General features: G+C 55.8%; 37 protein-coding genes and 1 pseudogene (1 of these 38 running past the window's edge). 15 read left to right on the top strand and 23 right to left on the bottom strand.

All coding sequences use genetic code 11. The features are described 5' to 3' along the window. Positions 1-124: 124 nt before the first annotated feature. A pseudogene (locus tag AB7E06_RS16300) lies at positions 125-1,204 on the bottom strand (PLP-dependent aminotransferase family protein); the annotation flags it as partial. Positions 1,205-1,329: 125 nt separating this feature from the next. Here AB7E06_RS16300 and serC point away from each other — a divergent pair. Both serC and glyA read left to right on the top strand, forming a co-directional pair. Continuing rightward, complete coding sequence (gene serC / locus AB7E06_RS16295) at positions 1,330-2,412, top strand: 3-phosphoserine/phosphohydroxythreonine transaminase (RefSeq protein ID WP_427957621.1); 1,083 nt, start codon at positions 1,330-1,332, stop codon at positions 2,410-2,412. A 72-nt stretch (positions 2,413-2,484) separates the two neighbouring features. Beyond that, on the top strand, positions 2,485-3,774 hold the full coding sequence (gene glyA / locus AB7E06_RS16290) for a serine hydroxymethyltransferase (protein WP_108727841.1): 1,290 nt from the start codon (positions 2,485-2,487) through the stop codon (positions 3,772-3,774). Positions 3,775-3,915: 141 nt separating this feature from the next. On the opposite strand, the gene queC is transcribed toward glyA, so the two are convergent. From queC to AB7E06_RS16275, 3 genes are all read right to left on the bottom strand, one after another. Next, positions 3,916-4,647, bottom strand: coding sequence for a 7-cyano-7-deazaguanine synthase QueC (gene queC, locus AB7E06_RS16285; protein WP_094197460.1), 732 nt, complete (start codon positions 4,645-4,647; stop codon positions 3,916-3,918). Continuing rightward, the gene (locus AB7E06_RS16280; RefSeq protein WP_094197459.1) at positions 4,644-5,318 is read right to left on the bottom strand and encodes a 7-cyano-7-deazaguanine/7-aminomethyl-7-deazaguanine transporter; all 675 of its coding nucleotides are present in this window, start codon (positions 5,316-5,318) and stop codon (positions 4,644-4,646) included. The genes queC and AB7E06_RS16280 overlap by 4 nt, the downstream gene beginning before the upstream one ends. Before the next feature lie 243 nt (positions 5,319-5,561). Then, positions 5,562-6,227 (bottom strand): TetR/AcrR family transcriptional regulator, encoded by a 666-nt coding sequence (locus AB7E06_RS16275; RefSeq protein WP_094197458.1) that lies wholly within the window; start codon positions 6,225-6,227, stop codon positions 5,562-5,564. Between the two features lie 440 nt (positions 6,228-6,667). Here AB7E06_RS16275 and AB7E06_RS16270 point away from each other — a divergent pair, with 440 nt between their 5' ends. From AB7E06_RS16270 to AB7E06_RS16225, 10 genes are all read left to right on the top strand, one after another. After that, positions 6,668-8,422 carry a PHA/PHB synthase family protein gene (locus AB7E06_RS16270; protein WP_094197457.1) on the top strand — a complete coding sequence of 585 codons (1,755 nt, stop codon included), beginning with the start codon at positions 6,668-6,670 and terminating at the stop codon, positions 8,420-8,422. Positions 8,423-8,559: 137 nt separating this feature from the next. Further along, the gene (locus tag AB7E06_RS16265) at positions 8,560-10,065 is read left to right on the top strand and encodes an efflux transporter outer membrane subunit (protein WP_094197456.1); all 1,506 of its coding nucleotides are present in this window, start codon (positions 8,560-8,562) and stop codon (positions 10,063-10,065) included. Beyond that, positions 10,062-11,141 (top strand): HlyD family secretion protein, encoded by a 1,080-nt coding sequence (locus AB7E06_RS16260; protein WP_230017596.1) that lies wholly within the window; start codon positions 10,062-10,064, stop codon positions 11,139-11,141. Before AB7E06_RS16265 ends, AB7E06_RS16260 begins: the two co-directional genes overlap by 4 nt. Positions 11,142-11,144: 3 nt before the next feature. Next, positions 11,145-13,880: a ribosome-associated ATPase/putative transporter RbbA gene (gene rbbA, locus AB7E06_RS16255; RefSeq protein ID WP_264671970.1), complete on the top strand. Its 2,736-nt coding sequence runs from the start codon at positions 11,145-11,147 to the stop codon at positions 13,878-13,880. A 1-nt stretch (position 13,881) separates the two neighbouring features. Further along, a complete protein-coding gene (locus AB7E06_RS16250; protein WP_094197453.1) occupies positions 13,882-15,006 on the top strand; it encodes an ABC transporter permease in 1,125 nt (374 codons plus the stop codon). A 54-nt stretch (positions 15,007-15,060) separates the two neighbouring features. After that, positions 15,061-15,501 (top strand): phasin family protein, encoded by a 441-nt coding sequence (locus AB7E06_RS16245; RefSeq protein ID WP_395029437.1) that lies wholly within the window; start codon positions 15,061-15,063, stop codon positions 15,499-15,501. 5 nt (positions 15,502-15,506) lie between these two features. Then, entirely contained in the window at positions 15,507-16,253 is a 747-nt protein-coding gene (gene phbB, locus AB7E06_RS16240) for an acetoacetyl-CoA reductase (RefSeq protein WP_094197451.1), read from the top strand. A 70-nt stretch (positions 16,254-16,323) separates the two neighbouring features. Further along, entirely contained in the window at positions 16,324-17,508 is a 1,185-nt protein-coding gene (locus AB7E06_RS16235; protein WP_108727836.1) for an acetyl-CoA C-acetyltransferase, read from the top strand. Positions 17,509-17,536: 28 nt separating this feature from the next. Further along, positions 17,537-20,536: a DUF3141 domain-containing protein gene (locus AB7E06_RS16230; protein ID WP_427957615.1), complete on the top strand. Its 3,000-nt coding sequence runs from the start codon at positions 17,537-17,539 to the stop codon at positions 20,534-20,536. Positions 20,537-20,573: 37 nt separating this feature from the next. Further along, positions 20,574-21,326 (top strand): SDR family NAD(P)-dependent oxidoreductase, encoded by a 753-nt coding sequence (locus tag AB7E06_RS16225; RefSeq protein ID WP_108727834.1) that lies wholly within the window; start codon positions 20,574-20,576, stop codon positions 21,324-21,326. A gap of 116 nt (positions 21,327-21,442) precedes the next feature. On the opposite strand, the gene AB7E06_RS16220 is transcribed toward AB7E06_RS16225, so the two are convergent. The 3 genes from AB7E06_RS16220 to AB7E06_RS16210 all read right to left on the bottom strand — a co-directional run bounded on the left by AB7E06_RS16220 (position 21,443) and on the right by AB7E06_RS16210 (position 24,570). Then, positions 21,443-22,684: an FKBP-type peptidyl-prolyl cis-trans isomerase N-terminal domain-containing protein gene (locus tag AB7E06_RS16220; protein WP_427957612.1), complete on the bottom strand. Its 1,242-nt coding sequence runs from the start codon at positions 22,682-22,684 to the stop codon at positions 21,443-21,445. A gap of 8 nt (positions 22,685-22,692) precedes the next feature. Beyond that, the gene (locus AB7E06_RS16215) at positions 22,693-23,055 is read right to left on the bottom strand and encodes a hypothetical protein (RefSeq protein ID WP_427957610.1); all 363 of its coding nucleotides are present in this window, start codon (positions 23,053-23,055) and stop codon (positions 22,693-22,695) included. Between the two features lie 315 nt (positions 23,056-23,370). Continuing rightward, a complete protein-coding gene (locus tag AB7E06_RS16210; RefSeq protein ID WP_321268978.1) occupies positions 23,371-24,570 on the bottom strand; it encodes an MFS transporter in 1,200 nt (399 codons plus the stop codon). 184 nt (positions 24,571-24,754) lie between these two features. On the opposite strand from AB7E06_RS16210, the gene AB7E06_RS16205 reads away from it, so the two are divergent. Beyond that, positions 24,755-26,092 carry a PLP-dependent aminotransferase family protein gene (locus AB7E06_RS16205; protein ID WP_427957608.1) on the top strand — a complete coding sequence of 446 codons (1,338 nt, stop codon included), beginning with the start codon at positions 24,755-24,757 and terminating at the stop codon, positions 26,090-26,092. 682 nt (positions 26,093-26,774) lie between these two features. On the opposite strand, the gene AB7E06_RS16200 is transcribed toward AB7E06_RS16205, so the two are convergent. Beyond that, positions 26,775-28,187, bottom strand: coding sequence for an amidase (locus AB7E06_RS16200; RefSeq protein ID WP_427957606.1), 1,413 nt, complete (start codon positions 28,185-28,187; stop codon positions 26,775-26,777). Then, the gene (locus AB7E06_RS16195; RefSeq protein ID WP_026484623.1) at positions 28,180-28,362 is read right to left on the bottom strand and encodes a hypothetical protein; all 183 of its coding nucleotides are present in this window, start codon (positions 28,360-28,362) and stop codon (positions 28,180-28,182) included. Before AB7E06_RS16195 ends, AB7E06_RS16200 begins: the two co-directional genes overlap by 8 nt. Positions 28,363-28,746: 384 nt before the next feature. Here AB7E06_RS16195 and AB7E06_RS16190 point away from each other — a divergent pair, with 384 nt between their 5' ends. Next, positions 28,747-29,874 (top strand): fimbrial protein, encoded by a 1,128-nt coding sequence (locus AB7E06_RS16190; protein WP_427957604.1) that lies wholly within the window; start codon positions 28,747-28,749, stop codon positions 29,872-29,874. Positions 29,875-30,151: 277 nt separating this feature from the next. Then, entirely contained in the window at positions 30,152-31,066 is a 915-nt protein-coding gene (locus AB7E06_RS16185; RefSeq protein WP_427957602.1) for an EAL domain-containing protein, read from the top strand. On the opposite strand, the gene AB7E06_RS16180 is transcribed toward AB7E06_RS16185, so the two are convergent. From AB7E06_RS16180 to hcaD, 14 genes are all read right to left on the bottom strand, one after another. Further along, positions 31,063-31,722, bottom strand: a complete 660-nt coding sequence (locus AB7E06_RS16180; protein ID WP_230017606.1) for a response regulator — start codon at positions 31,720-31,722, stop codon at positions 31,063-31,065. The genes AB7E06_RS16185 and AB7E06_RS16180 overlap by 4 nt on opposite strands. Positions 31,723-31,745: 23 nt before the next feature. After that, entirely contained in the window at positions 31,746-34,880 is a 3,135-nt protein-coding gene (locus AB7E06_RS16175) for a response regulator (RefSeq protein WP_427957600.1), read from the bottom strand. 96 nt (positions 34,881-34,976) lie between these two features. Next, the gene (locus AB7E06_RS16170) at positions 34,977-37,775 is read right to left on the bottom strand and encodes an ATP-binding protein (protein WP_427957598.1); all 2,799 of its coding nucleotides are present in this window, start codon (positions 37,773-37,775) and stop codon (positions 34,977-34,979) included. Then, positions 37,772-40,447, bottom strand: coding sequence for a fimbria/pilus outer membrane usher protein (locus tag AB7E06_RS16165; protein WP_406612082.1), 2,676 nt, complete (start codon positions 40,445-40,447; stop codon positions 37,772-37,774). The genes AB7E06_RS16170 and AB7E06_RS16165 overlap by 4 nt, the downstream gene beginning before the upstream one ends. A 128-nt stretch (positions 40,448-40,575) precedes the next feature. Then, positions 40,576-41,331 (bottom strand): fimbrial biogenesis chaperone, encoded by a 756-nt coding sequence (locus tag AB7E06_RS16160; RefSeq protein WP_230017610.1) that lies wholly within the window; start codon positions 41,329-41,331, stop codon positions 40,576-40,578. A gap of 65 nt (positions 41,332-41,396) precedes the next feature. Next, positions 41,397-41,960 (bottom strand): fimbrial protein, encoded by a 564-nt coding sequence (locus AB7E06_RS16155; RefSeq protein WP_321278783.1) that lies wholly within the window; start codon positions 41,958-41,960, stop codon positions 41,397-41,399. A gap of 626 nt (positions 41,961-42,586) precedes the next feature. After that, on the bottom strand, positions 42,587-43,204 hold the full coding sequence (locus AB7E06_RS16150; protein ID WP_427957595.1) for a hypothetical protein: 618 nt from the start codon (positions 43,202-43,204) through the stop codon (positions 42,587-42,589). A gap of 368 nt (positions 43,205-43,572) precedes the next feature. Continuing rightward, on the bottom strand, positions 43,573-44,817 hold the full coding sequence (gene mhpT, locus AB7E06_RS16145; protein WP_427957593.1) for a 3-(3-hydroxy-phenyl)propionate transporter MhpT: 1,245 nt from the start codon (positions 44,815-44,817) through the stop codon (positions 43,573-43,575). 141 nt (positions 44,818-44,958) lie between these two features. Then, a complete protein-coding gene (dmpG, locus tag AB7E06_RS16140; RefSeq protein ID WP_094197440.1) occupies positions 44,959-45,993 on the bottom strand; it encodes a 4-hydroxy-2-oxovalerate aldolase in 1,035 nt (344 codons plus the stop codon). Positions 45,994-46,010: 17 nt separating this feature from the next. Beyond that, on the bottom strand, positions 46,011-46,958 hold the full coding sequence (locus AB7E06_RS16135; RefSeq protein ID WP_121739387.1) for an acetaldehyde dehydrogenase (acetylating): 948 nt from the start codon (positions 46,956-46,958) through the stop codon (positions 46,011-46,013). 25 nt (positions 46,959-46,983) lie between these two features. Next, the gene (gene mhpD / locus AB7E06_RS16130; protein WP_249459939.1) at positions 46,984-47,781 is read right to left on the bottom strand and encodes a 2-keto-4-pentenoate hydratase; all 798 of its coding nucleotides are present in this window, start codon (positions 47,779-47,781) and stop codon (positions 46,984-46,986) included. Between the two features lies 1 nt (position 47,782). Next, the gene (locus AB7E06_RS16125; RefSeq protein ID WP_249459932.1) at positions 47,783-48,637 is read right to left on the bottom strand and encodes an alpha/beta fold hydrolase; all 855 of its coding nucleotides are present in this window, start codon (positions 48,635-48,637) and stop codon (positions 47,783-47,785) included. Positions 48,638-48,669: 32 nt separating this feature from the next. Next, positions 48,670-49,617, bottom strand: a complete 948-nt coding sequence (locus AB7E06_RS16120) for a 3-carboxyethylcatechol 2,3-dioxygenase (protein ID WP_321268996.1) — start codon at positions 49,615-49,617, stop codon at positions 48,670-48,672. A 19-nt stretch (positions 49,618-49,636) separates the two neighbouring features. Then, a protein-coding gene (gene hcaD / locus AB7E06_RS16115; RefSeq protein ID WP_427957589.1) for a 3-phenylpropionate/cinnamic acid dioxygenase ferredoxin--NAD(+) reductase subunit crosses the window boundary here: on the bottom strand, positions 49,637-50,473 show its 3' portion. The gene runs 459 nt beyond the window's last position; the window shows 837 of its 1,296 coding nt (coding positions 460-1,296); its start codon lies off the right edge, out of view; its stop codon occupies positions 49,637-49,639.

Genomic DNA, 50,473 nt, shown 5'->3' with positions numbered 1-50,473 from the left:
CGGCGGCATCAATTTCCTGACTGTCTGTTCTTTGAATTCTGCGCTGTAGCTGGGCACTTCTTCACTCCGATCGCTCCCTCAAATATTAACGAAAAACGAGCGGACATCTATTGTGACTGAGGGGGAGTTCGGGCGGCAGCGCTATATAGCCCATGCGCAGGCCCGGATACAGGGTTTTGCTGAAGGTGCCTAAGTAAATCGTGCGCTGGTATTTATCCAGACCCTGCACGCATGCGGTGGGCAGCCCGTCGTAATGAAACTCGCTGTCGTAGTCGTCTTCCATAATCCAGCGGCCATTTTCTGCCGCCCAGTGGATGAGTTCCAGACGGCGTTCCAGTGACATGGTGGCCCCGGTGGGGTACTGGTGCGAGGGTGTCACATAAATACAGTTCGCGCCGCTTCGGTCCTCATTGAGCAAATCGGTGCGCAGCCCTTGTCTGTCCACGCCAATGGGCACCACACGGGCCTCGGCCGCTTCAAATGCTTTACGGGCACCGAAGTAGCCGGGGTTTTCAACCAGAATGGGCTTGCCGGCATCGACCAGTAATTGCGCACACAGAAATAAGGCTTGGCGTGTGCTGCTCAGAATCAGAATCTGGTCGGCCGAGACTTTGGCGCCACGCTCCAGATTCAGGTACACAGCAATGGCTTTGCGCAGGGACTCGGTGCCTTGCGGGTCACCGTGCAGCAGGATGTTGGCCCGATAGTCTTTCATGGCCTGACGTTGCAGGCGCTCCCAGACATCGGTGGGGAAGTTGCGGGTTTCCGGCAAGCCGGTGGCAAAGGCTTTGATAGTTTGTTGATCAGCAATGCCGCCGCTTTCAAACACGGCGCGACCGCGACGGCTTAAACCGGTGCCCGGTTCCATCACACTGCGTTTCAGATCTTGAGCTTTGATACGACGGTAGGCGCTGCCACGCAGCTCGGTGCCTACTGATTCGGAAACATAGCTGCCCGAGCCTTCACGACGCACGATAAAGCCGTCGCGATGGAGCTGAACATAGGCGTTTTCAACGGTATCGCGGGCCATGCTCAGGGACTTGGCCAGGGAGCGTGTAGCAGGCAGCTTGACCCCGGGGCCCAGCGCGCCATCCAGAATCAATGCCCGCAAGGCACGCTGGATGCGCTGATGGAGATCCAGGGATTGAAGTTCGTCATCGTTAAGACGCATCTTCAAGGTATCCAGTTCAAACGAACGCGTCATGCGGTCTGCTCCAGGGAATATTAATGGTCTGACTAGTCAGACCATTGTGCTCGTAGACTTGATTGTCATTGCCGAAATAGGGGGGCCTGTTTCGGCGTTCAGGTTTGTACAGGATCTCAACAAGTATGTCCCGACCCTTTAATTTCAGCGCAGGGCCCAGCGCCTTGCCGATGGATGTTCTATTGCAAGTACGAGATGAGCTGCTTGATTTTGCCGGCACAGGGGTCTCTGTGATGGAAATCAGTCATCGTTCCCAGCCTTTCATGGATTTTGCCCATCGTACTGACACCGCTGTACGTCGTGTTCTGGCTGTGCCATCGGACTATCACGTCTTGCTCCTGCAAGGGGGGTCGTATCTGCAGTTCTCTCAAATCCCGATGAACTTGTTTCATCAAAAAAAAACAGCAGACTATATACATACAGGGTTATGGTCGGAACAAGCCGCCAATGCTGCTAGGCAATATGGGGAAGTAAGAATCATAGCGAGTTCTTATGAAACTGGATTTGATCGTATTCCGGAAATTAATGAATCTAATATTAATCTGGATGCAGCGTACTTGCATTACACAGAGAATGAAACCGCACAGGGCTTGCAATTTTCAAAACCACCTGTTTCATCTATTCCATTGGTATGCGATGCTTGCTCCAGCTTGATGTCAAAACCGCTTGACGTCTCGGCTCACGATTTGATTTACGCTTCGGCCCAGAAAAATATGGGCATCGCTGGTGTGACAATGGTATTGCTCAATCCTGCTATTTTAGACAAGCCTTTAGCGAGTACGCCACAGGTGTTGGATTTTTCCATTCAGGCAAAAAAGCAATCCTTGCTCAATACCCCTTCTACATTTTCCTGGTATGTCTTGGGTTTGACTCTGGAGTGGATTGAGCGAGTAGGTGGAATAGACGTGTTGTATGAAATAAATAAGAAAAAAGCACAACATCTCTATGACGTCATTGATAAAAGCAATGGTTTTTATACCAATGGCGTTTGGTCTGACGATCGATCCATCAATAATGTGCCATTTCATATTGCTGAAACTAATTTGGAAGATTTGTTTGTGAAAGAAGCCCAGAAAAATGGTTTTCACGGTTTGAAGGGCCATCAATCGACAGGAGGCTTGCGCGCCAGCATCTACAACGCCGTCACCTTGGACGCGGTACAGGCGCTGGGAGCGTTCATGCGTGAGTTCGAGCGCACGCACGGTTAGGGCGTGGGCCTGCTTTGCAAAGTGGCCAGGCAAGTGGCCGCAACGTGGATAGAATTTTTTTAAGGAAAAGCGATGTACGACAACACTCTCAGCCTGTCCGATTTTGACAAGGAATTGGCCCAGGCCATCCAAGGCGAAGAAAGCCGCCAGGAAGATCACGTAGAACTGATTGCTTCGGAGAACTATGCCAGTCCCCTGGTTATGCAGGTTCAGAACTCCGTGTTTACCAACAAATATGCCGAGGGCTACCCGGACAAGCGTTACTACGCCGGTTGCGAGTTTGTGGACGTGGCTGAACGTCTGGCAATCGAGCGCCTGAAAGCCGTCTTCGATTGTGACTACGCCAACGTACAGCCTCATGCCGGAGCGCAAGCCAATACCGCTGTGTTCCTGGCCTTGCTCAAACCAGGCGATACGGTCATGGGAATGAACCTGGCCCAAGGCGGGCACCTGACACACGGCAACCCGATCAATATTTCCGGCCGTCTTTACAATATTGTTCCTTACGGAGTTGATATCCAAACCGGGCTGATCGATTACGACGAAATGGAGCGCATTGCTATCGAGACCAAGCCCAAAATGCTGATTGGTGGCTTTTCCGCGTATTCGCGTGTGAAGGACTGGGCCCGCATGCGCCAGATCGCCGACAAGGTGGGTGCCTGGTTCTGGGTGGATATGGCCCACGTGGCGGGTCTGGTGGCGGCAGGTGAGTACCCCAGCCCTCTGCCATACGCGCATGTGGTGACCAGTACGACCCATAAAACCCTGCGTGGCCCACGTGGTGGTGTGATCATGGCTAAAGGGCAGAGCGAGGATTTGTACAAACGCCTGAACTCGGCTGTGTTTCCTGGCGTGCAAGGGGGCCCCTTGATGCACTTGATTGCAGCCAAAGCGGTCGCGTTCAAAGAAGCTCTGCAGCCCGAGTTCCGGACTTATCAGCAAAATGTGGTGCGTAATGCCCGCGCCATGGCAGCGGTACTGATGCAGCGCGGCCATAATATCGTGTCAGGCGGTACGGATAATCACATGATGCTGATTAACTTGTCGGCCAAACCTTACACCGGTCAAGAGGCCAGCGATGCCTTGGCAGATGCCTACATTACAGTGAACAAGAACTCGGTGCCCAATGATCCGCGTTCGCCCATGGTGACCTCAGGTATCCGGATCGGAACCCCCGCTGTGACCACGCGCGGCTTTACCGTGGCCGATTGCGAGCAGTTGGCACACTACTTGTGCGATGTGCTCGATGCCTATGAGGCAGGCACGCTGGATACGATCAAGCACGAGATCCGTGAAAAAATCGTGACCTTGTGTCGAAGCTATCCGGTGTATCAAGTGCAGACAGAACCGGCGCAGTTGTAATTCAATGAAAAAGCCCAGTCATTAGCATGACTGGGCTTATCTTTAGGCATGTTGCTTGGGACATGAAGCGGCTTTACTCACCACCTTTTATGTTGAGGCTTGAGGTATAGGTGGTAGTGGCCATTCAGTCATCCGTTTAGCTCATGAGCGCCTTGCGGTTCTGTCTTGTCTCCGCCAGTCGGCATACCCTTTGGCCCGCAGTTCACAAGCCGGGCATTGCCCGCAGCCATATCCCCAGTCATGCAGCGTTTCCCGATTGTTCTGGTAGCAGGTGTGGCTGTCTTCCCGAATCAGTTGTACCAAAGCATCCGAGCCAAGCTGGTGGGCCAATTCCCAGGTGTCGGCCTTGTCCAGCCACATCAATGGTGTTTCCACGGTCAGTGGGCGCTCGATTCCCAGGCTCAATGCCACTTGCAGCGCTTTCAATGTGTTGTCGCGGCAATCCGGGTAGCCCGAATAATCGGTTTCCGACATGCCGCCTACCAGCGTATCCAGGCCCCGGCGGTAGGCCAGGGCACCAGCCAGAGTAAAGAACAGTAGATTGCGACCGGGCACAAAGGTATTGGGCAGACCGTCTTCCTGCATGGCGATCGTCATGGATTCGGTCATGGCGCTGCCACCTATCTGAGCCAGAACATGGGCATCGAGCACATGGTCTTGCCCCAGGCGCTCTGCCCAATGCGGGAACCGTTGGCACAGTTTGTCTTTTAGTGTCTGACGGCACTGCAATTCCGCATGGTTGCGCTGGCCGTAGTCAAAGCCCACGGTTTCCACAAAGGCAAAGCGGTCCAGAGCCCAGGCCAGGCAGGTAGCCGAATCCTGTCCGCCTGAAAACAAAACCAGGGCCCGGCGGTGTGGAGTGTGCGGCTTCATGCTTTGGCCTGCGCGATGCTTAGGGCGCGGCGCTTCATGGTGCTGATCAGGGAATTGAGCAGCACGCCATACATAGGTACAAACAGCAGCAGGCTGACGCCCAGCTTGATGACGTAATCGACGATGGCAATCTCGCCCCAGTGTTCGGCCATGAAAGGATTGCTGCTATGCCAGAAGGCGATACCGAAAAAGGCCAGCGTATCCAGTGCCTGCCCGAAGACCGAAGCAGCGGCTGGAGCAAGCCACCACTGTTTGTAGTCGCGACGGATGCGGTCAAAGACCTGTACATCCAGCAATTGCCCTAAGACGTAGGCGGCAAAGCTGGCCAAGGCAATACGAAACACAAAGCTGTTGAATTCGCCCAGTGCCTGCAGGCCATTGAATTGGCCTTCATGAAAGAGCACGGAGACGACATAAGAGGCGATGAGGGCCGGAAACATGGCGCGGGTAATCACACGGCGTGCTTCGGACTTGCCCATCAAACGGACGGTCAGGTCGGTAGCCAGAAAAACAAAGGGAAAGCTGAAGGCTCCCCACGTGCTATGGAAGCCGAACAAATCAATGGGAAGTTGAACCAGATAATTGCTGGCAATCACAATAAAAATGTGAAAGGCAATGAGAAGTCGCAAGTAGAACGACAGCCGTGAAGACGGCACGGTAGGCAGAGTCATGTCTGGACCTTTTTGGTGGATGGGGTGAGGGAACCCATTGGAAATGGACTGCAATCGACAATTGTACGAGTAGTTGCGGTTCAAGGGAATAATTGGTGGCCACAAGTGTAGCGCGCAGCTCGGCTGCGCTTATACGTCAGGCTTGATGAGGCTTATGGCCTACAACATAAGAGGCCTTGCATGCCAATCAAGCCTGCTTGCCAATGCCATTGAGCTTGATTGCCTGATTTCAAGGGGGCGTGCTCAGGCAGACACGGGTTGCAGGCGCTCTATTAATAAGCGTTTGTGCAGGAGGCGGACTTCTTCAAAGGGTACAGGCGAGTGTTGCGGGCCTAAAACCAGCAAAACCATTAACCACATCAGGGAAGGGGAGGCCGCCTGGAGGTAGTCTGAGGAGCTGACATCGGGGCGGATAAGCCCTCGTTGGATACCCAACTGAAAAAAAGCCTGGTTGGCCGTGTAGTTCTGGTCCAAGAGTTGTTGGCCCCAATACTGGGCCAGATCGGGGACACGACCGCTTTCGGTCATTAGCAGCCTGAACATGGCTTGCACGTCCGGATTGGACAGGCGCTCATAGAGTTGATTGAGATACTCATCCACGAGACAGGACAGGGTGGCTGCCTCGCAGGTATCGGAAAGTTCAAAGGTGTTGCCTTCGGGGGGCAGCAGCGTGCTGCGGAGCATGTCCTCGAATACGTCATCTTTGCTGTTGTAGTGCGCGTAAATGCCGGACTTGGAGATTCCAGCGCGGGCGGCAATGCGCTCGAGCGAGGTTCCCAAAAAACCCCGGTGAGAAAATTCGTCAAAAGCTGCTTTCAGGATTTCGCGTTTGCGCTCGGCCGAGGGCAGGTAACGTCGCTTGTTTGTGCTTTCGTTTTTATGAAGTTTATTTTGGTGTGTGTCTGTCATGTCATCCTGTGTGGATGGGCAAGATATGGGGCCTGCAGTATATCAGGCTGCTTTTCTCAGACCGCTGGCAAGCTACGTTCCATGAGACGTGACGTTTTGCTTGTTTTGTCACATAGTTGCAGAAATAATAGTTCTGCTCTGTGCTTTGGGGGCGCGGGTTTAACTGAAATGCAGCGTTTTGTTTTCTAAAACCTTTTTTAAAAATGTTTTATTTGTTTTTTACTGATTTTCATTTCCTTATTTCATAACAAGCACGGTATAACAACAAATGGGGCTGACGTTGGCGGTTTTTTATCTGTCATGAACTTGATCTAACGCAAAGGTTTTTTATAGCTTCTTGTTAAAAGACCTGTATGCAAAAAGTTTAGATGTAAACTGGTGTATTATTAAAAAGACTAAGCAGTCGTATCTGTTTTTTGTGTACTTTTTGCGGAGTGGCAATGGTTAGCAGGCAGTCCCATGATCAGGCTGAACAGTTAGACGCATCCGCACGAGCCGCCTGGGCTCGTATCTGGAGTTCCATCTCCCCCGAATCACAATTTCTTGCCTGGATGGACTGGATACGTCATCTGGCCCTTAGCCCCGGCAAACAAGAGCAGTTACGGCAGTTGGCCCAAAAACAGTGGGAACAGTTGTTCCGCGAATGGAGCCAAGAGCTGGCTGCATCGGCCCAACAGTCCTTGCAAACTGCTCAACCAGCCCCCACGCCAGCCTACACAGACCGCCGTTTTTCTGATCCTGCCTGGGACCGCTGGCCTTTTAATTTGCTGCGACAAACCTATCAGGCGCAACAGCAATGGTGGCAAAGCGCCACGGAAGGTGTGGCCGGTGTTGAGCCCCATCATCAAAAACTAATTGCCTTTGGTGTCGAGCAATGGTTGAACATGCTCAGCCCCAGCAACTTTGCCTGGACGAACCCGCAGGTGTGGGACAAAACCCTTGCAGAGCATGGAGATAACTTTAGCCGTGGTCTGACAAACTGGCAGCAGGATATGCAAGCCCAGTTCGCCGGTGAGCCTCCTGTAGGTGCGCAAGACTTCGTGGTTGGCAAGGATGTGGCGGCCACTCCGGGCAAGGTTGTATTGCGTAATGAACTGGTTGAACTGATCCAGTACGCGCCAACGACCAAACAGGTTCATCCAGAGCCGGTTCTGATCGTGCCGGCCTGGATCATGAAGTACTACATTCTGGATCTGTCCGAGCACAACTCCCTGATCAAATATCTGGTGGATCAAGGTCATACCGTGTTTTGCTTATCCTGGAAAAACCCCGTTGCCCAAGATCATGCGTTCGGGATGGACGACTACATTCGCCTGGGCTGGAAGGCTAGCCTGGATGCGGTCAACGCCATTGTTCCCGGCCAGAAAATCCACGCGACCGGCTATTGCCTGGGCGGCACCTTGCTGGCCATTGCGGCCGCTGCCATGGCACGCGATGGTGATGACAGGCTTGCCTCCCTGACTTTTTTTGCCGCCCAAACCGACTTTTCCGAGCCTGGCGATTTGTCCCTGTTTATTGACGAGAGCCAGGTCAGCCTGCTGGAAGCCCAGATGGCTGATGAAGGGTACTTACGCGCCAATCAGATGGAAGTTGCTTTTCAAATGCTGCGTTCCGCTGATCTACTGTGGGCGCCCATGGTGAGTAAGTATTTATTGGGTGAACGTCTCCCCTTGAGTGACTTGATGGCCTGGAATGCAGATGCCACGCGTATGCCAGCCACCATGCACTCGCAGTATTTGCGCCGCATGTATTTAAATAATGATTTAAGTCAAAACCGTTATCCGGTTCAAGGCCGTATTGTTTCATTGTCGCAAGTTAATTTGCCTATTTTTTGCGTCGGTACGGTTTCCGATCACGTAGCACCCTGGCGCTCTGTTTATAAACTGCATTATCTGGTCCCTTCTGAGATCACCTTTGTCTTGACCACAGGCGGGCATAACGCCGGAATTGTCAGCGAACCGGGTCATCCGCGTCGCAAATATCAGATTCATACCCGCGCAGCAGGTACCGCGCCCATTTTGGTGGACGATTGGCAGGCCCAAGCCGCCTCCCATCAGGGCTCCTGGTGGCTCGCCTGGGCTGAATGGCTGAAAACCCGTTCGGGTGCGAATGTGAAGCCACCGCAAATGGGGGCAGCTAAACAGGGTTATCCACCTGTCGGTCCGGCACCCGGTCAATACGTATTAGTGAAGTAAGCAGTCAGCTCATACACGCTCTCTTTCGAGCTGAGCTTTTCGCGCTGTTTTATGTCGGCGATGGGGACAAAACCTATCGCTGACGTGCTGTTTTGCCTGGACGGCAGTTTTCTTTTTCTCATTAGGCATGTTTTCCCATGGCCCCACAGATCTCTGATTTGAGTATCAAGTATCGAAGTGCTGCGCGTCGCCCTCATTTCGCGCTGGCTGCCTTGCTGCTGACCTTAGCGGGTTGTTCCTCGATGGCACCCGATTACCAGCAGCCCGCCGCCCCCGTTCCGCAAGCCTATTCGGACTTGTCTGCAGAGCAGGCAAATGCGGCGCGAGCGCGTGACCTGGGCTGGCGCCAATACTTTACAGATCCGATTCTGAGCAAGCTCATTGAGACGGCACTGAACCATAACCGTGATATGCGCGTGGCTGTGCTACGGGTAGATGAGGCTCGCGCCATGCTGAATTTGCAGCGCAGCGAACGCTTTCCTGAATTTACCGTGGGTGGTCAGACTGCGCGTTCGCGTGTGCCAGGCGATATGAACCCGAGCGGCCAGGCCGTGACGGGCGGCGATTACCGCGCCCAGGTTGGTTTGACCAGTTGGGAGCTGGATTTGTGGGGGCGTGTACGTAGTCTGGAAGATGCCGCCTTGCAGGGCTGGCTGGCTACCGAGGCAGGCCGACAAGCCGCGCATGTGGCTTTGGTCTCGCAAGTGGCCATTAACTATATTGTGGTGCGCGAGCTCGATGAGCGCGTGCAGATCGCTCGTAAAAGTGTGGAGACGCGTCAGGAGTCCTACCGTATTTTCTCCCGCCGTTATGAGGTAGGAGCAACGTCCAAGCTGGATGTGACTCAGGTCCAAACCTTGCTGACGCAAGCCCAGTCCATGCTGGCCCAACTGGAGCAGCAACGTGCTGTGCAATTGCATGCCTTGCAACAACTACTGGGTGCTGATCCGGGAGTGCCTCTAACGGGGACGCCTTTAAATGACACGCTCATGTTGGCCGAGCTGGCTCCCGGTTTGCCTTCTGACCTGATGATCTGGCGGCCCGACATTATTGCGGCTGAACATAAGTTGCGGGCAGCCAACGCCAATATTGGTGCAGCCCGCGCTGCTTTTTTCCCGCGCATTGCCTTGACCGGCAATTTCGGCACAGCCAGCGCTGAGCTCGATGGCTTGTTTGAATCCGGCAGCAAAGCCTGGATGTTCGCTCCCACGATTTCCCTGCCTATCTTTGATGGTGGCCGTCGCAGCGCCAATCTGGACGTCTCTTACGTGCGTCGTGATATGCGTATCGCCGAGTACGAGAAAGCGATTCAAACCGCTTTCCGTGAAGTGTCGGATGCTTTGTCGACGCGTCGTTGGTTAAGTCAGCAACTGGAAGTGCAACTGGTGGCCCGTAGCGCTCAGACCGAGCGCGCCCGTCTGGCACAGATGCGTTACGACAACGGTTCAGCCGCCTATCTGGAAGTGCTGGATGCACAGCGCGACCTGCTGGATGTGGAGCAGCAAGTGGTGCAAACGCGCCGTGCGCTCCTGGCCAGCCAGATTGCCATGTATAGCGCCTTGGGCGGTGGGCTGGACCCTGCCGAGCCCCTGACCAACACCCATAACTCCTCTCCATCGAATCCATCCTCGAGCCAGCTATGAGCAAACCATCTTCGTTGAAAAAAAATCTTGTTCCCGTCCTAATCGTTGCCGGGGTGTTGGGCCTGGGCTGGTGGGCATGGCAGAAAATGTCCGATACGGGCCCTGGAGAAGGTTTTGTCAGTGGTAATGGCCGTATCGAAGCGACCGAGATTGATATCTCTACCAAGTTTGCCGGACGTATCCAGAGTATTGCTGCCCATGAGGGCGACTTTGTGAAGGAAGGCCAAGTGCTGGCCATCATGCAGCAAGACAGTTTGGAAGCGGCTCGTGACGAAGCGGTGGCTGGTTTGCGTCAGGCCGAAAACAATGTGGCGGCCTCTCAGGCGCAAGTTGCTTTGCGTGAAAGCGATGCCATCGCCGCCAAAGCCCTGATTGGTCAACGTGAGTCGGAGCTGGATGCGGCCCAGCGCCGTCTGGCCCGTTCCACGACCTTGGCCAAAGAAGGGGCTGCCTCCGCGCAGGAGCTGGATGATGACCGTGCGCGTGTGCGTGGTGCTCAGGCGGCGGTTGCCGCCACCAAGGCCCAGGCCAATGCAGCGCAAGCCGCCATTAACGCCGCTAAAGCTCAGTTGATTGGTGCGCAGTCGGCGGTGGAAGCTGCCACTGCGGCTGTTGCCCGTATTGAAGCCGACTTGCGTGACAGCAAGCTGGTCAGCCCCCGAGATGGACGAGTGCAAATTCGCGTTGCTCAACCCGGTGAAGTATTGGGTGCCGGTGGCCGTGTGTTGAACGTGCTGGACCTGTCTGATGTGTACATGACTTTCTTCTTGCCCAGCGAAGTGGCCGGCAGGGTGGCTCTGGGTACAGAGGTCCGTCTCGTGCTCGATGCCATCCCTGATATTCCGGTTCCCGCTACCGTGTCCTTTGTGGCCAGTTCGGCCCAATTCACCCCAAAAAGTGTAGAAACAGCCTCGGAGCGTCAAAAATTGATGTTCCGCGTCAAGGCTCAGATTGCCCCCGAGTTGCTGAAAAAGCACCTGGAGCAAGTTAAAACCGGCTTGCCTGGTGTGGCCTGGGTGAAGCTGGATCCTAATGCCAACTGGCCTGAGTCGCTGACTTCTACCTTGACGGAGTAAACCATGCTCAAGCAGCAAGCGGCGACTGTTGCTCGCGTTGTTGGGCTCAGCCAGCGTTATGGTGACACGCTCGCACTGGATCGGTTAAGCCTGGATGTTCCTGCTGCTTGCATGGTCGGACTGATTGGCCCTGACGGTGTGGGCAAGTCCAGCTTGCTGTCCCTGCTGGCCGGTGCCCGCGTGATTCAGGAAGGCCATATTGAGGTGCTGGGGGGTGATATGGCGGAAAAAAGTCATCGCGACCAGATTTGCCCGCGCATTGCCTACATGCCTCAAGGTCTGGGCAAGAATTTGTATCCCACTTTGTCAGTGGAAGAAAACCTGCAGTTCTTTGGCCGTTTGTTTGGGCACGATGCGGCCGAGCGGCGCCGTCGTATTGACGATTTGACGCGCAGTACCGGACTACATCCTTTTCTTACCCGGCCTGCAGGCAAGCTTTCGGGCGGTATGAAGCAAAAGCTGGGTCTGTGCTGCGCCTTGATTCACGACCCGGATTTCCTGCTGCTGGACGAGCCTACCACTGGTGTGGACCCGCTGGCCCGCAAGCAGTTCTGGGATTTGATCGAGCGTATTCGCATCGAGCGCCCCAGCATGAGCGTGATTGTGGCCACGGCCTATATGGACGAGGCCCAGCGGTTTGACTGGCTGGTCGCCATGGATGATGGCCAGATTCTGGCAACGGGTTCACCCAAAGAGTTGCTGGAACGCACGGAAAGCCAAAGCCTGGAACAGGCTTTTATCCGCCTCTTGCCCGAGGACAAGCGCCAAGGACACAAAGCAGTAGAAATCCCGCCGCTGGATGTGGACGCAGACGATATTGCCATTGAAGCCGAGGGGCTGACGATTCGGTTTGGCGACTTTACCGCCGTGGACAATGTGTCTTTTCGGATTCGACGCGGCGAGATTTTTGGCTTTCTGGGATCGAATGGTTGCGGCAAGTCCACCACCATGAAGATGCTGACCGGCTTGCTGCCTGCATCCGAAGGTCAGGCCTGGCTGTTCGGCCACGAGGTGAACCCCAAGGACATTGATACCCGTCGTCGTGTGGGTTACATGTCGCAGGCTTTCTCTCTGTACAGCGAGCTGACGGTTCGACAAAACCTGGTGCTGCACGCCCAGTTGTTCCACGTTCCCGAGGATGAGGTGGATGGCCGTGTGGCCGAAATGGTGGAGCGCTTCGAGCTGGGGCAGATTCTGGACCGCCTGCCCGATGCAATTCCTTTGGGTATGCGCCAGCGTTTGTCTTTGGCCGTGGCCATGGTGCACAAGCCGGAACTGCTGATTCTGGATGAACCGACCTCTGGGGTGGACCCGGTCGCGCGCGACAATTTCTGGCGTTTGTTGATTGAGCTGTCGCGTCGCGACAAGGTCACGATTTTTATCTCGACTCACTTCATGAACGAGGCCGAGCGGTGTGACCGCATGTCCATGATGCACGCCGGTAAGGTGCTCGATAGTGACACCCCTGCCAATCTGGTGAAAAAACGGGACGCAGCGAGTCTGGAGGAAGCGTTTATCGGCTATTTGTTGGAGGCCAGTGGACCGGAAGCTGACGTAGAGCCAGCTACCGAGCAAGTCACCGTAGCCCAGGAACATAGCGACAAGCGCGATCACTTCAGTCTGCAACGTCTGTTGAGCTATACCTGGCGTGAAGCCCTGGAACTGCGTCGTGACCCGGTGCGTGCCACCTTGGCCTTGGCGGGTTCTTTGATTTTGTTGTTTGTGATGGGTTTTGGTATTACGCTGGATGTAGAGGATTTGCGCTATGCCGTCTTGGACCGTGACCAAACCAGTATCAGCCAGAACTATGCCTTGAACCTGTCCGGGTCACGCTACTTTCTGGAGCAGCCCCCGTTAACGGACTATCAGGATCTGGATGACCGCATGCGGCGTGGCAAGATTGCGCTGGCCATTGAAATCCCGCCCGGTTTTGGGCGTGATGTTTTACGTGGCAGCAAGCCTGAAATTGCCGCCTGGGTAGATGGTTCCATGCCTACCCGGGCCGAGACCATCCAGGGGTATGTGAAAGCCATGCACCAGCAATGGCTGGTGACACAAGCCAAGGAACGCCTGGGGGCAGGGGCCTTGGTGGTTCCCGCCAGTATTCAGGACCGTTATCGCTACAACCCGGACGTCAAGAGCTTGCCCGCCATGGTGCCGGCCGTGATCCCGGTGCTCTTGCTGATGTTGCCCGCCATGCTGACCGCGCTGTCTGTGGTGCGCGAAAAGGAGCTGGGTTCCATCATCAATCTGTACGTCACGCCGGTGACGCGAGTGGAGTTCTTGCTGGGCAAGCAGATTCCCTATATCGGCCTGGCGATGGTCAATTTTTTGTGCATGTGTCTGTTGGCGATCACGGTGTTCGATGTGCCTATCAAGGGCAGCTTTTTGACTTTGAGCGTGGCCACCTTGATGTTTTGCGTGATTTCAACCGGCATGGGCCTGGTCGCATCCACCGTCACCAAGAGTCAGATCGCTGCCATGTTCTTTGCCATGATCGGCACCATGCTGCCCGCCGTGCAGATATCGGGTTTACTCAATCCCGTGTCCTCCATGGAAGGGATCAGTCGCTGGGCAGGCGAAATTTACCCGGCGACACATATGTTCAACATCAGCCGTGGGGTATTTAACAAGGCCCTGACGTTCTCGGACTTGCAGGGCGCCTTGCTGGCCCTGGCGCTGGCGATTCCGGTGGTCCTGGGTGCGGCGGTCATGCTGCTGAAAAAGCAGGAGAAGTGAGATGAGAAAACTCAAGAATGTGCTGTTGCTGGGCCGCAAGGAACTATGGAGTCTGGCCCGCGACCCCATGATGCTGTTGCTCATCGTGTATGTGTTTTCGGTCTCGATTTACACCTCGGCCACGGCCCAGCCCGAAACCTTGAACAATGCGCCTATTGCGATTGTGGATCAGGACCAAAGCCCCTTATCCGCGCGTATTACGTCGGCTTTCTATCCGCCGGAATTTATTCACCCGCGCATGATCGAGTACGACGAAATGGACTCGGGCATGGATACCGGGGCCTTTACCTTTGTGCTGAATATTCCGCCGAATTTTCAGCGTGATGTGCTGGCCGGACGCAGCCCCGAGGTGCAGTTGAACATTGATGCCACCCGCATGAGTCAGGCCTTTACTGGCAATAACTACATCCAGCAGGTGGTCATGGGCGAGGTCAACGAGTTCGTGCGGCGATATCGCAGCGTTGACACCCTGCCGGTGGATCTGGCTTTGCGGGTGCGCTTTAACCCTACCTTGGAAAAAGCCTGGTTCGGCAGTATTGCCGAGGTCATCAACTCGGTCGCCATGCTGTCCATCATTCTGACTGGCGCTGCCCTGATTCGTGAGCGCGAACACGGCACCATTGAACACTTGCTGGTGATGCCCGTCACACCGGGCGAGATCATGGCGTCCAAGGTAACGGCCATGGGGCTGGTGGTGCTGATTGCGACCGCTGCGTCCCTGAACTTCGTGGTGCGTGGCTTGCTGGGCGTACCGATTGAAGGCTCCATCCCTTTGTTCTTGTGCGGCACTGTGCTGTGCTTGTTCGCCATGACCTCCATGGGCATCTATCTGGCCACTTTGTCGCGCAGCATGCCGCAGTTTGGCTTGCTCCTGATGCTGACCTTGCTGCCTATGAACTTGCTCTCGGGCGGACGGACTCCCCGTGAAAGCATGCCTGAAATTGTTCAAAACCTGATGCAACTGGCCCCCACCACGCATTTTGTGTCTCTGGGACAAGCCATTTTGTTTCGTGGCGCCGGCCTTGAAACCGTGTGGCAACCCTTTTTAGCCCTGCTGGTGATCGGAACGGCCTTGTTTGTTCTGTCGCTGCGGCGTTTTCGTAACACCATCTCTCAGATGGCTTGATGGGCTGGGCCCCATTACGGGGCACTTTTTTCCTTTAAGGAGATTTCGATGAGCATGGAAACACTTCCCTTGGATCTGTACAAGGCCAATGTTGAGTTGCAACTGCGTATCACTCGCCTGCTGCAGGAAGGAGGACATCGCTGGCTGGAATCTGTACAGAAGAGCAATTTGCGCAGCATGGAGCAGACCACCGCTGAAATCGAGAGCTTGCTGCAAACCGGCAATTGGCAGTCCTTGGCCGCCTTGCCCGCCGACACCTTCTGGCGTTTGTTCCAGCACGGTGTCAATGACAGCCAGACCATCAATCAGCTTGCGATCGAGAACCAGACTGAATTTACGTCCGGCTTGCAGCAAGCGCTGGAAGCGTGGCAGAAGTCGGTGATGGCGATCGTCAGCGATACCAGCGCGGCGGTGCCTGTGATGGATATTTTCAAGCAGTGGGGCGCACCTTGGGCAACGGCTGCCAGCGCCTCAGACACTAAAAAGGGAGCATAAGCGGTATGTCTACGGTTAAACGCACAGCGTTGGTGACAGGAGGGATGGGTGGTCTGGGCCAAGAGATCGCCCGTGCCCTGCATGATGCGGGCCACCATGTTCTGGTGACTCATTCACGTAGTGAGGCCGATGCCCAGGTCTGGTTAAAAGAGCAGGCCGATGCAGGGTATGTATTTCAGGGCTATCACGTTGACGTGGCCGATTTCGAGTCGTGCCAGCAAATGGCGCAAGCCATTGAGAAGGATGGCCTGCAGGTCGACATCCTGATCAATAACGCCGGTATTACACGCGACGGTACGTTCCGCAAGCTCAGCAAAGACAAGTGGGACGATGTGCTGCGTGTCAATCTGGACTCGGTATTTAACGTGACCAAGCCTTTTATCGACGGCATGCTGGAGCGTGCTTGGGGCCGGGTGATCAATATCTCTTCCATTAACGGTAGCAAGGGGCAGTTCGGTCAAACCAACTACTCGGCCGCCAAGGCAGGGATGCACGGTTTTACCAAAGCGCTGGCTCAGGAAGTGGCGCGTAAGGGCGTCACGGTCAATACCGTCTCTCCCGGTTATCTGGCCACAAAGATGGTCATGGCGGTGCCCGAGGAAGTGCGTAACAGCATTATCGCGGGCATCCCGGTGGGCCGTTTGGGCCAGCCCGAGGAAATAGCCGCTTTGGTGGCTTTTATTGCCAGCGAGGCAGCCGGATTTATGACAGGTAGTAATGTCGCCATGAATGGCGGCCAGCATATGTACTAAGCCCGACCCTGTTCGGCTGCAGCCTGGATGGGCCCGCTTGTCGGGCCTGCGACTTACGAAAGGAATGGATATGCACAAAGATATCGCGATTGTTGCTGCAACTCGCAGCCCCATCGGCCGCTTTCAAGGGGGGCTGTCGACGGTGCCCGCTCATGATTTAAGCGCACAACTGATTCGTGCTGTGCTCCAGAGCACAGGCGTGGCAGCCGAGCAGATTGATGAAGTCATATTGGGCCAGATTCTGACCGCCGGTGCAGGGCAGAATCCGGCCCGTCAGGCAGCGGTCAACGCCGGCCTGCCGTATGAAGTCCCCTCGATGTCTCTGAACAAGCTGTGCGGTTCAGGCTTGAAAGCGGTGAATCTGGCGGCGCAGGCCATCGCCCTGGGTGATGCGGATCTGGTGCTGGCAGGCGGCCAGGAGAGCATGAGCCTGGCCCCATTTGTCGTACACAAGGCGCGTACCGGCTTGGGTCTGGGCCATGCCATGATGGACGATACCTTGCTGCGTGATGGCCTGACCGATGCCTTCCACAATTACCACATGGGCATTACCGCAGAGAATCTGGCCGAGCGTTACGGCATCAGCCGTGAGCAGCAAGATGCGTTTGCCGTGGAATCCCAGCGTAAAGCTGTCGCCGCTATGGAAGCCGGACGCTTCAAGGACGAGATCACCCCGATCGAGGTTCCTCAGCGCAAAGGCGATCCCGTTCGTGTCGAGGCTGACGAGCAACCTCGTGCACAAACCACCTTGGAGTCCCTGGCCAAGTTGCGTCCCGCCTTCAAAAAAGAGGGTACGGTGACGGCAGGCAATGCATCCACTATTAACGATGGTGCTGCCGTGCTGTTGCTGGCCAGCGCAGAAAAAGCCAAGGAATTGGGCCTGCCTGTTCTGGCCTGGATTCGTGGTTGGGCCAGCACTGGCGTGGACCCGGCCATCATGGGCATTGGTCCTGTGTCGGCCAGTCGCAAGGTCTTGAAGAAGGTGGGCTGGGAGCTGGATCAGTTGGACCTGATCGAAGCCAATGAAGCCTTTGCCGCTCAATCGCTGGCGGTGGCCAAAGACTTGCAGTGGGATATGAACAAGGTCAACGTCAATGGCGGTGCCATTGCTTTGGGTCACCCCATTGGTGCCTCCGGCGCGCGTGTGCTGGTGACACTGGTTCATGAAATGCGTCGCCGTGGTGCCCAGAAAGGTCTGGCCACCTTGTGCATTGGCGGTGGTCAAGGCGTAGCGATTGCTATTGAGGCCGCTTGAACAGATAGCTGATTGAAGGGAGAAGATGATGACAGATAAGTCTCGTGATGACAGCACGGCTTGGTCCTCCTGGATGATGAATCCCTGGAACCTGGGTCAGACCGTCTCCTCGTACTTTGTGGATGCCTGGCAGCGCACCATTCTGTATGCCGACATCGAGCGTCAGGTCGGGGATCAGTACCAGACCCAACGCAAGCTTGACGTGCCCAATGTGTTGAACTTCCCGGCTGAACTGGTCATGTCGGGTCTGACTCTTCCCCGACCCGTTAACTATCTGATGGTGCGCATTCTGGCACCGGATGATCAGCCTACCGATCCCAGCAAACGTCCTTTCCTGGTGGTAGACCCCCGGGCCGGGCATGGGCCGGGCATCGGTGGCTTTAAGTCCGACAGTGAAATCGGTGCTGCGCTGCAAGCCGGGCACCCTTGCTATTTCGTCGGTTTTTTACCTGACCCTGTTCCCGGCCAGACGGTCGAGGACGTGATGCGTGCTCATGCCGCCTTTGTCAGCAAAGCGGCTGAACTGCATCCGGAAAGTCAGGGCAAGCCGGTAGTGATCGGCAATTGTCAGGCAGGCTGGCAGGTCATGATGGCTGCTGCTGTCTGGCCGGAGCTGTTTGGCCCGCTGATTCTGGCCGGCGCGCCCCTGTCCTACTGGGCCGGTCGCAACCCCATGCGTTATGCCGGAGGCTTGCTGGGGGGGAGCTGGTTGACCGCCATGACCAGCGATCTGGGCAATGGCCGTTTTGATGGCGCGTGGCTGGTTAAGAACTTCGAGAACCTGGACCCTGCCAATACCTTGTGGACCAAGCAGTACAACGTGTACGCCAAGGCAGACACTGAGGCCGAACGCTATATCGGCTTCGAGAAGTACTGGGGCGGTTATGTATTTCTGAACGATGTGGAAATGCAGTACATCGTGGACAATCTGTTCATCGGCAACAAGCTGTCTACGGCTCAGTTACTGACTTCAGATGGCATCCGTATTGATCTGCGTAATATCCGTTCACCGATTGTGGTGTTCAGCTCCTTTGGCGATAACATCACGCCACCAGCACAGGCCCTGGGTTGGATTACCGACCTGTATCTGGACGACGATGATGTACGCAGTCACGACCAGACCATTGTATTTACGACCCATGATCGTATCGGGCATTTAGGTATTTTTGTGTCGGGCAGTGTAGGCAGCAAAGAGCACCGTAAGTTTGCCAGCACCATTGATCAAATTGATCTACTGCCTGCTGGTATTTATCGGGCCACCGTCGAGGAAACACCTGACGACGACACCTTGCTGAACGACCCGTATCTGATGTCGGTGCGTCAAAGCAATCTGGCTGAAATTGCCGAGATTGTGCAACCTGACCCTGAGTCAGACCGTCGCTTTGCTGCGGCTGCACGCTTGTCGGAAATCAATTTGGCTTTCTACAAGAGCACTTTACAGCCGTGGGTCAAAGCCTTGACCACGCCTTATACCGCTGCACTGCTGGAAACCTTGCATCCCATGCGCCTGTCCTACGAATCCTGGACCAGCACCCATCCTTGGGCCGCTACGATTCATCAATGGGCCGAGAACATTAGCCAGCAGCGTCAGACTGTCGACAAAGACAATCTGTTTCTGGAGGCGCAAGAGAATTTCTCCCAAGCCATGGAACGGATCTTGAATAATTACCGCGACCGTCGCGACAGCATTTATCAGATCTGGTTTGACACGGTGTATGGTTCGCCTTTGCTGATGGCCTTGGCAGGGCATGCGCCGGGTGATTCTGCTCCGGCACGCCCGCATCCTGGCAGCTCGCCTGAGCATCTGGCATTTGTGCGTCAGCAAATGCACAGGCTGGACGGTTTGTTGAACGAGGGCGGTTTGCTGGAAGCGGCACTGCGCGGTTTGTTCCATATTGCCAAACAGCGTCACAGCGTTGATGAGCGTTATCACCATGCCGCCATGCGCTTGCGCGAGCAGTACGATACGGGCCACGTTGATATTGAAAAAATGCGCGCAGCGATTCGCGAGCAAGCCTTGGTGCTGGCGCACCACGGTCATAAGGCCGTAGAAGCGATTCCGCATCTGTTGAGCAAACATAAGCCAGAGGAAATCCGTCTGGTAGCGTCCCTGATCAAGAAACTGATCAGTGCGATTGACGAGCAGGATGCCGCCCCCGAGGCGGTGGTCAAGGCCTCTGAAGAAGTGTTGGGCTTGTTCGAGGCAGCGGCTAAACAACAAGAGCAGGGTGGGAGGTCGAGCAGTGCGGACGACAAACCCGTTGCCGAAACGGCCAGCAAGGTCGCAACGAAAGCCGCTGCTAAAACGACGCCAGCAGTGACCAGGAAGTCGGCTGCTCCTGCGTCCGCCAAGCCAAGGACGGCCCAGCCAGTAAGGAAAACGGCTGCGAAATCGACGGGCACATCGTCAACAGGTACGAGCGCTAAAACAGCTGCAACAGCGCCAGTGAAAGCAGCCGTCAAGCCAGCAACAAAACCGCTTGCCCAAACCACGGCAGGCATTCCGGCTCACGCGGCGGCCAAGCCCGCTGCTGACAAGCCTGTCTCTCGCTCCGTAGGGGAGACCAAAGTCGGTGCCGCTACAAAAGTAAAGAGTAATGCCGTGGCTAAACCTCAGGCCAAATCGGTAGAACCCAGCAAGGAAACGGGTAAAGCAACTAGCGCTGCCGGGACTCCAGTATCGGGCGCTGCAAGTTCGGCGGCTCCGGCGACAAGCAAATCGCCAGCCTCTACGTCTGCAACGACGAGCTCAGTAGCACGGCCTGCGACAGGTTCAGCGACTAAGCCCGCCGCTACGTCGTCTGCTTCTGGGTCTTTGTTTCCTGCGGAACAGACCACAAGCAAGCCTGCTGCCAGCGTGCCTGCCAAGGCCGTCAGTGCAGACGCCAAGTCCGATCCGGTCAGCACGGCAACAAAGCCAGCCGTCAAGTCAGCACCTGCCTTGCCAGCATCCGGGCAAGGCAAGGTGGCGGCCACCAAGCCTGCCAGCACGGGTGCTGCATCCAGGACTCGTCAGCGCAAGTCTTGAGACTGGGTTCCAGTGAATTTTTGAAGGAGTTGTCAGTATGAAGTACTCATTTTCCGGCCATTCTGTTCTGGTGACGGGCGCCGCTTCGGGTATCGGTGCCGCAACGGCCCGCCTGCTGGCGGCCAATGGTCTGTCGGTTGTGGTGTCTGATGTACAGGCCGACGCGGTCCAGGCCGTGGTCAAGGAAATTGAGCAGGCCGGTGGCAAGGCGGTGGCGAACGTGGCCGACGTGACTCAGCCCGATCAGTTGAAAGCCGCTGTTGATGGCGCTATTGAACATTTCGGTGCTTTGCACTTTGCCGTCAATAACGCCGGTGTGGCCGGGGATTCCGGCCCGGCTGGCGAGATGGATCTGGACGGCTGGCGTCGCCTGATCGACATCAACCTGAACGGCGTGGCCTATGGTCTGCGCTATCAGATCCCCGCCATTTTGGCTGCCGGCGGGGGCGCTATCGTCAATATGTCGTCCATCATGGGGCTGGTGGCCAACCCCACTTTGCCCGGCTACAACGCCGCCAAACACGGGGTGATTGGCTTGAGTCGCTCTGCTGCGCTGGAGTATTCCTCCAAAGGTGTACGCATCAACACCATCCACCCCGGTTATGTGGATACGCCGATTCTGTCGGGTTTAGATGATGCCGCCCGTGCAGCACTCGTGGACCAACATCCGATTGGCCGTTTGGGTCATGCCGATGAAATTGCCCACGCGATTGCTTTCCTGCTCTCGGACGGGGCCAGTTTCATGACGGGGGCGTGCATGGTGGCCGATGGCGGGTATACCGCCAAGTAAGCGATCATGGTAGAAGTTCTTTTTTCGTTTGAAGGCATGAATCCGCCACCGTAGCTTGGGACTTAAACCAGTCAAGATGCCGATACTCGATTTTTATACGAGTATCGGCATTTTTCTTATTTCACACCGATGATCCTGATAGTGGTAATTGATACCGAACCGGGCGGCACTCCGGTGCTTGCATGAGCCTCGGTGATGGGGATATGGACTCTTGCAGAGCCGCCAATACCTAGCTGTTTGACGATGCTTTGAAATAAGGGGGGCAAATCTTTAGTCAGGCTGGTTTTGCTTTCTCTGGCGGCCAGTATTTCCCCTGTTCCCAGCTCTTCGTCCAGCTCAAACAAGATGTCGCTGCTGGCGGTCACCATGGGTGCTTTGCCTTTGTTCAAGATCTTGTAAACCGTGCCATCCTGCATTTTGACTGCCCCCTTTTCTGCCGCCGCTGCAGCCAGAACCGATTGGGCCTGTTTCTCGTTCTTGGACAGCATGGCCTGTTCCAATAGTTTGTCGACATTGGCCAGTTCTACGGAAATGATGCTGGAGGACAATTGCAGGCGCTGGTCTATCTTGTCGCTAAAACCTTGGGAGAAGGCTTGTAAATCTAGCTTCTTGCCGATAGAGGCCAGTTTCTGTGTCTCGTGTGGCGCACTGTCGGCATACCAGGTACCGATGGCGTAGCTAAGACGAACATCGGCTGATGCCGCATTATTTACAATCATGCGCCTGGGCACGCCAGTGGGTTCGGCCTGGTTTGAGGTCAGTGCTTGTGCGACCAGCCGGTGCTGCAAGTCTTGCTTTGCTGCTTTCAAGTCGTCAATGTCTTTCTTGAGAGAGGCTATTTCAATCGCAGCCTGCCTGCTGTCTTGTGACAGGCCATTGGGCAGGTCGTGGCCACGAGTTTTTTGCAAATTCTCCAGCTCTGATTCCAGAGCATGTTTCTGGTTCAGCTCTTGTTCCAGGCGCTGACTTAAATCCTTGATGCGCGCCAGGTTCTGTTCCTGATCGAGAGCAATGGGGGCCAAGATCATGGAGCCGTCTGGCTCTGCGTGTAGTTGCAGCAACTGTTGTTGCAGTTGGCTGTTCAGGTTTTCGCTATCTGACAAGCGTTGTTGTAAGGCGATCAGTTGTGTGTTGGCCTGATGCAGCTCGTTTCTGAGTAAGGCATGGTGCTCGGCCTGGTTTGTGGTGTTCGGTGTGACGGGGATGGCGTTGGCTCGTGCCGAGTGCTCGTCCCCTTGCGGGCGGGCAAGGCCATCGCCAATGATCTTTTCGTGGGCCAAGCGGTCCAGAAGACCAGTGCCAACCGAATGGGATGCCTCGTAAAACAGCAGCAAACTGCAGCAAAGTGCTGCGTTCATGTACTTTCTCATAGCTTGTTCAGGCTTTGAACGCGATCCAGCATGTTGGAGTAGACAGCGTTATTAATCCGAACACAAACCAGAGATAGCATCTTATTGACTTCGGTCAGCATGACTTCAGAGGCGTTTTCATCAATCAATGCTTCATTGGATTTGTAGACGCCAAAATTCTCGTCAATAGTTTGCATTTGCTGTCGGTATTTTTCGTAGGCAAGCGGATCCAGCTCTTTTAGCGCGGCGAATTCTTGATAGCATTTATCTTCCTGGCTGGAGGCAATGGGCGCTTCAGTCGTGTGGGTAGGGGTGGTGGCTTGGCAAGCAGATAAAATAAAGGCGGCCACAATGGCCGCGCCGGGAAAGGTAAATCGCATAAATTCCTCGAGATGTTCGACTATCTTTATTCCGTTTTTTGAGGGGCGAGCATTGAATTCGAGCCGTGCTGCAAACCGAGAAAATGGTGGGCCTGGCGCCTGTTTAGGCGATGGTCCGTTCGAATAGAGGCAGTTTGCATTAGCGTGTTGTGTGCATGAAATTGGAACATGCAGATTCAGCTTGCGAAGTAAGAACTATCTGATTTTCATGGCTTTCGATTATTGATGCAGGCAAAAAAATCGCCGCTTTCCATACAGGTCAGCGGCGATTTCATCGATAACGGCGAGTCTGTTGTGATCTTGGCAGACCCGGTTCTAAGGCTTGGTGTTTGTCGTTGTGGGCTGGATATAGAGTAGGGACAGCAGCAATAGCACCAGGCAGATAATGGCGGACAGAATATTGGTGCCGCCCCAGCCAGCAAAGCTGAACAGAAAGGCCGGAGCGAAGGCCCCCAGTGTGGCGCAGATGGAAACCCCCAGATCATTCACACCCTGTACTTCCAGAGAGTGCGGTTTGCCTTCCAGGGCCTGTGTCAGCAAGGCGCTGCCACCCACATAAGTAAAGTTCCAGCCTAAGCCTAGAATCAATAAGGAAAGGCTGAGCGTCGTATAGCTGTGGCCCACGATGTTGATCAGGCTGCTCAAGAGCAAAAGCAAAATACCGGTAATGGCAATGGTTTTCAAACCAAACTTTTGAATCAGAAAGCCGGTAAAGAAAGAAGGGGCGAACATGGCCAGTACATGCCATTGAATCGCGGTGCTGATATCTGAAAAATGCACATGCAGGTGGGACATGTGCATGGAGGCCTGAATCATCAGCAGGTTCATGATGCCGTAGCCAATCGCGGCGATGCAAATGGCGATGGCCAGTGTCTTGTTATGCAGTACCAGGCTTAAGGTCTGGCCACGGTTGCCTGGTTTGCGTGCAGCCTGTTGAGCAGGCTGTATGGGTTTGATGCACAGATTCAGAATGAATGAGACGACGGCCAACACGGTGAAAGCGGCATAGCAGGCGGCAAACTCGGGCCCAAAGCTGCTGGTTTTCAAACCCCGTATCAGCAAAGGGCCCGATACGGCGGCAATCACCCCTCCGGCTACGACCAAGGAAATGGCTCGCGGTTTTAACGCGGCGCTAAGCCCGTCGGTGGCGGCAAAGCGGTTGAAGTTGGCAAAGGCAATATAAATACCTAGTAGGGCATGTGAGGCCACCAGCCAGGAAAACTGCTTCATTTCGATTGCCCAGTAACCGACCACGCCAGAGGCGGCCAAGGGCAGACAGGCCAGCAGAAAGGATTTTTTTCGGCCTATGGCGGCCATCAGCTTGGACGCAGGCAGGGTAAACAGCATCACAAACAGGAACTGAAAACCGTAAGGCACGGTCGATAGCCAGGCTTCGGGCGCCAGACTGCCGCCGACCAGTGCTGCCATGGTGACGGACATGACGGCAGTAGTCAGGTTGATGGATTGGGCCAGGAAATACAGGTAGGTTCGAGATGGAAGATGAGTGGATGTCATGGTGCTGCGCGGTGATAGATAGACCTTTCAAGGGGAACGACTGTCTCGGCTCCAACGGTGGCTGAGTGCGTGAAAACGGTGGGGACCATTTTGTATGTTCACGATGCGCTTGTCTCGAACAGTGGGTGTACTATCCTGAAAACTGTTAGTTAATTTTTTCTAACAGTGTTAAGAGGCAGGCAGCATGGATTTTTATGAGCGTCTGAAGGAAGCGATTGTTCAGGGTGAATGGGCGGTGGGGCAGCCGTTGCCGTCCATCCGCAAGATGATGGCGACAGAAAAACTGAGCCATCACACCGTGGTCAGTGCCTACACCCGTCTGGTTGGCCAGGGGATGCTGGAGGCCTTGCAAGGTCGCGGTTATTTTGTGGCTCGCTGGTCTGGTTTGGGGGAGCATTTGCCTCTGTCCCCTTGTGAAGCGGCACGGGACCCTTTGCTCAAGATCTTGCAGGCCAAGCCCGAGCAGTGCAAGTTGGGTTGTGGTTGGTTGCCTGTACCGTGGAGGGATACGGATGCCTTGGCCAAGGCTATACGCAAGACAGCGCGCTCGGGGCGCAGTGGTCTGGTGGAGTATGGAGATATTCAGGGCTATCTGCCGCTGCGCAAGCAGTTGTCCATGCTGTTGCGGCAATCGACCTTGATTGAGGTGTCCCCCCAGCAAATTGTGACGACCTTAGGTGCGACACAAGCGTTGGATCTGATCGCCCGAATTGTGATTCGTCAGGGTGATTATGTTCTGGTGGATGAGCCTTGTAGCAGCAATCTGATCAAGCTGATCCGCTTGTGTGGGGGTGTGCCTGTTGGTGTGCCGCGCTTGGCCGATGGGCCGGATGTGGTGGCTTTGGAGCAGATTCTGCAGGCGCACAAGGTACGGGCGTTTTTCTGCAATAGTACCTTTCATAATCCGACTGGGGCGGGCTTAAGTCCCAAGGTGGCTTTTGCCGTGGTCAAGCTGGCGGCGGAGCACGATTTCCTGATTGTCGAGGATGATGTGTATGGGGATTTCTTCCCCGGTGTGCGGCAGACTTTCGCGGGGCTGGGAGATTTGGAGCATGTGGTTTATATAGGCAGTTTTTCCAAGTCCTTGTCGGCCTCTTTGCGGATTGGCTATATCGCCTGTGGGACGTCGTTGCTCGATCCTTTGATTCGTTTGAAGTTGTTGACCAGCGTGGCTGTGCCAGGGTTTTGTGAGCGTTTCGTCAATACCATTTTGGCCGATGGCACCTATGCGAAACATACGCAGGCAATTCAGCGGCAGTTGATGACGCATCAGCACATTGCACAAAAGGCGTTGACGGAATATGGCTGGGTGTTTGAGGTTCCAGCGCAGGGCGGGATGTTTTTGTGGGTCGGACATCCGCAGATGCCGGATTTGACGGCTTATATAGAGAGGCTGGAACAGCAGGGGATCTTGCTGATGCCGGGGGCCTCGTTTGCTGTAGACAAGGATTTTAGGGACAGGATGCGCTTGAATGTGGCGCATTTGGCGCAGGAGGTGATGCCTTGCTTGGGGTGGGTGTAATGCCTGCGCTGTTTGACTTCGTTTAGATTGTTTTCTTGTCTGAAGTGCCTCGGGTTGGTAGCAGGGGGGCTCGTTCTGAAAGACGCCATTCGGGTTCGCCCCAGGGCTGAGCGGCTGAGTCCTTGCCGACGCTGCGCGTCGGTCCCCTTGGCAATTGCAGGATACGGGCGCGCCCTTAACTTGCCCGGTGATGTGTCCCCCGGACACATCACAAGCGTCGGGCACGAACAGAAGGGCGCTTGCACCCCGTATCCCGCAATCGCCCGCGGCAAGAACTCTGACTCGCCGCTCAGCCCTGGGGCGAACCCGAATGGCTTATTGAAAGAAAATAGAGTCCCTCTGTGTTTACGATTTTGATGGCTTTGGCTTTGGCTTTGGCTTTGAACTGGTGGTGGATGCTTTGTCTTTGCCTGGCTTGGTCGGATGCGGGGGTATCGGGCCAGTTCGGGTGGGATCAAACGGTCTGAGTCCACTTAAGTGACTGAGCCGACAAGGAGTAGCCCGACGTGTTTGGCGCCCAGCTTGGGGTGCTGAAAGACGAAGATAGCTCAGAGTCGTATTTTTGTTGTTTTCGCTAGCTGGGTCCAAGCTGAACAGATTGCGTCTTTTAGTCGCTTTACTAAAGAAAGCCCTTGTCTGCGGTTGGCGGACAGGGGCTTGTTCCTGTGGTGCTTTGTTGAGCTTACGGTTTCAGGACGGGGTGGTGTCCTGCCAGTGGTTTCATGTTTTCCACGGCGTAGGCGACGTTCAAGATGCGGGCTTCTTCAAAGGCGGGGCCGATGATTTGCAGGCCCACGGGCATGCCCTCAGATATACCGGCGGGTACGGTGATGGCGGGTAGGCCGGTCAGGTTGCTGGGGCCGGTAAAGCGGATGCCTTCATCGATGAAGTCCAGGGTTTTGCCGTTGATATTGACGGTATCGGTGCCGATATTGGGTACCTGGCAAGGCAGGGTGGGGGCAATGATGACGTCGACGTCGTTGAAGGTGGCGGTAAATTGCTGTTTCAACGCACGGCGTACTTGCTGGGCTTGCAGGTAGTCGATACCGCTGAACAGTTCGCCCAGTTCAAACAGGAAGCGGATGTCGCCGCCAAAATCGTCGGGGCGCTTGATCAGGTCCTGATGGTGGATGGTGGCGGCTTCGGTCAGGCTGACTGCCAGTTCGGCCCATTCGGAGTAGCGCAGGGCGGGGACGTTCAGCGGGATGACTTTGGCCCCTTGTTTTTCCAGGTCGGCCAGACGGTCGCGGATCACTTTTTCGATACCGGCGTCTACGTTCTTGAAGAAATAGTCTTCGATGATGCCGATGCGCAGTCCTTTGACATTCCCATTGAGCGCGTTCAGGTAGGAGCCGACCGGGACCTTGGCGCATGTGGGGTCGCGGCCATCAAAACCAGCAATTACTTCCAGCATGGCGGCGGCGTCAGCGACGGTTTTGGACATGGGACCGACGTGGTCCAGGGTCCAGGCCAGGGGGTAGACGCCGAATTTGCTGACGCGGCCATGGGTGGGTTTCAGGCCGACGATGCCGCATGCAGCCGATGGGATACGAATGGAACCGGCGGTGTCGGTGCCCAGGGTGTTGTAGGAGCTGTGGGAGGCCACGGCCGCACCCGAGCCACCGCTGGAGCCACCGGGGACGCGGTCGGCATTCCAGGGATTATGGACGGCGCCAAAGTGCGGGTTGTTGTTGTCGATGCCCCAGGCGTATTCGTGCATGTTCAGCTTGCCGGTGAAGATCACCCCGGCATCGCGCAGCTTGGTAGCCACGGTGGCGTCGTCTTTGGAGACAAAGTCCTTGTGGATTTTGGAGGCCATGGTGGTGACCTCGTTCGCAAAGTAAATATTGTCTTTCAGGGCTAGCGGAACACCGTGGAAAACGCCTTTGTACTTTCCGGCCATGATGTCCTGTTCCGCTTGTTTGGCGCTTTTGCGGGCCTGCTCAGCGGTAACGGAAATATAGGCGTTGGTTTGCTTGTTGGATTGCTCGATGTAGGCCAGCAGGTTGTCGGTCACTTCAACGGGAGAGACGGCTTTGCTGCGCAGCTTGTCGGCCAGGTCGATAACGCTCAGTTCAAGTAGGTCTTTATTCATGGTGGTCTCCTCCGGCCAGGTGTTTGATGGCGACGTCTGCATCGTCAATGGCAATGCCTTCCAGATTGCCTTTCATGGCCTGGATCTCGCGCCATTTGACCTCCAGCTTCTCCAGATGCTGGGGGCTGGGATGTATCCCTTTTGCGGCCAAGGCGTCTTTCACACTTACCGTCATTTGTCTTCTCCTTGTGGTGGTCATAAAACAGGCATGCATCAATCGCGCGCACAAAAAAAGCCCCACCCCTGGTGTCAGGGAGTGAGGCTTTATTGCCTGCATGTCGCTGGCAACTTTGGCAGCGCATGCATCTGTTTTGGCAGACGAAGATGTCTGCTTATTTAATCTACAAAATATGCCTTCTGAAAAATACTAGGGTTTTCCAGTGCTGTAGGCGACGACGTGTGCCCGGTGTATGCAACAGCAGGAAGTCATTGGAGTTTATCTGTCGTGCCCTGCCAATAAGTACATGAAGGGGCACAAGAGAACTTATAAGAATAGTCTTATTTATATGCTTTCTTGTGAATGGTTAAATGATCAAGTACCGGCAATAGGTGAATAAAAATGACGAAAAAATTAAATAGAAACATGAATGAAATTATCTTCATGTGTTTTTTTGTTCTTATGTTTTTTATAAATCCCAACGTATATGCCCAGACGTCACAATGCTACAGGGCAAGCGGCGGGCATATATATAATTGGGTCACTTACCCAATCAAGGGTGAGGTCTACAATAGACAGATTCTTGCCACTGCCTCTACCACTTTTCTTTTCAGTTATCCAGCCAATCTACCTAAGGCGTACGTGGAAATGAGGGGTGGAGCGGATGCTTTATATCCGGATGAGGTTGTCCCCATGCGCGAAATGCCTGGGGTAGGTGTGCGTATACGCTGGATGGGGCATTACGCTCAGGGGAGCTACAATTTTGTTCCTAGTCATGAAGCTCCGAGTGGGACCACGGTAACTAACCCCCATGAGTTCACTTTGCTGGTTGGATCTGCACCTGCAAGTTTTGGTATTTCCTATACCTTTCAATACGAAGTGGTGGTTATTGATGCCAAAGCATATCAGGGAGGAAAGCCGGATTTTAAACGGTCGGGAATTGGTAACGGTCGGGTATTTGGAGGTCCTCTTCAAGGAAACCGATCTTTGTGCAGAGATGGTTCCTTCGATTTACTGGGAATGTTGTCCCAGGATACGACTGTTCCTGAGTTGCCACGCCCCTCCGTACCGACTTGTGCCTCGGCCGATTTGAATGTGGTGGCCACTATGTCGCCTGTAATGGTCTCTGAGTTGGCTTCGGCAGGCAGTCAGCGGAGCCAGGGAGTTACTGGGCAATACAATTTTGATCTGATCGGCAAGCAGTGTCCAGTGGGCACGACGATCAAAGCGTTCTTTACTGACGCACGTGCACCGTCTGCTTCTAATGCTTATGTCACATCGTCACACCCGGAAGTAGGAGTGCGGCTGTATCACCGCGATAGCCAGACAGCGATTAAGCTAGGGCCTGCTCCCGTTGGTTCAACGTTGCCAGAACGTCAGGCTGTCGTTGAGGGGCCATCCGCCAGTACTACAAGTGATATGTACATGCCAATTACTGCTCAGTATGTAATGATGCCAGGTGTGACTAAAACGGCGGTGACACCCGGTAGTATGAATGCAGAGGCAGTGGTCACTTTTATGTATGACTAATGGCCCAATGGTTTGAGCCTCTTGTATCGTTTGCCGGTTCTGTATCGTTTAAAGCCCTGTTCCTTTAGTTTGGAACAGGGTTTTTTTTATTGTTGATTGACAGTTCAAAAGATCAACTGAGGCTCCGGTTTTCCTAGACTGTTTTGTAGCTGACACGTTTTTTCGGATTATTCCTAGACCCGTCAAGCCGCTGGAATCTTAAGATTTAAAGCATCGATGATGGCAACTGAACCGCAAGGCGATTTGGGATGCACATCTCTTGTTGCCGGGGCTCTTCATGTTTGCACCTTCTACGTTTCAAGTACCGTCCGGATGTCTGACTTATCGACCTGCCCGGAAGCTGGCGCGTCCTGTGCGTCCTGTCCGTTCGGATGCGGCTTTGTGGGTGCCGGAGCGTGAGGCGCTCAATCAGTCCGGTGCCGCCATTATCAGTCGCTCTGTCTTGCTTGACGCCTTGCACAAGGACCAGATTCAGGCATGGCTGCAGCCCAAGGTGGCGGTACGCTCTCAGAAGCTGGTGGCGCTGGAAGCCTTGGCCCGTTGGCGTCATCCACAGCTGGGCTTGTTGTCGCCCCATGTATTTTTACCCTGGTTCAGCGAGCACGGTCTGGACGAGGCCTTGTTGATGCATATTTTGCAAGAGGTGCTGGGTCTGCAGGCTTACTGGCGGCGCCAAGGTATGGTGATGCCCGTGTCGGTAAACTTGCCTACGCATTTGCTCAATGATGCTGGTTTGCCAGATCGCTTGATGGCTTGTGTGCAAGCCAAGCAGGGTCGGGCCGATGACATTACTTTTGAGTTGCTGGAGAACTCGGATACCAAGACGCCCTGTGCCTTGTTTATGGGGGCTTGTCGTTTGGTGGCAATGGGTTTTGGGTTGGCCCAGGATGATGCAGGCGTGCAGTACAGTTCGATGGAGCGGCTGGTTGGTGCGCCGTTTTCGGAACTGAAGCTGGATCGGCGTTTTGTGCATGGCCTGTCTGCCGATCGCCAGCAAGCCGTGCAGGTGTTGGATTGGATTGCTAGCGCCAAGGAGCGTGGTATGTGCGTGACGGCGGAAGGCGTGGAAGCTCAGGCAGATCTGGAGCTGTTGCAGCAAATGGGTTGTGATTATGCCCAAGGCTATTTATTTGCCAAGCCCGCTCCGGCCTTTGAACTGGATATGTGGATTCGGCAGCGTTGGGCCGTCTAGGTAAACAGGTTGTTTTGAGTACAGAACGCAATCAGGGCCTGGTTGTTGTTTACATTCAACTTGCGCATGGCGGATGCTTTTTGTGCGCTGATGGTTTTGATACTGCGATTTAATTGTTCTGCAATGCTGCTGATGGAGTCTCCCATGGCAAACAGGCGCAGTACTTCAAACTCACGAGGGCTCAGGGATGCCAGACGATCGGGTACCGAGCTTTCCAGCACCTCTTTGGGTGTGTCTTGTTTGAAATTGGCCGGGTAGTACTTTACGCCCTGGCGCAGCAAATGCAGGGCGACCAGGACTTCAGACAGCTCGTCTTGTTTGAGGACAACCCCTTGTACGCCAGCGTCGTACAAAGAAGAAATAATCATGGGGTTGGACACCATGGTCAGTACTATCAGCTTGACCTCAGGAAAGCGGCGTCGCAGATAAGAAATGAAGCGCATTCCATCGCCATATTGCTCATCGCCGGGCATGGAATAATCGGTAATGATGGCATCGGGTTGGCTTTTTTGCAGATGCTCGACCAGCTCTGAGGGGCTGGCCGCCACGGCATCGACACTCAGGTTGATATCGCGTCCCAGCAGCTCGCGTATACCCATCAGGATTAATGGGTGATCGTCAGCAATGATGACGCGCAGTTTTTGAATCGCGGGCATACCGGGGTTCCTTGCTTGTTTTGCTAAGCTTGTTCGATCAGGTCGCGTAGTGCATTGCACACGGCGATGGCTGTTTGAACTTGTGTGTCGGTTTGTTGAGTATTTTGCCTGAAATTCTGTTCCAGTTCTTTCACTTTGTCTGCGATTTCCTGCAAACCCATCATGACTAGCGCGCCAGCGATACGGTGCAAAATGGCTTGGCTTTGGGTCGCGTTTTTTTCTTTCAGGGCGTGTTCCAAGGCCTCCAGATCCTTGCTCATGGTGCTGCAAAAAATCTTCTTGTAACGCTGCGGTATGGGTGAGCGGATCAAGGATTCCAGCAAATTTCCCAAGGTGGCCAGATTCATGGGTTTGACCAGGCAGGCGTTCATGCCACTCTGTGTGCAACGCTGGGCTTCGTCGCGCATGGCGTTGGCGGTAATACCAACAATGGGGGCGTTCATGCCTTGAGCGCGTAAGCGTCGGGCCAGTTCGTAACCGGTCATATTAGGCATATTGACGTCAGTCAGCAGCAGATCGTGGCTATGGCCATCCCACAAGCTCAGTGCTTCTTCGCCGTCCTGGGCCAGGGTGACCTGGCAGCCCAAACGCTCCAACTGTTCACGCAAGGTGACCTGGTTGATCGGGTTGTCTTCTGCTATCAACACATGCGGACCGGGGCGGCTCGGGGGCGTGATGACCGTCTTGGTGACTACCGTTTTTTGTTCGGAGGGGGCGTGTTGTTGTGTCTGCCAACGCTCCAGCGCAAGGGCAATGCTTTCCGGGTTGGTGCCGTCGGCCTCGGGCAAGGTGGCGCTGCCGTCGCGTGCAGAAACGCTGATATAAGGGCCTGGCCAGTGGGGCGCCGGATTGCTGTTGGGCATCATCACATCGAGCAAGATATCTTCGGTTTTACCGGTCAGCGGATAGCTGGGCAGCATGGCCTGGGCTTGGGCATTCCAGCGATTGAGCCAGACGCAAATTGACTCGGATAGCTCGGCATGGGGAGTGCGTATATGCAGTTTCATGCCTTGCAGATCCGGTGCAGGGTGAGTTTGATCGCCTGCGGGTGCGATATCCAGGTTCAGCATAAAAGAAAAACTGCTCCCCAGACCGGGTTCACTGGTCAGTTGAATCTGGCTGTCCATCAGTTCGATCAGACGGGCGCAGATGGACAAGCCTAGGCCCGCCCCGCGTATCGTGTGCTCGCCTGAGTGGGCCACATAAAAGGGGGTAAACAGCTTGTCCTGGCGTTCGTGCTCGATGCCCACCCCGCTGTCGGCTACTTGAAACAGTAGTTGTGCTTTGTCCTGTGTAAGCTGCTCCAGACGCAATCGAACAATAATGTGGCCCGCCTGGGTGAACTTGATGGCGTTGCTGATCAGATTGCTCAGAATCTGGCGTATATGCAGCGGGTCGCCTAATACGCTGCGTGGTACGTTCGGGTCCACGTGACAGAACAACAGCAGGTTTTTTTGCTGGGCCATAGCGGTGTAGGTGGCGGTGCAGTCTTGTACCAGGGCGATGGGATCCAGCGGCACGGACTGCACATGCGTTTGGCCTGCTTCAATTCGGCTGATATCCAGAATGTCGCTGATGATTTGCAGCAGTTGGCGCGAGGCCCCCTGTATTCGGTCCACTTGTTGATGCTGCTGGCCATCCAGCTCGGTCATGGACAGCAACTCCAAAGAGCCCAGGACTCCGTACAATGGCGTGCGAATTTCATGGCTCATGGTGGCCAGGAACGAGGACTTGGCGGTGCTGGCTTCGTCTGCCGCGGCGCGAGCACGTTCTAGTTCCCGCTGGATTTCCTCTTGGGCCGTCAAATCCATCAGAACGCATAGCAAGACGTCTTGCTCATGGTAGCGACTGGGCGCGCAGGCCAAGTGCAGACTGCGACCATCGGGCAAGTCCACTTTGCCTTCGTTCGCATCCGGTCCTTGTTGTTGCAGTTCGTTCAAAGCCAGGGACAGGGGAGATTGCTCGGGTAAGGTGTCGCCTGCATTTAGCTCCAACCACTCCAGCGCCTGAGCATTGCCGAAAATAATCTGTCGCTTGTCCTTGCTGATCACGCACAGGGCCGCCGGTGAGGTATCAATAAGATTGCGATTAAAGTCCTGGCTTTCCAGCAAAGCGCGCTGTGCCTGACGGGCTGGCTCTACCACTTGGCGTCCATACCAGCGGGCATAGGCCAGGCCGCCCAGTAGGCTTAATAATAAGAACACCACAGTGCCCAATGGTACCCAGGTGCTGTTTAGCAGTTGTCTGGGGCTGATCAGATAGCGGCCCGTCCAGGTTCCCGAGGGATCGCTCATCTGGAAGGCCAATCCCTGCAGGCTGATGGTAAAGCCATCTTGCTCTAGGGCGGGGGAGTTGTTTTCCCCGATTAACAGGCCTTGTGCAGCATGGTGCAGCCAGAAGCGATAGCCCAGTGGGGCTTCGGATTGATTGAAGAACTCGCGCAGTCGGCCCTTGTCGAACAGACTCATTGCCTGAAACAGAGAGGGGTTCGCACCGGGCAGGGGCAGGCCAGGCAGGGAGATCGGAATGATGCCCAGCATGTGCAGAGGGTGTTCGGGTAAGGAAACCCATTTCACGGCAGATGGACTGGAGGCCAGTTCGCCGGGTGGCTGAATGTGTTGGCGTGCTTCTTTGTGCGAGGCAATGGGCAGGACCGTATCGGTGCGGGAAGACTCCAGCTCCGGAATGCTCAAACTGTCTTCCATGTCGGGATGAAACAGGAACAAGTAACCGGATGGGAAATAGGACCGGGCCCAGAAGGAGGCAAAACTATCGGCCAGATCAGCACCCAGCGTGCCGTAGTCCTGTTTGGATGCACGGCAATGCTGCTCGCAAATCATGGAAAAAGACACGCTGGCGGTGGGGCGCCAGATGCTGACGGCATGGCTGCTTTCTACGGGTGGGGGCTCGGGCTGTGGCCCGGCCTGCAATTTGGCTGCATCGGCCTTGAGCTGGGCCAAAAATCGTTCTTGCTCCTGTATGTAGGCTAAGGTCACGTTGAAGTCGGACGCCAGGCGGTGGCGTTCATTGCTGAAAAAGTGCTGACCGCCTACGACCAGCGCGCCGAGCAACATGAATGAGACAGGAATAACGCCCAGCAGCAGCCGTGTGTGTCCGCGCGAGCGTCGCGTCATACGATTAAAGGGTGAGTTGGCCATGGTTCTCCGTGGGGGCGCCGTGTGGGGCAAGTCCTGCCATATCATACCGTCCAGCGTCGTGATGGCGACGCGGGAGCCGTAGATGGTGAGGCAAACTTAGGGTGTCGGAGCTTGTAGGCTGGCGCGCAAGGCCGCCATCGGCAAAGGCTTGATCAGCAGGGCATCCATGCCTGCGGTGGACCATTCTTTGTCTTTGTTCAAAATGGCATTGGCCGTAATGCCAATAATGCGTCCCTGGTAGCCTTCTGCCCGCAGGGCGCGGGCCAGGCCGTAGCCATCCATGCCGGGCATGAACAGGTCGGTAAAGACAATATCAAAGCGGTTTTTGTCTGTCAGTTCCAAGGCCGCTTCGCCACTGGCTTCCAGGTGGGTAGTGCAGCCCAATACGCTTAACTGCTCCTGAAGAATCTGCTGGTTCACCGGATTATCGTCAACAACCAGCACATGTTGTGAGCGCATGGAAGGGCCAATATCTTGCCCGGCTCGTTGAGACGGGCAGGCCAGAGATTGAGCCAGTTGCACCGCCTGCGTGACGTGTTCCATCGCGCTTGAGGCGGTGTAGAAATGGTCTGGATTGTCTGCTTGTATAGCAGTAGTCTGAGCATGGGTTTGAACCATCACCTGGCGGCCTGTCCATTCAGGTGTGCTGGTGGCAAAAGATGGCCAACTGTGGACTAGAACGGAGCCGGGTTTGGCGGGCTGTCCGGTATAAGGCAAGGCATAGGCCCCCCAGTGGCGCAGCCATTTGCTGACATTGGAGACGATTTCAGGGATGTCCCCGGCGACATACACAGGCTGGAACGCCAGTTTGGACTTGGGGGCCGGCGGGGTTGCCGATGGGGTGGCTACCGGTAAAACCACCTCAAAGCTAATGCTGGTGCCCAGTCCGGGTTCGCTGACCACAGACAGGGAGCCACCCATCAAACTGGCCAGGCGCTGGCAAATCGGCAAACCCAGACCGGTACCCGGTTGCTGGTTGATGCCGCTTTTGTGGGCACTGAAATACGGCAAAAACAGCTTGGGCAGCATATCCGCGCTGATGCCCTGGCCCGAGTCCGTTACCTGAAAGCGCAGAGCCAGACGATTACCGGGCTGGGGTTCGGTATGCAGGCGCAGTACAACATGGCCGGAGGTGGTGAACTTGATCGCATTGCTGACCAGGTTGCTCAGAATTTGGCGGATTTTCAAGGAATCGCCAATGGTGGTGGTCAAGGCCCGTACCGGAGTCACTGAATACAGCAGCAAGCCCTTGTTTTGCGCTGTGGCCGCAAAGGCGGCAATCACGTCATCAACCTGCTCTTGTGGTGTAAATTCGCGCGGTTCAAGGGAAACGTGGCCAGCTTCAATGCGTGACAGATCCAGCGATGCGCCCACCACCCGGAACAGGGTTTCGGCCGAGCGGCGCAAGGTGTCTATGTAGGGCGAAGGGTGCTGATGTTTCTCGGACAGCGATAGCAGTTCCAGTGTTCCCAGAATGCCGTACAGAGGCGTGCGGATTTCATGGCTCATCGTGGTCAGGAACTGGGTCTTGGCGATATTGGCATTTTCAGCCAATTGGCGGGAGTGACGCAGGGCCGCCTCTTCGGCTTTCTCGGTCGTGATGTCGATGATCGAACACAATGCCGCCCGCTTGCCACGGTAGTTCAGGCTGATGGCATGCACGCGCACATTACGACCATCCTTCAGGGTGATGTCGGAGCAGGCGCTTCGCTCATGCTCTCCTGGCAGCCGCGAGCGCCATTGATGGTCACCTTGCATCCAGGTCCGTGCTTGCAGGTTCTCTTGAAAGATCACGTCGCCCTGGGCATCGACCAGGGTCAGGCCGACAGGGGCCATGGCAATCAGCTTGCGATTCAAGGACACGCTATCGACTAGGCTTTGCTGCTGCTGGCGGGCAGGCAGCAGCAAACGGCGTCGGATCAGGCAAGCCCCGACCAGAACAATGGTGGTAAAGATGGTAAGGGTCAATAAGGCGGTGATCAGGGCGCCGCGACCATCGTGCAGCAATCGCTGAGTGGGCAGGGCGTAGAGCACTCGCAAACCCCCGCTGCCAATGGATTTGCTCAGAATGATATGTTCTGGCCAGGCTTTGCCATCAAAGCCAAAGTAGTCTTGCTGTAGCCAGCGCAATTCAGACGGATCAGGTGGGGCGCTACTGTACAAGACGGCTTGACCGCGTATATCGAACAGGATGTGTTCGGTTCCGGGCGGGGGAGCGGATAAGGTCAGGGCTTGATTTATGTCTCGTAGTTCCAGACCCAGCCAGGCCCCCAGCCGGTTTTCTCGATCAATCGGTGTATAGGCCACCAGCCGCGAGGAAGGAGCATCATCATGATGCAGCCAGACCACGGTAACCTGACGGGCATGGGGTTCTTGATTGATCGTACTCAAGCGCGTGGCCAAGGCATCGATGTGCTGCTCCCACCTCAGATTCTGGCCATGTTGCTCCAGACGAAAATCCTGGGCAGGGTTCAGCTTGATGTAACGCAGCTTGCCAGTGCGATGGATGGCGTTCCAGTGGCGGCGCGTCAGCAGCAAGGTGTAGTGATCAAGCGCGCCATTGTCTGGTGTGTCAATGGCTTGCAGATTGCCGCTATTGGCCGACAAGGTCAACGAGTCTGGGGAAACTGCGCTGGCGGCCACAGCACGCAAAAGAACCTCGCGCTGGTCAAAGAAGAGCTGAGCATGGTCTGCGGCGCTGTTGAGTTGACGGCGATACTCGGAAATCAGGTGTGTGGCAGACGAGTACAAATAGGCGCCTGTCCCTAGTGATGCGCATAGAATCAGAATCAAAGACAGGGCTGCCAACAAAACACTGGGAAAACGTGGAACCTGCATGGGGGGCAGGTTCTCACGCATAGGGCCGTGGCTTGATGGGTGGCTGGGCTTGCTCATGCTGCGCTGTCTTGGGCCTTGCCTTGCTTGGCCAGATTGCCGGGAAGGATAGGGTCAGGATCGCGGTGGACACAGTTCAGGCGGACCAGTTGATAGTTCAGTTCATCTGTGTTCTCGGACAGCTCGTAGCGAGCGCGGCACAACTGACCGTTACGGCTAATGTCCAGGTGACCACGCATTTGCTCGGGGGACACCATGGTCAAGACTCGACCTCGTGGATCTGTCATACCCAGTTGTTCGCCGGCGGCATTGCGCACCATGGCGCCAAAGGGCAGGGCGACTCCTTGTTCGTCATGTAGTTCAAACTGCACGCGGTAACCCACCTCGGCCTTGAAAGTTGCCAGTGCAACAGCACCACGCGTCGGGACAATCTGCTGTACGGCGTTGTCGAATTCGGCGTTTTTGGGAGCGTGGCGTGTATCCAGACTGACGTGATTGCCGCGGTACGGCGTGGCATGCGGGATGATGGCGTAGCCATTTGAGCCTGTTTCGACACCGACATGGCTGGAGATTCCGACACCGGCTACGGCGGGTTCTACTTTGGCCAGCATGAAGGTCTCGCCCAGCGCCTGACCCAGGTTGACGCCGCCACCGTGCGCCACTATTGAACCGTTGGCCGAGAAGTTGCCGGAGTTGTGACGGTTGCCATAGGAGTAACCAGCATTCATACGGGCAAAAGAAGTGGTCGTGCCGACGTTGACCGATGCATTGCTTTCGCCGGCAACGGTGCGTCCGCCTGCGACAGCGTAGCTGATCTCACGGTCGGTAGGTAGCAAGCCACTGGCACCGGCTTGGACCGAGTTGCCATTATTGTCGTGATTGATGCTAGTAAAGCTTTGTGGAGCATGGGAGCCGCTGCCCAAGGGCATGCTCAGCGTCAGCATGATGGCATTGTCATGGGAGCGCGTGGGGCTAAAGGAGGAGTGCAAATTCCGGGTGCGGGTGTAGGCCAGGTTGTAGTTCACCTTGCCGATATGGTTGCTGTAGCCCACCGACAGGCTGTTGGAGGAAGTGTTCTCCCAATGTTTGTTATAGGAGGCGTTCAGGTAGAGATTGCCACCGCCTAAGGGCTGGCTGATGTTGGCATCAATACGCTGGCGAGAGTTGTGTGACCCAGACATGCGCAGGTGAGCAGGTGCTTGTGTTGCCTGCACATGATCGGACAGGGTGCGATAGCCACGGCTCAGGTCGTGACGCATGGTGACGGACACGTTCGAGCCAGTGGTTTCGAGGAATTTGTTGTAACGCAAGTTCACGCTGGTGCCCTGGGATTGCTGGCCTTGGACACGGCTGGTGGAACGGGTTGCATCCAGTGACACTGCACCTAACTGGGTATTCATGCCTACGCCCAGGGAGTAGGCGCTGAAGTTTTTGGACGCCTGTACCCCGGCGGCCAGCGTCGTATTGGCGCTGACGCCATATAGCATGGAGCCGCTAACAAAATTGGGGCGCTCTTGCATGTCTTCGTTCAGGCGTAGCTGGCCAGCCGCAATGTCATAGCTCAGGCGGCCCTCGCGCACCATCAGGGGCGGAGCGGAAAAGGCTTGGCGCAAGATGCGGCGCGAACCATCGGCTTCGATAATAGTGATTTCCAGATCACCGTTCGAGCCTGAAGGAGACAGGTCGCTGATCGCAAAAGGGCCGGGTGCCACGTTGGTGGTGTAGATCACATAGCCGTTCTGGCGCACTTCCACTGTGGCATTGCTCTCGGCCGTGCCACGGATCACGGGTGCGTAGCCTTGCTCGCTGTCGGGACGCATGGCCTCGTCCGAGTGCATTTGTACACCCATAAAGCGCACGCTGTTAAACAGTGGGGAGCGTGTATAGGTCTGCCCAGCCACCAATTGGCTTTTCAGGGCGACGATGTCGCGCTGAGCATAGGTGTTCTGACTGGTAAAGGTGCTGGAACGGTTGGTGCCCGAGCTGTAGTAGGAGTTGTTGCGTATACGCCAGGGGCCAATATTCACGCCCATGCGCAGGTCTGCGCTGAGGTCATTGGTAGCGGACATACCTTTGCTTTGATCCCGGCGCACGTTTACGCCGTAGTTCACAAAAGCAGCCGTCTGGCCCGAGTCCCACAGAGAAGGGTCGACATAACCGCGTCTGCTGGGATTCATGTAAATCTGTGGAATGTTCAGCAGCAGACGTAATTGGCTACTTTCATAGGTTGCAGTGGCTTCAGGCACGATCTCTGGCAAACGCAGGCAGCTTGCCTCGGCCGGCACAGGGGCAGGCAGTTTGCTCAGGTCAACACCGGCTTGTTCCAGCATCTCCTGGTTAAAGCAGGGTTCGTTGTCATCCGTGCGTGGGTTGCGTTTGAAGGTGATGTCGCGCCGCCCAGTGCGTTGCTGGTTGACATACAAGTCCACGCGCTGCACGCCTTCAGGGACGTTGCTGTTGGAGAGCAAGGTGCGCAGATCGGCTGTGGAGGCATTGCCTTGCAGGAAGGCCATGTTAAAGCCGATGGAGTCTGTTGTATCCAGAGCGGCAACTTGAACGGATTCTGCCTTGGTGTCTTCAGGAGCAGGAATGCGGATGGAGGAGTCTGTCTGGGCCTGGGTTGCGCAGGCCATGATGACCAGGCAGGGCAACAAAGCAAGACGCAACGTAGCCTGAGGTTGGCGGTTGACGGGGCGAATGCGATGGCAGGACAGGCGATTTTTTTTGGACATGACTCTGCACCCAAGGGGGCGTGTTGGACGATTCGAAGACGTGCAAGGGCTCCTGCTACTGGCTGGGAGCCAGTAGCCGAAAGGGTCAGACGTGAGGCGGGGGAGGCTGGGCGGTCTAGGCCGCCGTTTTATGGTGCGTCCGGATTTAAGGCGCGGCCCTGAACTTTGTTCTGCCCGTTCAGGCGAACTTCATAAGGGTCGGCACTGCCATAGTCGCTGATGGCCCGAAACCGCAAGGTGTCCTGGGCACCCGAGCGGCCCAGTGGCAAGAGACGAGTCTGGCCAGGGGCAATCATGCCGGGGTCTTCCATTTCCTGACCTTTGGCGGTGCTCAGGGTGGACATGGATACGTGGTAGGCGCTGGGGTTGTGCACCTCCAGCATGGGTTTGCCCTGACTGTTCACCACAGACCACTGCAATTGAGCGGGGGCCTGCTCTGCCGAACCGGGCAGGCCGTCAGGGCGGAAAAATAATTTGATGCGTTGGCGGATGGCAATCTGCAGTTGATTGTCGCCAGGGCCTTGCTGTGGAATTTCTTGAACGTTCAGCCACAGTACGGTTTCACGGTCGCGGGGCAGACCTTGCTCACCACCGGCGTAAAGCACACGCATCACCTGCTGTGCGTTCGGGGCAACTTTGACCAGTGCGGGTGTGATGGCAAAAGGTAGTTCCGCTTGATCGTGGTCGGTATTCGTTTCCAACCAGGACTGAATCAGTACAGGCGAATTTTCGTTGCGAACTACGATGGACGCTTCTTGTTGTTTTTCGGGCAGGATCAGGCGGGTACCACTCAAGGAGATTGATGCCTGTGCATGGCTGCTTAACAGCGCAGCGCCAAGGGTTAGACATCCAAAAGCCAGTTTCTTGAACGTTGAGATAGACATGGTTCATTCTCCTTGAGGGTGGGTGCTGGCAAGGGGAAATCCCTTTGCCAGCAGCTTAGGCAGTCTTATTCGTAAGACAGCTCGTAAGCGACGGTGGCATTGGCTTGGCCGCCAACGACATCAGCAACTTCAGTACCGGCTTTACGGGTGTAGTACGCGGTCAGAGGGATGTTGATGGAACCGTTAACGTAAGGAGCTTCCAGCGTGGCCGAGCCGCCGGTAAAGTCCAGAACGTTTTCGTTGCTAAGCAACATGATCTGCACGTTTTGTGCACCGCCAGTCACTGCAATACCCTTGCCGGAGGTAGTGGTAGGGGCCAGTTTCAGTTCAACTTTCGTACCGCTGGCACATTCAACTTGCATGTCGATGTTCTTGGCGATGGAGGTCAGGCCGCCTTCGGAGGTGGCAGGTACGGCTTCGGTACCCAGAGTCTTGGCCGAGACGGGGCCCATGTCTACCAGCATGTTGGCGCCGGAGCTGGATGCACCAGGGGTGCGCACGGTGCAGCTGTCAGCGTTGATGCTACCGATAAAGCTGATGTTGCCACGAGCACCAAGAACAGGTTCGGCTTGAGCACCGGCAGCGGCGAAAGCGGAAAGGATGGTGAGGCCTAAAAGGATCTTTTTCATGATTGATTTGACTTCCGGTTGTTGGACAAACGAAGCAACCTTGTTGTACGCCTTGGGGCGCTCGAAGGTTCCCAGGTATGTGCTTGGTTTAGAGCACAATTGAAGTTTAGGAAATCAATCGGTGAAAAGATTTAGGACTATTCTTAAAAATGAAATTAATTGATTGGCTGGGTTGGTTTTTTAATTAATCGCATGTCAAGAGGTGTTTGGGGTGACTTTGCAGTTATTGACAATTAACCCATGTAAGGTGTGATTGTATATAAGTCGTTGAAAAGTAAAACTAAGAATAGTCTGAGATAAATAAAGAATTCACACTCTTAAAATTTATTTCAAGCCGATTTGCATATAGGCCGGAATTAATTATGGATGAATAAGGAGTGTGATGTGACGAGCAGGCAAATCAAGAAACCGACTTTGCCCTTTCAACGAACCATGTGGGCTAAAGTTTGGCTCTTGCCACTTGCACAGCTTTGTTTTGGGGGGCAAGTGCAGGCGTAGCAATCGTTCTGTTCCAACGGCAAAGTCGTGAACAATTCATACCAGACTTTTCAGAGGCTTTTGCGGTGCGGATGGTGGTGTCGTCATGATAGTGATGTATAAAAAAAGGAGCCGTTCTGGCTCCTTTTTTACTGCTTGTCCTGGCCTTGCTGCCAGCGCAAATAGGCGCTGCGAGTCTGGGCAGACACGGACTCCAACACTTTTTGATGAGTGACTTTATGGCGTGCTAGCAAGCGTGCATCGGCCACGGTTTTGGACTTGCAAAACCAGTGACAGCTATGTTGGAACAGATAAAGTTCGGCTGACAAATGATAGGCCCGGCTTTTGGAGTCCAACTGCTCGGGATTGTCGACAACATGGCGCAAACCGGCGGCATGAATCTGCAAAAGCTGGCGAAAGTCGCGCGTCATGGACGGGATGATTCGTTCTGCGTAAGGCACACAAAAAGGCAACATGCCCACACGGGTGTTTTCTGCCGGTTCTTTTTGTAGTGCATCGGCCAAGGATTGAATCTGGGTAGCCACGGCGTTTTCAGTCTGGGCAAACATGTCCAGAACCTGCTGTTGGCGCGAGAGATCCTGTTCGCCAATCGCTCGGGTATAGCCTTCTGTCAGCGTTTCCATGTGGCGTTCCAACTGAAAGCTGCTCAGATGGTGGCCCAGCAAGATAATGCGCCCGCGTTGATAGCGTGCCCGCACAAAATGAAGGGCAATAGCGGCGATCAGAAGAAGTATGACTGTGTCCATCACTCGTGTTTCCGTGCTGGGCCTGGCGCCTTGTTCTTGTTTCCCGCAGCAGGGTTAGGCCAGGCTATAGAAAAATGCTGTCAAAGTAGCAGCCGGCCATTGTATCCCGTCATTCTTTATTCTTGTTTTCATTCTTATCAGGGATAGCCGCCGATCAGTCTGCTTGGGCAAAACAGGCATGGCATTGTGAAAGATGGCTGTGCCATTTCGAGCCGCCCCCAAAGTCAAATACGGGCTTCGGCGTTGGGGGGCGGCTCATGTCTTTAGTGCCTTCGCTTGGTTGGCAGCAGCTTAGCACAAGGGCTGCTTATGGAAGGATTGCCCTGCGGACCACACAGCTTGGTGTTGGTCTGCAATTCGCTCTGCTTTTAGGCTTTCCCTGCTGCAGGCAGGGCGGAGGTGCCGGATGCCTGTGTCTGCTCCTGACTGATCTGACGTACCACCAGGAACATGCACAGTGCCGAGACAATAATGCAGGGGATGGCGGAGGTGATCACACCAGCAGCGCCATAGCCCTGGCTAAGCAACATGCCTGCAATGGTGGGGCCCAGGGTGGCGCCAATACGGCCTACTGCGGCGGCGGTGCCAACACCCGTGGCACGCACGGCAGTGGGGTAGACGATGCCGCCAAAGGCATACAAGACACCCTGGCAGCCGATCACAAAAGCACCAGTCAAGGCGGCGGCCCAATACATCTGCTCCAGCCCGGAAGCACCGTTCAAACTGAGCAAACCGGCCAGGATTCCGCCATACATCAGGGCGATGACCAAAGCCTTGTGCCAGCGGTCTGTCAAATAGCCCAGCAAGACGGTGCCCACGGTTGCACTGACCATGAACCAGAATTGGGCGGTGCTGCCTTGTTTACGGCTAAAGCCCAGCTCCTGGAACAGGGAGGGCAGCCAGCTCAGCATCAGATACACCACCATCAATGTAAAGAAATAGCTGACCCACAAGAGCAGGGTACGGGCGGCAAGACCATTGCTGAACAGGTCCTGGAAGCGGCCTTGTACGATGGTTCGATTCTGGCGTGCTTGCAAAAACTCGCGTGACTCAGGCAGCAGCCACACCATCACGGGAATGACCAGCAGAGGCAGCAAGCCACCCAGGTAGAAGATGTTTTTCCAGTTCTCGCCAAAGTTGGAAGCGGCTACCAGCGACAAGATGGCTGCACCAACGGGCATGCCCGCATACATCATGCCCACGGCGCGGGCACGGTGTTCGGGTTTGACGGACTCGGCAGCCAAGGTGATCAGGTTGGGCATGGCTGCGCCCAAACCAGCACCGGCCAGAAAGCGCACCAGCAACAAGGTGGCCAGGCTGTTGACCCAGGCGGTGAACAAGGTAAACAGGGCAAAGATGGCGACCGAGGCAATCAACACGGCTTTGCGACCGTATTTATCTGCCCAGCGCCCGCCCATGAGCGAACCGGGCAGTAGCCCTAGAATGCCTGCGCTTAGAAAATAGCCTTGGTAGGTTTTATCCAGACCGAACTCTGCCGCCACGCCTTTCACGGCAATGCCAGCGGCCTGGATATCCATGCCTTCGATAACAGCGATCAGAAAGCAGATCGCCACCGTAATGACCGCGTGCTTGCGGCCGTGGGTTTGTGTCATTTCAATGTCTCCTCGGTTTACCGGGACGTTTTTTTTCTTGCTTCTGCCACCTGCCCGCCCCGAATTCAGGGTGCAGAAACCCGACTCATCGCGCGATAAAGCGGCGGTGAGCCGGGGGTAGAACTTTTTAGTTTTTTGAAATCAGGCCGTGGTGCCCTGTCGTTGCAGCAAGTCCAGAGCCACGTCCACGATCATGTCTTCCTGACCGCCCACCATGCGGCGTTTGCCCAGTTCGACCAGAATGTCCACGGTTTTCAGGCCGTATTTCTGTGCGGCCACTTCGCTGTGACGCAAGAAGCTGCTGTACACGCCTGCATAGCCCAGGGCCAGGGTTTCGCGATCGACGCGTACGGGGCGATCTTGCAAGGGGCGCACAATGTCGTCCGCTGCATCCATCAAGGTGTACAGATCCGTGCCATGGTTCCAGCCCATGCGTGCGGCGGCAGCAATAAACACTTCCAAGGGCGCATTGCCGGCTCCTGCGCCCATGCCCGCCAGACTGGCATCGATACGGTCGCAGCCTTCTTCCACGGCCACAATGCTGTTGGCCACACCCAGGGACAGGTTGTGGTGGGCGTGAATGCCGGTTTCGGTCTCGGGCTTGAGCACGTCCTTGAAGGCGCGGAAACGGTCACGCACATCATTCATGTTCAAGGCACCGCCTGAATCGACCACATAGCAGCAGGTCGCCCCGTAGCTTTCCATCAGCTTGGCTTGTTCGGCCAAGTGTTGCGGGGTCGTCATGTGGCTCATCATCAAAAAGCCCACCGTGTCCATGCCCAGATTGCGGGCATATTCGATGTACTGCTTGCTGACATCGGCCTCGGTACAGTGAGTGGCCACCCGCACGGTACGGGCACCGGCGTCGTAGGCAGCCTTCAGATCGTGGATGGTGCCAATGCCGGGCAGCAGCAAGGTGGCAATCTTGGCGTGCGTGACAACCGAGGCGACGGCCTCAATCCATTCCAGGTCGGTGTGCGCGCCAAAACCGTAGTTAAAGCTGGAGCCGCACAAACCATCGCCGTGGGCCACTTCAATGGAATCGACCTTGGCCTGGTCCAGGGCACGGGCAATATCCATGGCGTTTTGCACGCTGTATTGATGACGCACCGCGTGGCTGCCGTCGCGCAGGGTCACATCGGAGATATAGAGCTTCTTGTTGGGATCGTGTGCCATTGTGGTGTCCTTGCGTGTCATGCGGTTTGCGTCAGCAGGCGGGTTTGGGCCAGACGCTCGGCGCAGGCCAATGCCGCACTGGTCATGATGTCCAGATTGCCGGCATAGGCGGGCAGATAGTGGGCCGCGCCCTCGACTTCGATAAACACCGAGGTTTTCAGGCCGGAACGCCATCCCAGACCAGGCACATTGATGGGCTTGTCCTCGGGGATGACATCGAACTGCACTTTTTGTTTGAGGCGATAGCCCGGCACGTAGGCCTGCACCTTGTCGGCCATGTGCTGGATGGATTGTTCGATTTCCGCTTCCTTGCCCGGATCGCTCAGGGTGTAGACGGTATCGCGCATCAATAAGGGTGGTTCGGCCGGGTTGAGCACAATAATGGCTTTACCCACGGTGGCACCGCCCACGACCTGCATGGCTTTGCTGGTGGTCTCAGTAAATTCGTCAATATTGGCGCGGGTGCCCGGACCAGCCGATTTGGACGAGATCGAGGCAATGATTTCGGCATAATGCACCGGGGTCACCTGCGAGACGGCCGCAATAATGGGCACGGTGGCTTGTCCGCCACAGGTCACCATATTGATGTTGGGGGCGTCCAGATTGTCGTCCAGGTTGACCACCGGGATGGTGTAGGGACCAATGGCGGCAGGTGTCAGATCAATCACCTGGATGCCGTGCTCTTGCAGGACGGCATTGTGACGGGCGTGGGCACCGGCGCTGGTCGCATCAAACACAATGCGAATGTCCTTGAAATTGGGCAGCTTCAGCAGCCCGTCCAGGCCTTCATGGGTGGTGGGCACGCCCAGGCGGGCCGCACGGGCCAGGCCATCGGAGGCCGGGTCGATACCGACCATGGCGCCCATTTTCAGGTGTTTGCTTTGGCGCATCACCTTGATCATCAGGTCGGTGCCGATATTGCCCGAGCCAATGATGGCGACGGCAATGCCGTTGGGGTTTGTCATGTGTGTTACTCCGTACAAAGAGGACTTAGCCTGCGCTGAAGGTGACGGATACCGAGCCTATGCCCTCGATCACGGCTTCAAAGTGATCGCCGGGAGCAACGGGTGCCATAGGGCCTAATGCGCCGGTCAGAATCAGATCGCCGGCCCGTAGCGGTTCGCCCAGTTTGGCCATGGTGCGAGCCAGCCAGGCGGCGGCATTAAAGGGGTGGCCCAGACATTCGGCACCACTGCCACTGGAGGCCAGTTCTCCATTGCGATGCAGGCTCATGCGGGCATTGCGCAGGTCCAGACCGTCCAGGCGGCGGGCCGGACCGCCCAGCACGTACAGACCGCTGGAGGCGTTGTCGGCCACGGTATCCACAAAGCGGATATCCCAGTTGGCGATGCGGCTGCCGACGATTTCCAGCGAGGGCATGACCCAGCCCACAGCGGCGGCGACATCGCCAAAACTGGTGTCGGCATGGGGCAGGTCGCGCTCCAGCACCAGGGCAATTTCAGCCTCGATCTTCGGTTGCAGGACGCGCTCGACAGGAACGGTTTCGCCATCGCCATAGGCCATGTCGGCAAACAGGGCGCCAAAGTCGGGTTGCGACACGCCCAGTTGCTGCTGGACCTTGGGGTTGGTCAGGCCAATCTTGCGGCCTGTCAGGCGACGGCCCTGGGCAAGACCTCGGGCAATATTGATGCGCTGGATGGTGTAGGCTGCCTCGGCATTGTCTTCACCAATCAGGCTGCGAATCGGCTCGATGGACTGACTGCTGTTCTCGGCCTGGCGCAAACGGCTGGCCAGGGTGTCGAGCAGATCGCTGGATGTTTCGCTCATCTCAACGCTCCAGGAAATCCAGAACCAACTGGTTGAACTTCTGGGCATGCTCCCACTGCGCCCAGTGACCGCATTGGTTGTAGACGTGCAGCTCGGAATTGGGGATACCTGCCAGCAGGCGCAGGCCGGTATCGAAAGGCACAACACGATCCTGACGACCCCAGATGATCAGGGTAGGAGCGCTAATGCTGGGCAGACGCGGGCTGAAATCCGGGAACTGACGTGGGTTGGCTTCCAGCGATTTCAGGAAGTTTTCCAGGTGATCCTTGCGGCTGAGCATATTGTTCAGGCGCGCTTGCAGCAGCTCGTCGGTCAGCACACTGGCGTCGAACACGAACACATTGTTAAAGCGTTTCAGGTTTTCCAGCGTGGGTTCGCGGTACAGGCCGTTCAGCAGCTTGATACCTTCGCTGGGCATAGGAGTAAACAGGCTCATGCCACCCGTGCCGCCACCCATCAGAACCAGCTTGGCCACACGTTCAGGCCAGGTCAGGGCAAAGGCAACCGAGCTATGACCGCCCATGGAGTTACCCAGCATGTGGATTTTGTCTATGCCCAGTTGGTCAATAATGCTTTTCACCACACGGGCGTTCAGGTCCGAGCGCGAACCGCTGTTGACGATGGAATCGCTCTTGCCCCAGCCAGGGCAATCGATCAGCAAGACGCGGTAGCCAGCTTGCGTGAGCGGTTCAATATTGCGGTTGAAGTTGGCCCAGCCGGTGGCACCGGGGCCTGAGCCGTGCAACATGACGACCGTCTGTTCACCCTGGCCCAAATCGTTGTAATGGATGCGCAGTTCTTTGCCTTCCTCGACCACGGTCGCGAAACGGCTGTAATCAGATTCATTCAGACTCATGACAATCTCCTGAGGTTTTGTTGTGGTGGATTTCAGTTCTGGCGCGGATGGGCGGACAAGCCACCAAAGCCGGCAATCCACTCGGGAATTTCGCGGTAATAGCGATGCCCCGCTTCATAAGGGCCATAGGCTGACAGTCCGGCAAAAGCGGCCACCCAGGTCTTAACCTCGTGGGCACTGCGCCCGGCCAGTGCCGAGACGTCATCGTTCGCCGCTTCATCGAGCTGTTGGTAGCTTTGTGTTTGAAGCAGATCCAGAAAGCCCTGGTCCCACTCGGGGTTGAGTGGGTGCAGAACAGAAGGGTCCTGAGTAAAGGCTTTGCCGGCATCAATGGTGCGTTGTGTACGGGCAGCACGCGCCTCGGGCGAGAGCGTGTAGCCTTCGCCATCGAGCGAGCGACGCACGGCATCGGGTGCCTCGGCATACACCGGCACAGGAGGTTGATGCGACAAGCCACCTGAACCGATCCACAGCACGCGCTTGCCGGTCGAGCGGGCCCATTGCCCGATGGCCTCGCCCAGCAAACGGGCACGTTTGAAGGTCGGCAAGGGGGCGGCCACCGAATTGATAAACACCGGGATGACCGGGTACTGATCCAGACTACCCACCAGATGTTCCAGCGGATAGGCGGCACCATGATCGAGCTGCATATCGTGCGAAATGGCCACATCCACGCCGCTATTGATCACATGGGTGGCGCATTGTGTCGCCAGCTCGAAGGGCACGTCCAGGCGTCCGGCCAGGCTGTCAAAATCACCAATGGCATGGGCGCCAGTGCCTATGCAAAAGCTGGGCATGACGTTGTAGAAAAAACCGTTGAAATGATCGGGAGTGAACAGCACGATCAGATCAGGTTTGAAAGCCGCGACACGTTCTCGGGCGGCTTTCTGTACCGCAAAAACTTCGTCCAGTACGGCTTGGGCCGGGTCGTGGTGACCCAGCAACGGCGTGTGTGAAAGACACTCCAGGTGTGCCTGCATGCCAGTCTCCTGACTCTGATTATGGGTGTAAGGGGGCCGCTGCTTCGACTGCCACTGCAGCGATTGCGGCTGGGCTGTTTGTTGCCTGTGCGATTTGTTTGGCCAGGTTGCGCAGGTTCTGGGCAGTGTCGTTCCAGACTTCCAGCGGCAGGACAGCCCGGTGTTCGATCAGCTCTTTAAGCGGGCGCATGTCACGGCCTTGATTGACGGTGATGGCTCCACAGATGGCCCCTTCGGGGTCCAGACCAATCAGGACAAAAGGAGGCGTGTCCTGATCGCCGCGCACAATCCAGTGGGCAGCGGCCATATCCCCGGCAAACTGGATGTTCATATCGCATTGGTCTGTCCAGAACCAAGCCGGGCTGGCCTGAGCCGGCTCCTGGTTGAGCATGTGGCAGACGGCCATGCAGGCCTGATGATTGGCGTTTTCCCAGGTTTCTTGCCGTTGCCAGCGTCCATCCATACCGATTTGCACGGTAGTGTCACCCGCCGCATAAATGGCAGGCTGGGAACTGCGACCATGCTCATCAATCACGATGGCACCTTGTTCGGTGTGCAATCCGGCGCTGTCGGCCAAGCGGGTATCAATCGTCACACCGACACCGTAAATCAGCAGGTCGCCTTGCAACTGCTGGCCATTGTCCAGTGTCAGCACGACTTTCTGTTCTTGGTCGAGGTGGGCCTTGCTGACCTGTGTGCCCAGGTGAAAGCGCACGCCGCGCGCTTCATGTACGGTCTGCAGATACTGGCTGAGGACTTCCGGTGCGTTGCGCGACATGACCCGGGCGGCGGGGTCGATCAGTTCTACACTGGCACCTAAGGCGATCAGGCTGGAGGCCAGTTCCAAACCAATAAC

Origin of the sequence: Alcaligenes sp., assembly GCF_050255915.1 — a bacterium.
Classification (GTDB): Bacteria; Pseudomonadota; Gammaproteobacteria; order Burkholderiales; family Burkholderiaceae_B; genus Alcaligenes; species Alcaligenes aquatilis.
Note: the sequence above shows the minus strand (reverse complement) of the source record. Positions and strands in the feature narration are given on the sequence as shown.

Excerpts from the sequence above, each read along its gene's own strand:
- dmpG (WP_094197440.1), bottom strand. The coding sequence starts at position 45,993 with ATGGCACACGATCCCAACAAGAAGCTCTATATCTCCGATGTGACCCTG.
- AB7E06_RS16185 (WP_427957602.1), top strand. The coding sequence starts at position 30,152 with ATGTTTGCACCTTCTACGTTTCAAGTACCGTCCGGATGTCTGACTTAT.
- AB7E06_RS16210 (WP_321268978.1), bottom strand. The coding sequence starts at position 24,570 with ATGACATCCACTCATCTTCCATCTCGAACCTACCTGTATTTCCTGGCC.
- AB7E06_RS16160 (WP_230017610.1), bottom strand. The coding sequence starts at position 41,331 with ATGTCTATCTCAACGTTCAAGAAACTGGCTTTTGGATGTCTAACCCTT.
- AB7E06_RS16150 (WP_427957595.1), bottom strand. The coding sequence starts at position 43,204 with ATGGACACAGTCATACTTCTTCTGATCGCCGCTATTGCCCTTCATTTT.
- AB7E06_RS16250 (WP_094197453.1), top strand. The coding sequence starts at position 13,882 with ATGAGAAAACTCAAGAATGTGCTGTTGCTGGGCCGCAAGGAACTATGG.
- AB7E06_RS16215 (WP_427957610.1), bottom strand. The coding sequence starts at position 23,055 with ATGCGATTTACCTTTCCCGGCGCGGCCATTGTGGCCGCCTTTATTTTA.
- mhpD (WP_249459939.1), bottom strand. The coding sequence starts at position 47,781 with ATGAGCGAAACATCCAGCGATCTGCTCGACACCCTGGCCAGCCGTTTG.
- serC (WP_427957621.1), top strand. The coding sequence starts at position 1,330 with ATGTCCCGACCCTTTAATTTCAGCGCAGGGCCCAGCGCCTTGCCGATG.
- AB7E06_RS16170 (WP_427957598.1), bottom strand. The coding sequence starts at position 37,775 with ATGAGCAAGCCCAGCCACCCATCAAGCCACGGCCCTATGCGTGAGAAC.
- AB7E06_RS16235 (WP_108727836.1), top strand. The coding sequence starts at position 16,324 with ATGCACAAAGATATCGCGATTGTTGCTGCAACTCGCAGCCCCATCGGC.
- AB7E06_RS16155 (WP_321278783.1), bottom strand. The coding sequence starts at position 41,960 with ATGAAAAAGATCCTTTTAGGCCTCACCATCCTTTCCGCTTTCGCCGCT.
- AB7E06_RS16270 (WP_094197457.1), top strand. The coding sequence starts at position 6,668 with ATGGTTAGCAGGCAGTCCCATGATCAGGCTGAACAGTTAGACGCATCC.
- AB7E06_RS16175 (WP_427957600.1), bottom strand. The coding sequence starts at position 34,880 with ATGGCCAACTCACCCTTTAATCGTATGACGCGACGCTCGCGCGGACAC.
- AB7E06_RS16180 (WP_230017606.1), bottom strand. The coding sequence starts at position 31,722 with ATGCCCGCGATTCAAAAACTGCGCGTCATCATTGCTGACGATCACCCA.
- AB7E06_RS16135 (WP_121739387.1), bottom strand. The coding sequence starts at position 46,958 with ATGACAAACCCCAACGGCATTGCCGTCGCCATCATTGGCTCGGGCAAT.
- AB7E06_RS16245 (WP_395029437.1), top strand. The coding sequence starts at position 15,061 with ATGGAAACACTTCCCTTGGATCTGTACAAGGCCAATGTTGAGTTGCAA.
- AB7E06_RS16205 (WP_427957608.1), top strand. The coding sequence starts at position 24,755 with ATGGATTTTTATGAGCGTCTGAAGGAAGCGATTGTTCAGGGTGAATGG.
- AB7E06_RS16225 (WP_108727834.1), top strand. The coding sequence starts at position 20,574 with ATGAAGTACTCATTTTCCGGCCATTCTGTTCTGGTGACGGGCGCCGCT.
- AB7E06_RS16125 (WP_249459932.1), bottom strand. The coding sequence starts at position 48,637 with ATGAGTCTGAATGAATCTGATTACAGCCGTTTCGCGACCGTGGTCGAG.
- AB7E06_RS16195 (WP_026484623.1), bottom strand. The coding sequence starts at position 28,362 with ATGACGGTAAGTGTGAAAGACGCCTTGGCCGCAAAAGGGATACATCCC.
- AB7E06_RS16230 (WP_427957615.1), top strand. The coding sequence starts at position 17,537 with ATGACAGATAAGTCTCGTGATGACAGCACGGCTTGGTCCTCCTGGATG.
- mhpT (WP_427957593.1), bottom strand. The coding sequence starts at position 44,817 with ATGACACAAACCCACGGCCGCAAGCACGCGGTCATTACGGTGGCGATC.
- AB7E06_RS16275 (WP_094197458.1), bottom strand. The coding sequence starts at position 6,227 with ATGACAGACACACACCAAAATAAACTTCATAAAAACGAAAGCACAAAC.
- AB7E06_RS16260 (WP_230017596.1), top strand. The coding sequence starts at position 10,062 with ATGAGCAAACCATCTTCGTTGAAAAAAAATCTTGTTCCCGTCCTAATC.
- AB7E06_RS16190 (WP_427957604.1), top strand. The coding sequence starts at position 28,747 with ATGACGAAAAAATTAAATAGAAACATGAATGAAATTATCTTCATGTGT.
- AB7E06_RS16200 (WP_427957606.1), bottom strand. The coding sequence starts at position 28,187 with ATGAATAAAGACCTACTTGAACTGAGCGTTATCGACCTGGCCGACAAG.
- rbbA (WP_264671970.1), top strand. The coding sequence starts at position 11,145 with ATGCTCAAGCAGCAAGCGGCGACTGTTGCTCGCGTTGTTGGGCTCAGC.
- glyA (WP_108727841.1), top strand. The coding sequence starts at position 2,485 with ATGTACGACAACACTCTCAGCCTGTCCGATTTTGACAAGGAATTGGCC.
- AB7E06_RS16280 (WP_094197459.1), bottom strand. The coding sequence starts at position 5,318 with ATGACTCTGCCTACCGTGCCGTCTTCACGGCTGTCGTTCTACTTGCGA.
- AB7E06_RS16165 (WP_406612082.1), bottom strand. The coding sequence starts at position 40,447 with ATGTCCAAAAAAAATCGCCTGTCCTGCCATCGCATTCGCCCCGTCAAC.
- AB7E06_RS16120 (WP_321268996.1), bottom strand. The coding sequence starts at position 49,617 with ATGCAGGCACACCTGGAGTGTCTTTCACACACGCCGTTGCTGGGTCAC.
- phbB (WP_094197451.1), top strand. The coding sequence starts at position 15,507 with ATGTCTACGGTTAAACGCACAGCGTTGGTGACAGGAGGGATGGGTGGT.
- queC (WP_094197460.1), bottom strand. The coding sequence starts at position 4,647 with ATGAAGCCGCACACTCCACACCGCCGGGCCCTGGTTTTGTTTTCAGGC.
- AB7E06_RS16220 (WP_427957612.1), bottom strand. The coding sequence starts at position 22,684 with ATGAACGCAGCACTTTGCTGCAGTTTGCTGCTGTTTTACGAGGCATCC.
- AB7E06_RS16265 (WP_094197456.1), top strand. The coding sequence starts at position 8,560 with ATGGCCCCACAGATCTCTGATTTGAGTATCAAGTATCGAAGTGCTGCG.